Raw genomic sequence first — 56,962 nt, forward strand, 5'->3', positions numbered from 1 at the left:
AAAGCGTATGCCGCTCGGAATTCTGGCTGACGGGAGAGTTTGATCTCAACTGGCGAGCATACGGTCGCTACGGCAATAAACAGGCGAGCAGGCGGGCCTACGGAGATATCGCGAGCCCCGACGTCGACCACATCGCAAGCCGAGCTGCTGCGAGGGCCGCAAGTGCAAAGCCAGGACGGCGCCGGATGCCTCTAGAAAAGTGGCTGGAGCAGGAGCGATACGACGAAGCTGACCGCAGCGTGCAGAAGTTGCGCCGACCAGCACCGGTGGCGACGAAGCGGACGATGAGGAGGAAGTCGACCTGCGCAGGAAACACGTGCCAGATCACTTCGCTATCGCTGAAGGCGATCGTTGACAGCGCTGTCGTTGCGCGGGGGATGATCGTTGGTTAGAACTACAGACCGACCAGCGAGGCGTTGCGGTCCTTCTAGAGAGGACACGGCGCCTCACTTCAAAAGGTGGGCCAAGCGCAGTTCGGACGGCTCACTACCGCTTGTGGCGTAGACGAGGTGAATGACTCCTCAGATCTGCACGGGAAGTCATTCATCATGGTCCGGGACACATTTGCCGCCGTTGCCTAAAGGTACAGGCAGTTCTGACCGGGCTCCTTTCCTTCCGGCCTATTGCCGCAGCTAAGCGCTTGATCCCCTTAGCTATGGGGCCGATTTCCAGGGGGGGCGTGGAGGCCACCGCAATCTCTCCGACGATGGCCGCCACGTACCGGGCCCACAATCGCGCGCGCGAAGCCGCAGATTTTCAGATTAGTTTCCCCCTGTGTGCAGCCGGCAACGGCCACACCAAGACCGCTGAAGCGGCAAAAACGAAGCCCTTCATGGGGTGCACTTCACGTGAATACAGCAAACGACACCTCAAGGGACCAAGCGCGTCACCCTGCCAGGGATCCTCTTCCCCAACGCTCTCAGCAGGGTAGGCCATGCTCTGGAGGGTGAAGGCTGGGTCGTGAAGGGGACCGTCCGGGACGGAGGCCAACCCGCTGCTGACGTTACCGCTGTCCGGCGACAAGACAGGCCCGTTTCGCCAGATCGGACGGTCCGTTTACCGCGCGGCCAAAGCAGGTCCAAGAAGCAGGTGGTGCTGCGCACTCTGCTCAGTTTTGCGAGGCGACCGCCAATCCTGCGATGGAACGAAAGAAAGCTTTACTCCCCACCATGCGCCGACATCTTAGTTCACCTTTAACGGTCGCGCCATGGGCCTCTATGCCAAGTCGAACGCAACCTGAAATTACACTCGATACCCCTCTTCGCCTCGTTGATGCCGTGAAGATCGCGTTTCCTATGGGAGGAATTTCGGTCGCCGGTCTACGTCGCGAGCGCGATCGTAACCGATTGGTCACCGAGAAGATAGCGGGCAAGGAATTTACAACCCTGGCTCATATCCAACGGATGAGAGAGCTATGCCGCGAAGAACCAAGGGAGCCCGACTTCAGCTCAAGGCTGCCCGCCGGAATAAGAGCGGAAAGATCACCCACCAGGCAACCTGGATCATCAGAGACAACGGCCGGGATGTCAGCACAGGCTGCGTTGCAGATGAGATTGCGGCCGCGGAGGAAAAACTAAAGGACTACATAAGCTCTAAACACACGCCGAAGCGACGAATTCGCCACATAGATGATATCGCAGTTGCGGACGTTCTCTCGATCTATTTAGACGCGCAATTGGACAAACTTCGCGAGCGTTTCAGCGTCGATGGCGAGAGCGAAAATGCCATCCCCGATATCCGCAAGTTCAAAAAGCGGATCGAGCGGTTGAACGACTGGTGGGGAGCAAAAATGCTAGGCGAGGTAAACGGGGAGGCGTGTCGCTCGTTTGCCAAGAAGCGCGCCACGAGGGGAGGCGCGCGCCGAGACCTTGAAGACCTCCGCGCAGCCATTGGTCACCACGCGGCCGAAGGATATCATCGGGAAATCGTCAAGATATCGCTGCCACAGAAGGGCCAACCTCGGGACAAGTGGTTGACGCGGAGCGATGCGGCGAAACTGATTTGGACCTGCTGGCGCTATCGCGAAATGCAAAAGGGCTCTCGTCGGCCGACCGACGATGTGAAGGTCCCGACAAGCAAGCGTCCACTGCGCCATCTTGCACGGTTTATTTTATTGGGGATCTACAGCGGAACTCGTGCTGGAGCTATCGCAGCTGCATCTCCCATTCCGGCCATTGGTCGCTCTTACGTCGACTTAGAGCGCGGCCGCTACTACCGCCTGAAGCAGGGCAGCGCGAAAACCAACAAACGGCAGCCAACCGTGCCAATCCCCTTGCGCTTGCTTGCGCACCTGCGGCGCTGGCACCGAGCTAATCCAGAGGCGAAGCATTTCGTGGAGTACAACGGGAAGGCTGTGACCTCGGTGAAGACGGCATTCAAGAGTGCTGTCAGGCTCGCAGGCCTGGCACCGGGAATCTCCCCTCACACTTTGCGGCACACCGCAGCGACTTGGCTTATGCAGCGAGGGGCAGATCCGTGGCAAGCGGCGGGCTATCTCGGAATGTCGCTCGAGGTGCTGCTCAACACTTACGGCCATCACCATCCCGACTATTTGTCGGATGCGGTGGAAAAAATCGCCAGTCGCGATCCGACTGGGGAAAGAAGATCGCACGTTTCTAGTTCAATATCTGGTGCGGTTATTCCGATCCGGCGAAATGACGCCTGATAAGTTACTGAAATATCCGGCAGGCCCTGAATACGTATCTCTATGCAGAATCTCGCCTCTAAATTCCGGAATTGTTCAAATGTGTTAGGCGCGACACGCGCGCGCGGCTCGACAGGAAAGCTCGTTGCGTCTGCGCGAAATGCGGACATGCCATCTATGCTCCGCGCGGAAGGCCGAACCGGCCAGCCCTAGTGGAAACATCACCAGGGTGCCCGCAGCTTTGTCCCTGGTGGACAGGGACGCCGGCCAGCGTCGATATCGTTAGCGTGCAGCAATTTGACGGAGCGCAAGAAAGCCCGCTGCATATTAAAATCAAACATATCGTCGGTGAGTTATTGACCAACGATCCGTGCACGAGTGCAGGAAGCGTCGTAATCGGTGAGTATCTCAACCAACATGAGTCTTGTCTGTCGTCTCTTCACTTCACTCACTTTCGTAAAATGTGCGAGTCTCGACAGAAGGCAATCGCACGCGACGTTAGATTGTAAGGTGCTAGCACACGTGACGGTCGCGTCTGGCTATCCAATCGCCCCGGCTATTGAGACATGGGCATATCTATCCCGCTGTCGCTAAATGCGCTGTTATCGGCCGGCTTGATGCTCGCTGGGAAGAAGTGCCGGTCGCTCATAGTCAAGCAGCCTGGAGCTCAAATTGAGGTGGACCTTCTGATCGAATATGTGAGATCGCAGCTCGCCCGCTTCAAGGCGCCTCGCGAAATCATCTTTACGAACGAATTGCCGTGGACCGCATTGGGCAAACTTCAGTAATTCAAGTTGAAGGAGCTGGATGGCTGCTCGAGCAATCAAACTGCGGCAAGTTGATTGTTTGGCAGGAGACAATTTGCGGCTTTGCCGGGCATATCAGCGATCGCAGCCAACTCGAACCTCGCGACGGCAGTGCAGTTATCTTCTGCAAGCGTGAGTCAATGCCGGCCTGACAAAGAGGGATCTTCGCAGTTGCACTGCATCCACCCTAGGAACGCCACCTGTTCAGCCGGGACTACAAAGGCCGAGGGATAAGCCTAACACGCAGCGGACGTTAGAGGCGACAGGCGGGATGACGGCATTAAGGTCTCAGCTTTCCGACGATATGCTCGCTGCGCCTCGCCGGCATACCTTCAACGCATCGCCCCGTCGAGTAAAGTAAATCAGGCCAAAGACGCCAAAAGGGGCTTGAATCGTACGTAGCGTCAAATTGTACGATCTAGGACAACGACGCCGTGGCGCGCCCGGACGAACTCCGGGTAAGCCGTTAGATCCACTGCTTCGGCACCTCGGGAGGCGCCGCCGAGGAGCGGATGGCTGCCTCACTCGCCGGGCAATCGGCCCAAAGTGCGCGAGAGCAAAGGATGAGGAATGTACTGGACAGCGAAACGATGATCGACATCGCTCAATGTCTACAGACGAGAGACTTCGGCCGATAAACCCTTTGAACCCTTTCTGCAGCAGCGGGTAACTGCGAACTCCCGGGATGTCTGCACGGGAAAATGTCGACATGCATGCGAGTAGCTGGCCGACTTTCGTGGTCCGGCCCCGATGCGCTGAACGCCAACTGAAAATTGTTAGTTCGAGCACTCCTGCCGTTCGCTTTCCGCGCAATTGCCGAGTCTCTCGCTCAAAACCTCGGTACGAACAAACGAAAGATATTCATGACGGAAGCAAAATTGGCGACGCTGCTATCCTCGCTTACCCCGATCGCTCAAGTATTAGACGCTACCCCGACAGGATTACTGCCAGCTCTAGATGAAAGCTATGTGAGGCTACATACGAATGAGAATCCATTTCCGCTGCCACGCGAGGTGATGCGAAGCGCGATTGCAGCGCTAGAGCGGCAATACATTTATCCGGAGCATGACAATGTCGCCTTGAGGGAAGCGGCGGCCGCTGCCTATGGCATCTCTGTGGATCGCGTTATGGCAGGAAATGGATCATCTGAGCTTCTTAGCCTAGTCTATAGAGCCTTTCTTGCTCCGGGTGACAGCGTCGCAATGATGTCGCCGGGGTTTTCGTTTAATCGTCAGCTTGCCAAGCTACAAGGGGCGCAGTTAATTGAGGTCCGCTGCAACGAACATGACTGCCTGCCGATCAATAATCTGCTCTTCGGCCCTGCAAAACATGCCAAGTTCATTCTGCTGGCTAATCCGAACAACCCCACGGGCTCGTTCGTGCCCATTGCTGAGATCGAGCGACTCGTAGCGCAATATGACCGGTTGGTCGTCCTGGACGAGGCCTATATTGATTTCGCACCGGAGAACGGGCTGCATCTAGTCGATCGCTATTCGAATGTTCTGGTGTTGCGCACGTTCTCTAAGAGCTACGCGGTCGCGGGAATTCGCATTGGCTTCGCGTTCGGCCATCCCGAGCTGATTGGAAGACTTCGCGCCCTCCAAAATATGTTTAACATGAATGTGGTGGCTCATGCCGTCGGTATGAGTGTCCTTGCCCACCGCAGCGCTTACGACGAGAACCATAAGCATATAAAGAATGAGCGGCAGCGGATTTCGAACGCCCTTTCCGGCTTCGGCTTCTCGATACTGCCCTCACACGCAAATTTTCTGCTTGCCTGTGTCCCTGCCGGTCGGGACGGAAGATGGTGGCAAAGCGCTTTGGAACGTCAGAAGATCCTCGTTGCCACCTTTCCGGATGACGGCCTGGAAGATTGCATTCGCGTTAGCGTCGGCACAAGTGAGCAGATGGAGGCCTTTCTTGGCGCCGTCGGCAAGGTTCGCCGTGCTGCAGATCGCTACACTTGATCATCATTCTACTCGCGTCTGGCACGTGCACGAGAGGTTCTGCGGCGCCTGCTCTTGTCCCTAGCTGAGGCGCCTCGACGTCTACCGGACGAGCGCCTTGAATCATCCCATCGCCGGCGGGCAATCAATACTGGTCTGCATCACAAGCAATAGACCGCGCCTTCTACTCCAATCGTTTGCAAGCACGCGAACCTCAAACTCCTAAGCTGGAGATAATCAAGTGACTAACACCACTGCTTCAAACCCAACTTGCGGCATCTTCGATCATTTTGACGATAGTGGGCGCAACATCACCGAGCAATACGCAGACCGTTTAATGTTGGCCGAGGCCTACGATCGGCTCGGATTCTACGCCTATCATCTGGCCGAGCATCACTGTACCCCCCACGGACGAAGCCCGTCCCCGAACGTGTTTCTGTCCAGCGTCATACAGCGCACCCGCCGGCTTCGCGTCAACCAGTTGGTCATGCTGCTTAATCTGTACCACCCGTTGCGTGCCTTCGAGGAAATCTGCATGTTGGACCACTTGAGTAATGGCAGACTTGAAGTCGGTATTGGTCGTGGTTCACTCCCAATGGAGCTGACCTATTTCGGCGTGAATCCGGATGTGGCTTCTAGTCGCTACGAGGAAGCATCTCAGATCCTTGTCAATGCAATGAATGGCGGCATTCTAAACTATAGGGGCCAGCATTTTGTTTTGGACGATGTTCCCTTAACTCTTGCATCTCATCAGCGTCCGCACCCCCCGACGTGGGTCGCCACAAACCGGCCAGAGTCGGCCGGTTGGGCTGCGGCCAATGGCGCGAACCTTGCCTGTGTCGGACCGTCTTCTGTTGTTCGCAAAGTCACCGACGTATTTCGCGCTCATGGAAACCTTAGGCGCCCGGCCGACGGTGGGGACCTGTTTATTGCTTTGCTCCGCATGATTGTGATCGGACGTTCCCAGGCAGAGGCCTATTTGCTTGCCGCACCTGCTTACGAGCGGTGGCTCGCTAACTTTAAGTTCCTCTACGAAATGAACGACATACCGCTCCCGGCCAACCTTCCTCCGACCTTCGAGGCCGCAATCGCAAGCGAACTGTGCGTCGTAGGAACACGCGCTTCTGTGCGGCAGACCGTTCTTCAACATCTGGAAGAGGCCGGCGCTAATTATCTCCTTTGTCAGCCTGCATTTGGAAATCTGTCAGTCGATGCAGCCATCAATACCGCATCTGCCATCCACTCTGAGTTCATCGCGCCAGGCGGGTGATTGGCGCAGAATCACAGCTTGCGTGTGGTAGGCACAGTCAGAGGTTCCGGGCTTCTAGCGTTTGGCGAGAAACTTCAGTTCACCAGGAACGGGTAGCAGGGTGTCGGCATCAGACTTTGTCAAGCTCGATCTCGCCGTCGAGAACATTGAGCCCTCGAAGAGATAGTAAGACGAAAGCACGCCTTCGCTTGCTCGCGGAATCCTGAGTGCGCCCATCGAATTCCAACGCGCGAGCTACGCATTTGCCGCACCTGTTGAGCCATGCTCGCTTCAACGGCAACTAAGCCAATTCTGGGCACGCCAGGCCATTTTTCATTCCTTCAAACCTGATCCAGGACAATGGCATGGATCTTTTCGGCGTGCCCGACGCCAGCGTCGATCTTATCGGTCTTGACTTGAGCCCTGGGCGATCGCACAGCATCGATTTGGCCGGTACCAAAAGGGCGCGTAGCGCGCTGTCTCGGAATGCCGCTGGAGGTGCTGCTCAACAAGTTGGCCGCCACGTTCCGACTATTTGTGCGATGCCGTCGACAAAATCGCTAAGGCGACCCAGCCAGTGAACGAAAAGCGCACGTATCTGGTGCGGTTTCTGGTGCGGTGATTTCAGTCTGGCGACTTGGTGGCTGATAACTTATTGATTTATTTGGTGGGCCCGGCAGGACTCGAACCTGCAACCAGACCGTTATGAGCGGCCGGCTCTAACCATTGAGCTACAGGCCCCGCCGCGAGTCGGCTCGCGGGAATGCGCGGCCGGCAACGGTGCGGGGGTTCGTTTACAGGGATGGAGGCGGGGGTGCAATGCCGGGTTGGGCGGAAGGAGACGCCGGCGGCGTGGTTTACGAATTACCGAATTTTGGGATCGGGCCCTTATGCGCCTGTTTTGCCCGACGAGTCAACCGCTGTCCCCGTGGTTTTGGTTTTTCCTGCCGTAAGGCGCTGTAATCGGCCGGCTTTCTACTGTGCATGGGGTTGTTTTCGCGTTTTGGCGGGAGGAGGCCCGCAGGCCCCCGGTCGCGCCGGCGATTGACCGGCGGCCGGCCGCCCGCTCAGTCCACCGAGACCCCGGCGAACTCCACGACCTTGCGCCACTTCTCGGTCTCGTCCGCGACGAGCCTGCCGAACTCGGCCGGCGTCATGGGCCTCGGGATGCCGCCGGTCTCGGCGAGGCGTGCGACCAGCTTCGGGTCCTTCAGCGCTTCGCCGACCGCCTTGTTGAGGATCTCGACGATCTCGCCAGGCGTGCCCTTCGGCGCGGAGATGCCGTAGAACCCGACCGATTCGAAGCCCGGCACGGTCTCGGCGATGGCGGGCACGTCGGGCAGGGCGGGCCAGCGCTGCGGCGAGGTCACGCCGAGCGCGCGGACGCTGCCGCCCTTCGCCTGCTCGAGCGCGGAAGGCAGGTTGTCGAAGATCAGCTGCACCTTGTTGGAGATGATGTCGGGGAAGGCGATCGCCGATCCGCGATAGGGCACGTGCACCATGTCGCACTTGGTCATCGCCTTGAACAGCTCCGCCGACATGTGCACCGAGGTGCCGTTGCCCGACGAGGCGAACGAGATCTTGCCGGGATTGGCCCTGCAATAGTCGATGAACTCCTGAACTGACTTCACCGGCATCGCGTTGGAGACGACCAGCATGTTGGTGAGCTGCATGATGCTCGCGACCGGCGTGGTGTCGCGCAGGAAATCGAACGGCAGCTTCTTGTAGAGCGAGGTCGAGATCGCGTTGTTGGGCGCGACGAACAGCAGCGTGTAGCCGTCGGGGGCTGCGTTGATCGCGGCACCGGCCGCGATGTTGCCGCCGGAGCCGGCGCGGTTCTCGACGATGAATTGCTGACCGAGATGGTCCGACAGCCACTGCGCCATGATGCGTGCGACGATGTCGACCGGCCCGCCGGCGGCAAAGCCGATCAGCCAGTGCACGGGGCGGTCGGGGTAGGCGGCGGAGGCCGGAGGGGAGGCGGCGAAAAGACCTGACAGAAAGACCAGCCCGAAAACAGCGCACCGCAAAATTCGCAACATGTCGCCTCCCGTTGTTCTATCGTCGTTGTGGGCATGCTTTCACAAAAACCGCCCGCTGCCTACATCGCCTCTCGTCGATGTTGACGCAGGCGCAGCCGGAACGATCATGAAGTTCGCTTTTCCCATTCTTCTCGGCGCGGCACTGCTCGCGAGCCCCGCCGCCGCTCAAACCGGAGGCAACGCCATTCCGACCACCACGATCAGTTTGGGCACCGCAACGCCGGGCGGCGGCTTCCCGCTTTATGGCAACGCCTTCGCCGAGGTGATGAATGCAGCGGATGGCTCGCTCACCATCGCACCCCGCAACACCAAGGGCAGCAACGAAAACATTCCGCTCCTGGAGAAAGGCGAGCTCGATCTCGCTTTGGTCGCGGGCGAGCCGGCCTATGAGGCCTTTGCCGGCATCGGCCGGGCGAAGGTCGCGCAGAAGATCCTGACGGCCATCTATTCCAACCCCGGCATGTTCGTGGTGCGGGCCGACAGCCCCTACAAGACCATCCACGATCTCGTCGGACAGCCGATCGCGTTCGGCGCCAAAGGTTCGGGCCTCCCGATCCTGGCGCGCTACGTGCTCGACGGTCTCGGCCTGAAGCAGGACGAGGACTTCAAGGCCGTCTATCTCGACCGCGCCGGCGACGGGCCTGCGATGGTCGAGGATGGCCGCGTCGCCGCGCTCTGGGGCGCCGGCATCGGCTGGCCCGGGTTTGCCGCGGTCGCATCGAGCGCGTCAGGTGCGCGCTTCATCGCGCCCGATGCGGACGAGATCACGCGCATCCGTGCCAGGCACGCGTTCCTTAAACCGCTCACCGTGCCGGCCGGCTCCTATCCCAAACAATCCGAGTCGATCGCCTCGCTCGGTTCCTGGAGTTTTGTCCTCACGCGCGAGGATCTGCCCGACGACGTCGCCTATCGTCTCGCCAAGACGCTGCACGGCGTGGAAGCAACCTTCTGCAAGAAGCTGGCGCAGGCCTGCGAGACCACGGCGGCGAACACCGTCGCCGCAGCACCGAGGCCGGAGCTGATTCATCCGGGCGTGATGAAATATTTTCGCGAGATCGGAGTTGTGAAGTAGCGAACGGCCTGTGGTGAGTGGCGAATGGAGCTAGTCCTATTCGCCCGCTCCTATTGGCCATTCGCTAATCTCACTTCTTCACCAGTGGGCACGCCGGGTCCGGCGGGCCAAAGGCCTTCTCGCCGGAAATCGTCGCGAGGATCTTGTAATAGTCCCACGGATATTTGCTTTCCCCGGGCGTCTTCACCTGCACCAGCCAAAGGTCGTGCACCATCAGATTGTCGTCGCGCAAGTGGCCGTTGCGGGCGAAGAAATCCTCGACCGGCGTCTCGCGCATTTTCGCCGCGACCTTGAGCGGATCGTCGGTGCCGGTGGCCTTGATGGCATTGAGATAGTGCATCACGCTGGAATAGACGCCGGCCTGCCACATCGTCGGCATCTTGTTCGTCTTTGCGAAATAGCGCTTCGACCATTCGCGGGTCTTGTCGTCCATGTCCCAATAGAACGAGGTCGTTAGCAAGAGGCCTTGCGCCGCCTGCAGGCCGAGGCCGTGGATGTCGGTGATCAGCGCGAGCAGCGCCGCCATCTGCTGGCCGCCCTTGAAGACGCCGAATTCCGAGCCGGTCTTGATCTCGTTCATGTTGTTGGGCGGGCCGGCCGCGATGCCGATGATCTTGGCCTTGGAGGCCTGCGCCTGCAGCACGAAGGAGGAGAGGTCGGGCGTCGCCAGCGGCGGCTTCACCGAGCCCAGCACCTTGCCGCCATTGGCGGTGATGACGCTGGAGGCATCGCGCTCCAGCGAATGGCCGAAGGCGTAGTCGTCGGTGATGAAGAACCAACTGTCACCGCCGCGCTTGACCACGGCGTCCGCGGTGCCGACCGCGAGCGCCCGGGTGTCGAACACCCACTGCATCGCATAAGGCGAGCAGAACTTGCCGTGGAAATCGGCGGTACCGGTGGAGTGGGTGATGAACAGCCGCTTCTTCTCGTTGGCGATGTTCTGCACCGCGAGGCCAACGGCCGAGACCGGCACGTCGACGATCAGATCCACCTGGTCTACGTCGTACCAGCGCCGGGCGATCGCGCCGCCGACATCGGCCTTGAGCTGGTGGTCGCCGACCACGATGCTGATCGGCTTGCCGAGCACAGAGCCACCGAAATCGTCGATTGCCATCTGCGCAGCCGTCACCGAACCCTGGCCGGTTGGCGCCGAGGCCGGGCCGTTCATGTCGGTGAGAACGCCAATCTTGACGATGTCGTCGGACACCTGCGCCGACGCCGCACCCGTCAGTAGCGCTGCCGTCAAGGCGGCGGCGACCGGCAGTCCAAATCTCGCTGGATTCACGATTGTCCTCCCCTGATCCGGCGCGTTGGCCGAAAGTTGTCTGTCCCGGGTACGGCCCGGCTGAATTGGTTTCTTTTGCAACTATTTGGGGGTGGGCGTCAATCTCAGCCCGCGAAGCGGATCCGCCCGGCGCGGGAGGGGATCGCAGCCGGCAGGTCCCTCGGCGCTGCAATCAACGTGCCGGTTGATTGGGCGAAACTTCCCAATGGCCTGCCTCGGCGCGCTGACCCGCGCATCGTGAACTTGCCTTCCGGTCGTGGCTCAAACCAAGCGCCATTGCTTGTTGCCCGCGCGACGGCCACATCCGTCACGAGTGTGGCGCAATCGATGATCATGATCGCGTCGTTTTCAATGGAAACCTGTCATGGCCGTTCGCCGACTGACCGTTGCATTTGCGCTGCTCTGCGGCCTTGCCGGGGGCGTTGCGGCCTCGTTTGCCGAGGAGCGTGCGATTGTCCTGGCCTCGACGACATCGACGCAGGACACTGGCCTGCTCGATTATCTGTTGCCTATTGTCCGCGACAGGACCGGCATCGCGGTGACGGTGATCGCGCGCCGCAGCGACGAGGTGCTCGACGTAGCACGACGAGGCGAGGTCGACGTCGTGTTGATGCATGCCCGGCCACAGGAGGAGAAGTTCGTCGCCGACGGCTTTGGCGCGAAGCGATTCGACGTCATGTACAGCGATTTCGTTTTGGTCGGGCCGAAGAGCGATCCCGCCGGTGTGAAGGGCAAGGACATCGCGACTGCGCTAAAGGCCATCGAGGCCAAGGGGGCACCGTTCGTGACGCGCGGCGATCGGTCCGGCACCCATGCGGCGGAGCTTGCACTCTGGATCGTCGCCGGCATCGATATCGCGAGCGTCAAGGGCGCCTGGTATCGCGAGAGCGGGTACGGCATGACTGCCGCCCTCGACGCGGCTCGCACGGCCAACGCCTATGTGCTCGCAGATCGCGGCAGCTGGATTGCCTATAAGGACCGCGGCGATCTCGACGTCGTCGTCGAGGGCGACAAGCGGCTGCTCAACCAATACGGCGTGATGCTCGTGAATCCGGAAAAATTTCCGAACGTCAGGAAGGAGCTCGGGCAGGCCTTCATTGACTGGCTGATCTCGCCGGAGGGGCAGGCGGCGATCGCCAACTACAAGGTCGACGGGCAGCAGGTGTTCTTTCCGAACGCGGAGAAGCCAGGCGGCTGAAGGACGAGGCACGAGCGGTTGCCAAACTGCGCGATGCGTGGTCCATCATGAGGCATGACCCAGCGCCTGCCCCCCTCGCTGACGCCGCTAGACACCGCGCTCGCTATGCTTTTGCGCGGCGTTGATCCGGTTGAGCCGGTCCAATTGCCGCTGGATGAAGCGGCCGACTGTATCTCCGCGGGGATGCCGTTGCTGCCGGCCCATCCGCCGCGAGACATCGCGGCCGTCGATGGCTGGGCGCTGTGCGCCAACGATCTGGTCGGCGCGTCCTCCTATTCGCCGCTGCCTCTGGCCGAGCTTCCAGTGTGGGTCGAGACCGGTGATGCGATGCCCGCGGGATGCGATTGCGTGCTCGATACTGATGCGGTCGGGGTATCGGGCCCACTCGCCCAGGTGCTGGTGGAAGGCGTTCCGGGACAAGGCGTCGCGCGTGCCGGTAGCGATATCGCCGGGAACGCGCCCGTGGTCACAGGGGGATATCCCGTCGGTGCAGCGGCCCTGCTGCTCGCCCGTGTCGCCGGGCGCGACCAGCTAAGTGTCAGGCGGCCGCGGCTGCGCATCGTCAACGTGCCCGGCGGGACCGCGACGATGCAGATGATCGCCAGCCTCGCACGCAAGGCAGGACTCGATGTGAGCGCCCATCAAGCTGCCTCGCGCGGTACGGCATCGATCGGGGAGGCGCTCGATGCCTCCGCCTGCGATCTCCTGCTGACGATCGGAGGCAGCGGCGTCGGTCATGCGGATGGCACGGCCGCGGCGCTGGTGCAGCGCGGAGCGCAGCTCGATCATGGCCTTGCGCTCCAGCCCGGACGCACCGCGGCCTCAGGGCGGCTCGGAAAAGTTCCCGTCGTCGTCTTGCCCGGATCGCCAGCTCAGGCGCTGGCGGTCTGGCTTGCGCTGGTGCTTCCGCTGATCGATCGATTTTCGGCTCGGCAGCCGCGCCGCGCAGTGACCCTGCCGCTTGCGCGCAAGATCGCTTCCAGCGTCGGCATTGCCGAGATCGCCCTACTGGCCCAGGAACATAAGACGTGGCGGCCGCTTGCCGTGGGCGAATGGCCGCTCCAGGCCATGGCCGGCGCGGATGCATGGTTGCTCATTCCCGCCAGCCACGAGGGATTTGCCGCGGGCGAGCCGGTCGATGCTTATTTGATGCGGGAATGATATGGGTTCCGGCATGACGATGATCCCAAAGCCGCCAGACCGAAGCGCACTTGAACAGGAGCAATTCCTCAAAATCCTCTCCCGCGAGGAGGCGCTGGCGCGCTTTGACGATGCGCTGTTCCCGCGCGCAGTCCCGAGCGAAGCGCGCAAGCTTGCCGACGCGATCGCCGCAGCGCTGGCAGAAGACATCCCCGCGCCGATGGACGTGCCACCGTTCGATCGCTCCAATGTCGACGGTTTTGCCGTGCGCTCGGCGGATCTTTCAGTCGCCGGTGAGGGCGCGCCGGTGCGGCTCGCCCTCACCGGCGAGACCATTCATTGCGGCACCGTGCCGGCGCTGCAAGTGACCGCGGGAACCGCAACGCCGATCGCAACCGGCGGACCGCTTCCCCGCGGCGCCGATGCCGTGGTGATGGTCGAGCACACCCAGCCGGCCGGCGCTGATGCGATCGACGTCCGTCGCGCCATATCGCCGGGGCAGTTCGTATCCTACGCCGGATCTGACATCGCACGTGGCGAGACGCTGCTACGCGCCGGCACGATCATCGGCTCGCGCGAGATCGGCATGTTGGCGGCCTGCGGGATCGCCGAGGTGAAGGTCGCGCGCAAGGCGCGCGTTGCGGTGATCTCGACCGGCGACGAATTGGTGCAGCCCGGCGACACGCTCCCGCCGGCCGCAATCTACGACACCAACGGGGCGATTGTCGCGGCTGCGATCGACGAGAACGGCGGCGAGGCGGTCTTTCTTGGCGCCATTCCCGACGATGAAGCCAGGCTCGAAGCCGCGATGCGCGATGCGCTGGCGGCTGCCGACATGCTGGTGCTGTCAGGCGGCACGTCGAAAGGCGCGGGCGACCTGTCCCATCGCATCATCGGCCGGCTCGGCAGGCCCGGCATCATTGCGCACGGTGTCGCCCTCAAGCCCGGCAAGCCGCTGTGTCTGGCGGTGTGCGACGGCAAGCCGGTTGTGATCCTGCCGGGCTTTCCGACATCGGCGATGTTCACCTTCCATGACATGATCGTGCCGTCACTGCGCAAGATGGCTGGCTTGCCGCCGCGCTCCGATACCGTGGTGAATGCGACCGTGCCGGTGCGCGTTGCGTCGGAGCTTGGCCGGACCGAATTCGTCATGGTTTCGCTGGTCGAAGGCAATGATGGATTGATCGCCTATCCCTCCGGCAAGGGCTCCGGCGCGATCACATCGTTCGCACAGGCCGACGGCTTTTTGCGTATCGACGCGCTCGCTGACCAGATGCCGGCCGGCACGATGACCGAGGTGACTCTGTTCACGCCGCACGTGCGCGTGCCTGATCTCGTCATCGTCGGCAGCCACTGCACCGGCCTCGATCTCGTCACCACGCCTCTCGCGCATGCAGGTCTGATGGTGCGCTCGATTGCGGTCGGCAGCCTGGGCGGACTTGCAGCCGCAAAGCGCGGCGAATGCGATCTCGCGCCGATCCATCTGTTCGACCACAAGAGCGAGACCTACAACACGCCTTATCTCGTCGAAGGACTCGAGCTGGTGCCGGGCTGGCGGCGCATGCAGGGTATCGTCTTCCGCAAGGGTGACAAGCGTTTCGAAGGGCTTGGTGCGAAGGAGGCCGTCGCCGTCGCGCTCGCCGATCCCACCTGCATCATGGTCAATCGAAACCAGGGCGCCGGCACGCGCATCCTGATCGACCGGCTGCTCGGTGGCGCCCGCCCTGAGGGATACTGGAACCAACCGCGTTCGCACAATGCCGTCGCGGCGGCCGTCGCGCAGCACCGCGCCGACTGGGGGATGACCATTGCGCCGGTCGCCCATGCCGCCGGCCTCGGTTTCATTCCGCTCTCGGAAGAGCATTATGACTTCGCGCTGGTGACGGCGCGAAAGCAGCGGCCCGCGGTGCAGGCTTTTCTCGATGCCCTCGGTTCGGGCGAGGCGCGTACGGCGCTGGAGCGAGCCGGCTTCCGACCCGCTTAGACAATCGGCTTTCGGCCGCGGCGCCGATGCATTCCGGGCCTACGTTATGACGCCTCGTCGGTGCCGCTGGAGGCGGCTTGCGCGGCGCGTTCACGCTCCTCGGCTTCGGCGAGCGCACGCTGCGCGGCGGGCGGCAGCGGCTTCGGGGCCGGAGGGACCTCAACGATCGTGTCGCTGCCCGTGGCCTGCTGGCTCAGCCGCTTGGTGCGATCGATCGCGATCGAGAGATCGAATACGAAATCGACGACCGTGAAAATGGCATTCAGGAGCGGATCGATCATGGCTGGTCCGGAGGCATGTCCCGACCAGTGGTCGCTGCCGGGCTCGACCCGGTTCGATGTCCCGTTGAACTCCATCAGGCCGCATCATCCAGCGCCGCCAGCCGCTCTGCTTCGGCGATGTCCTCCACCGTGTTGGCATTGAAGAACGGATCGAGCGGCTCGGCAGGCCACCTCACCGTCGCGAGCGGATAGCGCGCGGTCCAGCGGTCGATCTTGCGGACATCCTCGACGACCAAGGCGTGGCGCAGCTCGGCGCGCAAGGCGACGCGCCACAAGCCGATCACCGGATGCGACTGATTGCCTGATGCGGCGACCGCGAGCTGGGCGTTCTCTCGCAGGCGCCCGCCGTGCAGGGCCGCGACGAGGTCGCGCGGCAGGAACGGGCAGTCACCGGCGGCGCTGAGCACCCATTCGATCTGCGGCCGGTTCGCTGCGGTCCAGTCGAGCGCGGCGAGGATGCCGGCGAGCGGGCCGGGGAAGCCGGGCACATCGTCGGCAATGACCTGCAAGCCGAACCGCGCGAAGCGTGCCGGGTCACCATTTGCGTTGAGGATCAGCCCGTCGCATTGTGGCTTGAGGCGCGCGATCACGCGCTCCAGAATGGTGCGTCCGCCGATCGTGCGCATCGGCTTGTCGCCGCCGCCCATGCGGCGTGCGAGACCGCCGGCGAGCAGCACGCCTTGCGTCAGCGGAGTTTCAGTCGTCACCACTTTCACCCTTGCGCTTGTGCCTTGCCGATTCCTCCTCGACGTAAGCGAGATTCTGGTCGTAGACGATCCGCTCCTCGCCGGCGAGTACGATGAAACGCTTTCCGCGGGTGCGTCCAACCAGCGTCAGGCCCACTTGTCGCGCGAGATCGACGCCCCATGCGGTAAAGCCGGAGCGCGATACCAGGATCGGAATGCCCATGCGCACCGTCTTGATCACCATTTCCGAGGTGAGGCGTCCCGTGGTGTAGAGGATCTTGTCGGATGCATCGACGCCGTGGCGGTACATCCAGCCCGCGATCTTGTCGACGGCGTTGTGGCGGCCGACGTCCTCGGTGTAGCAGAGCGGCTCGCCCTCCCTGCACAGCACGCAGCCGTGGATCGCGCCGGCTTCGAGATAGAGCGAGGGCATGGTGTTGATGGTCTGGGTCATCTGGTAGAGCCAGGAGGTGCGCAATGCGGCCTTCGGCAGTGCGACGCTTTCGACCGCTTCCAAGAGGTCGCCGAAGGCGGTGCCCTGCGCGCAACCCGACGTCTGCGTCCGCTTCTTCAGCTTGGCTTCGAAATTGGTGTGGTGCTCGGTGCGCACGACGACGACCTGGAGGTCGTCGTCGTATTCGACCTCGGTGACAGCGTCATTGTATTTCAGCATGTTCTGGTTCAGCAGGTAGCCGAGCGCCAGATATTCCGGATAGTCGCCGATCGTCATCATGGTGACGATCTCCTGCGAATTCAGATAGAGCGTCAGCGGTCGCTCCATCGGGACCTTGATCTCCACCCTGGCGCCGGTCTGGTCGGTTCCGGTCACGCTCTGGGTCAGGCGCCGGTCGTCGGGGTTTGGGATAATCAGGGGCACCGGGACTTTATCGATCTTCATCATGGCCGCGACGTTAGCATGACATTCGGGTCAAGCCGATATAAGCATGCCCACAATGCTTAAGTAGACGGTTCCAGCCGCGTCATGCGGCTGGCGGAGATCGAACTGTTATGAAAGTCATCGGCCTTGCAGGCTGGAGCGGTGCGGGCAAGACCACGCTGTTGACGCGACTGATCCCGCATTTCAACGCGCGGGGCCTGCGCGTCTCCGTGATCAAGCATGCGCATCACCAGTTCGACGTCGATGTGCCCGGCAAGGATTCGTGGCGCCATCGCGAGGCCGGTGCGGCCGAGGTGCTGGTGGCCTCGTCGAACCGCTGGGCGCTGATGCACGAATTGCGCGGTGCAGCCGAACCGCGATTGCCGGAGCTGCTGAGCAAGCTGTCCGAAGCCGATCTCGTCGTGGTCGAGGGTTTCAAGCGTGAGCCGCATCGCAAGATCGAGGTGCATCGCGCCGGCAACGGCAAGCCGCTGCTGTTTCCTGACGATCCCGGTATTGTCGGAATTGCAACCGACGCGGCGGTTGAAACCCGGCTGCCGACTGTCCATCTCGACGATATCGAGGCTGCGGCGGCGTTGCTGCTGCATGCGGCGATGCCGGCCGAGGAAGCGGTGGCAAGAAGCGCGGCGAGGCGCTGACGAGGCACCATGGCGCAACTGTCGGACGATTGCTTTGCTTTCGGCGGACCGATGATGTCGGTCGACGAGGCCGTGGGCCTGATCACGGCACGCGTCAGCGCGATTGCTGACATCGAGACGGTGGCGCTTGATGACGCCGACGGGCGCGTGCTGGCGCGCGATATCGCAGCGCCGCTGCCGCTGCCGCCTTTCACCAACTCCGCGGTCGATGGTTACGCCGTTGGCAATGCCGACCTTCCGCAAGAGGCGGAACAGGCATTCCCGCTCGACGGGCGCATCCAAGCCGGCGGCTCTGCACAAGCGCCGATCAAGCCTGGTCACACCGCGCGCATTTTTACCGGCGCGCCGATGCCGCCGGGGGCCGGGACGGTCTTCATGCAGGAAGACGTCCACGTCGATGCATCAGGCAAGATCGTGCTGCCGTCCGGGCTGAAGCCCGGCGCCAATGTTCGCCCGGCGGGGGAGGACATTCCCGTTGGCCATGTCGCGCTGCGCGCCGGCCAGCGGCTGCGGCCGCAGCATGTCGCGCTTGCGGCGGCATTCGGCCTTGTCAGGTTCGAGGTCGTCAGGCGTATTCGCGTGGCGGTGTTCTCCACGGGCGATGAGCTCGCCTCGCCGGGCGAGTCGCGTGCGGCGTCGCAGCTGTTCGATTCCAACCGTTTCATGCTCATGGCGATGCTGCGCCGTCTGGGCTGCGAGGTCTCGGATCTCGGCATTCTGCGCGACGAACGCACTTCGCTGGCGAACGGATTGAAGCAGGTCGCGGGAGGCCATGATCTCATCCTCACCACCGGCGGTGTCTCGACCGGCGAGGAGGACCACGTCAAGGCGGCGGTCGAGAGCGTCGGCTCACTGGTGCTGTGGCGGATGGCGATCAAGCCGGGCCGGCCGGTGGCGATGGGCATCATTGGCGGCACGCCGCTGATCGGGCTGCCCGGCAATCCCGTCGCGAGCTTTGTCACCTTTGTCCACGTGGTGCGGCCAACGGTGCTCGCGCTCGCCGGCAGTCTGCCGGAACCGCTGGTGCCGATCCCGTTGCGCGCGGCGTTCACTTACAAGAAAAAGCTGGGCCGCCGCGAATATGTGCGTGCCTCCTTGCGACGTGGACAAGATGGTACGCTCGAAGCCGTCAAGTTTCCGCGCGAAGGGGCCGGGCTGTTGTCGTCGTTGGTGGAGACCGATGGCCTGATTGAACTGGGCGAGGATATCGCGCGCGTGGAGCCGGGTGAGGACGTAGGTTTTCTGTCCTATGCAGCCCTCATCTGAAGCCCTTGCGTTGACGCCCTTGATCCCTCCCGCCATGTTGCGCCCATGACCAGAACGACGCTCGATCTCACCGGGCTGAAATGCCCGCTGCCCGCCTTGAAGACACGCAAGGCGCTGAAACCATTGCAGCCGGGCGATCAGCTTGAAGTCCACTGCACGGATCCGTTGTCGGTAATCGACATTCCGAACCTTATCCGTGAGACGGGCGATAGGGTGGAGATCACCGAGCGCAACGAGGCGCGCATCGTGTTCTTGATAGAAAAGACGAATGGTTCGATAGAAAGCGCCAATGCTGCGCTGCGTTCTTAGGCGCGTTACTGCGCCGATACCGACCTTTTATCTATCGACATCGATCACAGCTTCTGCCCCAATCGACTTTGTGCTCTCGGCCGCGGCGGTTGAGTCTTCTCCGCGATGCGCGGAGCAGCGGGCCAGGCACGCAAGCCTGCATATCGTATCGGGCATAGACCCCCGGCCGAGGGGTTAACGTTTTCAGATGCGCGTGACGATCCTGGCGCGTGTCGGGTGATTGTGCGGAGCAGCAGGGACGGCTGCGCCGCAATGGGCTGAGGAACAGAAGCGTAGCGGCAGCCTTGCTCAGAAGGGCAGCTGCAGGGGAGGAGTGCATGACGACAATTGAGAGCGCTGGAAGAATTTCGGGCGCCGGCGCCGGTTTTCTGGATCGCGAGCGCACGATCGCCAAGGCCGGCTTCAATCGCTGGCTGGTGCCGCCGGCGGCGCTGTGCATCCATCTGTGTATCGGTATGGCCTATGGCTTTTCGGTGTTCTGGCTGCCGCTCTCCCGTGCGATCGGATTGACTGCGCCGAAGGCCTGCCCGGATATGTCGCTGTGGTCGGAGCTCTTCACGACGACCTGCGACTGGAAGGTCGCAAGCCTAGGGTGGATGTTCACCCTGTTCTTTGTCCTGCTTGGCGTCTCCGCCGCGATCTGGGGCGGCTGGCTTGAGCGGGCCGGTCCGCGCAAGGCCGGCTTCGTTGCCGCGCTTTGCTGGGGGGGCGGCCTCCTGATCGGCGCGCTCGGCATCTACTTCCATCAACTCTGGATCATGTGGCTCGGGGCTGGCGTCATCGGCGGCGTCGGGCTCGGCCTCGGCTACATCTCGCCGGTCTCGACGCTGATCAAGTGGTTCCCCGATCGGCGCGGCATGGCGACCGGCATGGCCATCATGGGCTTTGGCGGTGGTGCGATGATCGGCGCGCCATTCGCCAATCTGCTGATCAACTACTTCAAGTCGTCGAGCGACGTCGGTGTGTGGCAGACCTTTGTCGTCATGGGTGTCGTCTATTTCATCTTCATGACTATCGGTGCCTTCGCCTATCGCGTGACGCCAGGTGGCTGGAAGCCTGAGGGTTGGACGCCGCCAAGCGAAAACAAATCGATGATCACCGAGCATCATGTCCACCTGAACAACGCGCACAAGACGCCGCAGTTCTGGCTGATCTGGTGGGTGCTGTGCTTGAACGTGTCGGCCGGTATCGGCGTCATCGGCATGGCCTCGCCGATGCTGCAGGAAATCTTTGCCGGCAAGCTGATCGGACATCCCGAGCTCACCTTCAGTCAGCTCTCGGCCGATCAGAAGACCGTGATCGCCGGCATTGCGGCGGGCTTTGCCGGTCTGCTCTCGCTGTTCAACATCGGCGGCCGTTTTGCCTGGGCGTCGCTGTCCGACTATATCGGCCGCAAGAACACGTATTATACGTTCTTTATTCTCGGCATCGTGCTCTACGCGCTGGCGCCAACCTTCGCAGCGATGGGTTCGAAGCTGCTCTTCGTGCTCGGCTTCGGAATCATCCTGTCGATGTATGGCGGCGGCTTCGCGACCGTGCCGGCCTATCTCGCCGACATGTTCGGGACCCAGTTCGTCGGCGCCATCCATGGACGGCTGCTGACGGCATGGTCCACTGCGGGGATCATCGGCCCAGTCGTGGTGAACTACATCCGCGAGTTTCAGCTCGCGGCGGGCGTGCCCCGTGATCAGTTGTACAACACGACCATGTACATACTCTGTGCGATGCTGATCGCGGGTATCATCTGCAACTACCTCGTCAAACCGGTCAATTCGAAATGGTACATGAGCGAGGCGGAGGTCGCGAAGTTGCAGGCGGCGAACGCTGGTGCGGGTCCGGTCCAGACCGGCTCGTTCGGGATCGGCACCGGCGGCCTGGATGGCAAGGCTGCGCTGTTCTGGCTGTTCGTCGGCATCCCGCTGATTTGGGGTGTGTACAAGACGCTCCAGAGCGCCTGGCAGATCTTCTGATCGCAAAGCCATATCGTCGCGGGATGCCGACTGTTCGGCATCCCGCGACATCTGTCTTCCAAATCGAAAATGGGACCCAGGGGGATTTCCGATGCTTCGCACTCGTATCTGCCTTGCCGCCGTGCTGCTGGCCGCAGGCCTTCACACCGCATCCGCACAGACGGCAACCACGCCGGCTAATCCGGCGCCTGCCGCGACGACCACCGCCAAGCCGCCGGGCAAGATCAAGCTCACCATGCAGAAGCTGAAAGAGATGAAGGCGAAGTGGGCCGCCAACAAGCCGAAGCTGAAGGCGTGCCGCGCCGAGGTGAAGGCCAAGGGACTGATTGGCGACGACCGCTGGTTCTTCATCCAGGACTGCATGGAGAAGACCTGACAAGGTGCCGCGCTCAACTCGCTCAAGGCGGCGTGGCAGGGCGGCTGGCCGCCCCCTAAATGATGGCAGAGACGCTCTAAATTCGCTTGGCATCTGGTATGCCAGACGCTAGAGTTGCCTGGAAAAGAAGCCTGAACTGCGCGGCGGGCAATCCGGTTCCCCGAATGTCAGGCGTGGAAGTAAGGACGCATCGCGATGGGTTATCTCGCTCAGAGATCATTGCGCTTTTGAGGAGAACGCGACGTTTCCATGAGCAGCAACGACGACGTTCACAAGGTCAGGGACTTCGAGCATCCGGGCGAGGGGCGCCGGCGCGCCAAGGCGACGCCCAAGGGCAGGCAGGTCGATCCCACAGCCGCACACGAGATCGAGCAATTGCTCGGCGACAAGCCCCGGCGGCGCGATCTCCTGATCGAATATCTGCACCTGATCCAGGATACCTATCACCAGATATCGGCTGCGCATCTTGCCGCGCTCGCCGACGAGATGAAGCTTGCCTTCGCCGAAGTGTTCGAGACCGCGACCTTCTACGCGCATTTCGATGTGGTGAAGGAAGGCGAGCCCGACGTCGCGCCGCTGACGATCCGTGTCTGCGATTCGTTGACCTGCGCCATGCTCGGCGGCGAAAAGCTGCTCGCGGATCTGCAAGACGCTGCGGGCCCGGGCATCCGCGTCGTGCGTGCGCCTTGCGTCGGCCGGTGCGACAGCGCGCCTGCCGCCGAGGTGGGCCACAACTTCGTCGATCATGCGACCGTGGCCAATGTGATGGCGGCGGCACAGGCCGGCGACACTCACGCGCATCTGCCCAAACATATCGGCTACGACGCGTATGTCGCCGGCGGCGGCTATAAGCTGCTCAATCGCGTGCGCTCCGGTGAGCTGTCGACGGACGATTTGCTGAAGTCGCTCGACGACGCCTCGTTGCGGGGCCTCGGTGGCGCCGGCTTCCCGACCGGGCGCAAATGGCGCGCAGTGCTCGGCGAGCCAGGTCCGCGATTGATGGCGATCAACGGCGACGAGGGCGAGCCCGGTACGTTCAAGGATCGTGTTTACCTGGAGAGCGACCCACATCGTTTCATCGAGGGCATGCTGATCGGCGCGCATGTGGTGCAGGCCTCCGACGTCTACATCTACATTCGCGATGAATATCCGGCCTCCCGCGAGATCCTGACGCGCGAGATCGCAAAACTTCCCGCAGGCGGCCCGACGCTGCACATGCGCCGCGGCGCCGGCGCTTACATCTGCGGCGAAGAATCCTCGCTGCTCGAAAGCATCGAGGGCAAGCGCGGCCTGCCCCGGCATAAGCCGCCTTATCCGTTCCAGGTCGGCCTATTCGGCCTGCCGACGCTGATCAACAACATCGAGACGCTGTGGTGGGTGCGCGACATCGTCGAGAAGGGCGCCGACTGGTGGAAGGGCCATGGCCGCCATGAGCGTCATGGCCTGCGCAGCTTCTCGGTTTCGGGCCGAGTCAAAAATCCCGGCATGAAGCTCGCACCCGCGGGCATCACCGTGCGCGAATTGATCGACGAATATTGCGGCGGCATGGCCGATGGCCATCAGTTCTACGCGTATCTTCCCGGTGGTGCGTCCGGCGGTATCCTGCCGGCGTCGATGGATGACATCCCGCTCGATTTCGGCACGCTGGAGAAATACGGCTGCTTCATCGGTTCGGCCGCGATCGTGATCCTGTCGCAAAAGGACAGCGTGCGCGCAGCCGCGCTCAACCTGATGAAGTTCTTCGAGGACGAGAGCTGCGGCCAGTGCACGCCGTGTCGGGTCGGAACCCAGAAGGCGGCGCAGCTGATGCAGAAGCCGGTCTGGAACCGCGCATTGCTGGAAGAATTGAGCCAGGCGATGCGCGATGCCTCGATCTGCGGCCTCGGACAGGCGGCCTCGAATCCGCTGTCCTCCGTGATCAGATATTTCCCTGACGAGTTCAAGGAAGCGGCCGAATGACGAAGATTACGTTCGAGCTCGACGGCAAGCAGGTCGAGGCTAATGCCGGCGAGACGATCTGGCAGGTCGCCAAACGCCAGGGCCGCGACATCCCGCATCTCTGCTATTCGCCTGCGCCCGACTATCGCCCCGACGGCAATTGCCGCGCCTGCATGGTCGAGATCGAGGGCGAGCGCGTGCTGGCGGCATCGTGCAAGCGGACACCATCGGTCGGCATGAAGGTAAAGACCGAATCCGCGCGCGCGACGGCCGCGCAGAAGATGGTCATGGAGCTGCTGGTCGCCGACCAGCCGGCGCGCGAGACCAGCCACGATCCGGATTCGAAGTTCTGGCATTGGGCTGAAGCCACAGGGGTCACCGAGAGCCGCTTTCCCGCGGCCGAGCGCTGGGAGACCGACGCCAGCCATCCGGCGATGCGGGTCAATCTCGATGCCTGCATCCAGTGCGGCCTCTGCGTGCGCGCCTGCCGCGAGGTCCAGGTCAACGACGTCATCGGCATGGCCTACCGTAATCACGGCGCCAAGATCGTGTTCGATTTCGACGATCCCATGGGCGAGTCCACTTGCGTCGCCTGCGGCGAGTGCGTGCAGGCCTGCCCGACCGGCGCGCTGATGCCGGCCGTGATGCTGGACGATGCGCAGACCCGCGTCACCTATGCCGACAGGAAGGTGGATTCACTCTGCCCGTTCTGCGGCGTCGGCTGCCAGGTGACCTATGAGGTCAAGGACGAGAAGGTGATCTATGCCGAGGGCCGCGACGGCCCCGCCAATCACAACCGTCTCTGCGTCAAGGGTCGTTTCGGCTTCGACTACATCCATCATCCGCATCGCCTGACCAAGCCGCTGGTGCGGCTGCCGAATGCGAAGAAGGATGCCAACGACCAGGTCGATCCCGCCAATCCCTTCACGCATTTCCGCGAAGCGAGCTGGGAGGAAGCGCTCGACCTGGCGGCCAAGGGCCTCGCGAAAATCCGCGACGAGAAGGGCTCCAGGGCGCTGGCCGGCTTCGGCTCTGCCAAGGGCTCGAACGAAGAGGCCTATCTGTTCCAGAAATTGGTGCGCACCGGCTTTGGTTCGAACAATGTCGATCACTGCACCCGGCTGTGCCACGCCTCGTCGGTGGCAGCGCTGTTCGAAGGCTTGAGCTCCGGCGCAGTGTCCGCGCCCTTCTCGGCTGCGATGGATGCCGAGGTCATCATCGTGATCGGCGCTAACCCGACCGTGAACCATCCGGTCGCTGCGACCTTCATCAAGAACGCGGTCAAGCAGAACGGCGCCAAGCTGTTCGTGATGGATCCTCGCCGGCAGTCGTTGTCGCGTCATGCCACCAAGCATCTGCAGTTCAAGCCCGGCTCCGACGTCGCCATGCTGAACGCGATGATTCATACCATCATCACCGAAGGCTTGACCGACGACCAGTACATCGCCGGCTACACCGAGGGGTTCGAGGACCTCAAGGAGAAGATCAAGGAGTTCACCCCTGAGAAGATGGAGGCGATCTGCGGCATCCCGGCGCAAACGCTGCGCGAGGTGGCGCGGACCTATGCCCGCGCGAAATCCTCGATCATCTTCTGGGGCATGGGCATCAGCCAGCACGTCCACGGCACCGATAATGCGCGCTGCCTGATCGCGCTGGCGCTGATCACCGGACAGGTCGGCCGGCCCGGCACGGGCCTACATCCGCTGCGCGGCCAGAACAACGTGCAGGGCGCTTCCGATGCCGGCCTGATCCCGATGTTCCTGCCGGACTACCAGCCGGTCGGCCGCGACGACATGCGCGGCGCCTTCGAGAAGCTGTGGGGCCAGGAGCTCGATCCCGTGCGCGGCCTGACCGTCGTCGAGATCATGAACGCGATCCATGCCGGCGAGATCAAGGGCATGTATGTCGAGGGCGAGAACCCTGCGATGTCCGATCCCGATTTGCAGCATGCGCGCGGCGCGCTCGCCATGCTCGATCATCTCGTGGTTCAGGATCTCTTCGTCACCGAGACCGCGTTTCATGCCGACGTGATCCTGCCGGCCTCGGCATTCGCTGAAAAGGACGGCTCCTTCACCAACACCGATCGACGCGTGCAGCTCGCACGCCAGGTGATCAAGCCGCCCGGTGATGCGCGCCAGGATCTCTGGATCATCCAGGAGATCGGCAAGCGCATGGGCCTGCCGTGGAATTATTCCGGCCCGGGCGATGTCTACACCGAGATGGCCGAGCTGATGCCGTCGCTGAAGAACATCAGCTGGGAGCGGCTGGTGCGCGAAGGCGCGGTCACCTACCCGGCCGATGATCCGAACAAGCCCGGCAACGAGATCATCTTCACCACCGGCTTCCCGACGGAAAGCGGCCGCGGCAAGATCGTGCCGGCCAAGGTCATTCCGCCGGACGAGCTGCCTGATGCCGAATATCCGATGGTTCTCTCGACCGGCCGCGTGCTGGAGCACTGGCACACCGGCTCGATGACCCGCCGCGCGCAGGTGCTCGACCAGATCGAGCCGGAAGCGGTTGCGTTCATGTCGCCGAAGGACATGCGCAAGAAGCAGCTCGTGCCCGGCGATTTCATTCGCCTGGAGACCCGTCGCGGCGCGATCGAGGTCAAGGTCCGCTCCGACCGCGACGTGCCGGAAAACATGGTGTTCATGCCGTTCTGCTACGCGGAAGCGGCGGCGAACCTTTTGACCAACCCGGCACTCGACCCGTTCGGCAAGATTCCGGAGTTCAAGTTCTGCGCGGCACGTGCCGAGCGCGCGGAGATGAGGGATGCGGCGGAGTAGGGCGCGGTCGTCGTTTGACGGCGCAGCACGGCGCCAACCACGGTGTCGTCCTGGCGAACGCCAGGACGACGGCTAGGGTGTCGCTTCGCACCTCGCAATGACGGTGTTAGAAGTGGCGCATGTCCAAAGTCACCCCGGCCACCCGCGCGCTCACAGCCGCAGGCGTGGTCTTCACGGTCCATATCTACGACTACGACCCTGATGCCGAGAGCATCGGCCTCCAGGCCGCTGCCGCGTTGGCCGAAGATCCCGCGCGTGTCCTCAAGACGCTGATGGCGCTGGTGGATGGCAAGCCGGTCTGCGTGATCGTTCCGTCCGATCAGGAAGTCTCGATGAAGAAGCTCGCCGCCTCCGTCAGCGGCAAGTCGGCGCAGATGATGAAGCCGCCGGAGGCTGAGCGCGTCACCGGCTACAAAGTCGGCGGCATCAGTCCGTTCGGGCAGCGCAAGCAGGTCCGCACCGTGATCGAGCAGAGTGCGCTTGCGCACGGGCTGGTCTATCTCAATGGCGGTCAGCGCGGCCTGCAGGTGCGCATGAAGCCAACTGATGTGCGGGACATCGTGAAGGCGGTCGTCGCGGACGTGCTGGCGTGAGCGTTTTGCCTACTGCTTCTGCAACAATTTGAGCCGGCAACGCAGCGCCTCGCGGATATGCGCGCGCGCGAGCTGCTCGGCCTTGTCACCGTCGCGCGCGGCGATGGCTTCGATGATGGCCTGGTGCTCGCCGTGACTGGTCGAGGGACGACCTGTCACGGTGAAGGTGGTCGGGCCAAGCAGGGCGATCCAGTCCTGCAATTCGCGGGACGCGTTGTCGAGATAGCGGTTGCGCGCGGCGCGGCAGATTGCTTCATGAAAGGCGCGGTTGAGCTTCGCCATCTCGGCGGCGCCGGTCTCGGACGCCTCGACAAGGGCTTGCTCGATATCCCTGAGCGCGTCGATCTCCGGAGCTGATGCGTGCTCGGCGGCAAGGCGCGCCGAGGCGCCTTCCATGATCTCGCGCATGGCGTAGAGCTCGAGCACTTCCGATATGTCGAGGTTGCGCACGATCAGCCCGCGGCCAGCGGCGGGCGCCACGAAACCGCGGGCGGCGAGCCGGCCCAGCGCTTCGCGCACCGGCGTGCGGCTGACCTTCAGCCGCTGCGCGACCTCCTCCTCGCGCAGGCGGTCGCCGGCCCGGTAGCTGCCGGCCTGGAGCGCCTCGCAGAGCGAGCGGAACACGGCTTCGCCGAGTGCCACGCCGCCGCCGCGCGTGATCGATCCGCTTGCCTTTGCCGGGCGTCTGGCCATGAACCCTCGAAATGCAGCCTGCCCATGCAGAGATGCCGCTTGCAGCGCTTATGTATATCTTTGTATACAATAGTACGCAATGGCTGTCGGGGTTGACCAAGGCCGCCAGCGAGCAGAATGTCTCCAACTTCGTCGCATCGGACCGAGGGAATGGGCAGCAAATACGATGTGCTGGTGATCGGCGGCGGCAACGCGGCGCTGTGCGCGGCGATCTCGGCGCGCCGTGGCGGTGCATCCGTGTTGGTTCTCGAAGGTGCGCCAAAGTTCTACCGTGGCGGCAACACCCGCCACACCCGCAACATGCGCTGCGCCCATGATGCCGCGACCGAAATCCTGACCGGCCCCTACACCGAGGAGGAGTTCTGGGAGGATTTGCTGCGCGTGACCGGCGGGCAAACCGACGAGGCGCTCGCCCGCCACATGATCCGGGAGTCCAAGGACATCCTGAACTGGATCGTGGAACAGGGTGTGCGCTGGCAGCCCTCGCTCGGTGGGACGCTGAGCCTCGGTCGCACCAACTCGTTCTTTCTCGGCGGCGGACGCGCGATGCTGAATGCGCTCTATCTCACCGCCGAGCGGCTCGGTGTGGACGTGGCATACGACGCTGAAGTCACCGATCTCGTGATCGAGGACGGCTTGTTTCTCGCCGCACGCCTGAAGCGACCGATCAAGGGCGCGACCGAGATTCGTGCCACGTCATTGGTCGCAGCAGCCGGCGGGTTCGAGGCCAACATCGAATGGCTGAAGCAATATTGGGGCGAGGCCGCCGACAACTTTCTGATCCGCGGCACGCCCTACAACCGCGGCTCGGTCCTGAAAATGCTGCTCGACAACGGCGTGCAGGAGGTCGGCGATCCCACCCAGTGCCATGCGGTCGCAATCGATGCGCGCGCGCCGAAATTCGACGGCGGCATCATCACGCGGCATGACTCGGTGGTGTTCGGCATCGTCGTCAACAAGCACGCCCAGCGCTTCTACGACGAGGGCGAGGACATCTGGCCGAAACGCTATGCCATCTGGGGACGGTTGGTCGCGGCGCAGCCCGACCAGATCGCCTACATCATCTTCGACTCGACAGTGGTCACGAGCTTCATGCCGACGCTGTTTCCGCCGATCGCCGGGCGGACCGTGGCAGAACTTGCCGGCAAGCTCGAGCTTGATCCCGGCGCGCTGGAAAAGACCGTTACCGAGTTCAATGCGGCGGTGCGGCCCGGGACGTTCGATCACACCATCCTGGACGATTGCGTGACCCAAGGCCTCACGCCGCCGAAGACGCACTGGGCGCGCAAGATCGAGACCCCGCCCTATCTCGCCTATCCGGTGCGGCCGGGCATCACCTTCACCTATCTCGGCACGCGCGTGAACAAGGAGGCGCGGATGCTGATGGCTGACGGAAAACCGTCCGGCAACATGTTCGCCGCCGGCGAGATCATGGCCGGCAACGTGCTCGGCAAGGGGTATGCCGCCGGCATGGGCATGACCATCGGCAGCGTGTTCGGGCGGATCGCAGGACGGGAAGCGGCGAAACATGCACGGAACTAGAACTCTTGATGAAGCCGATCGTCTGATGACGGTCTGCAATTCATGCCGCTACTGCGAGGGGCTTTGCGCGGTATTCCCCGCGATGGAGATGCGGCGCGCCTTCTCCGACGGCGATCTCAACTATCTCGCCAACCTCTGCCATGCCTGCGGCGCGTGCTATGTCGATTGCCAGTTCTCGCCGCCGCACGAGTTCAACGTCAACGTTCCCAAGACGCTGGCGATCGCGCGCGCGGAATCCTATGCGGCTTATGCCTGGCCGCAGGCGCTCTCCGGCGCGTTCGCCCGCAATGGTCTCGTCATCAGCATTGTCGCTGCGCTCAGCATGGCAGCTTTCATCCTCGGTTTCGCCGCGCTCAACGACCGCGGCGTGCTGTTCGGCGTGCACACCGGCCCCGGCGCATTCTACAAGCTGATGCCGCACAATGCGATGGCCGCGCTGTTCAGCGTTGCGTTCCTCTATGCCGTCCTTGCGCTGGTGATGAGCGTGCGCGCGTTCTGGCGCGACATCGGCCCGCCGATCGGCGGCCGAGCCGACGGTGGCTCAATCTTCCAGGCGATCCGCGATGCAGGCGAACTGCGCTATCTTCATGGCGGCGGCGTCGGCTGCTACAACGAGGACGACAAGCCGACCGACCGACGCAAATTTTTCCATCACCTGACGTTCTATGGCTTCCTTCTCTGCTTCGCCGCAACCTCGCTGGCCACGCTGTATCACTATCTGCTGGGACGAGAGGCGCCGTATCCGTGGTGGGACCTGCCTGTGGTGCTAGGCACAGTCGGCGGCATCGGCCTCATCGTCGGCCCGATCGGCCTGTTCACGGCCAAGATGCGGCGCGATCCGGCGCTGCTCGACGAGCAGCGCTACGGTATGGATGTCGGCTTTATCGCCATGCTTTTCCTGACCGGCTTCACCGGCATGCTGCTTCTCGTCTTGCGCGAGACGGCCGCCATGGGGCTGCTGCTGGCGCTGCATCTCGGCGCGGTGTTCGCGCTGTTCATCACCATGCCGTATGGTAAGTTCGTGCACGGCATCTATCGCTTCGCGGCGCTGGTGCGTTATGCGCGGGAGCGGCGGACGGCGGCTTAGCCGTCAGGCTGTGCCGAAGCGGCCGTTGTTCAGAAAGGCGATCGTCTGCTCGATCGCTACGCCGTGGCGCGGCAGTTCCGTATGGGACGCTTTCAGGACAATATGGTCGGCCATACCGGCCAATGTTGCGCTCTGAACTGAGACCCGTCCGTCATTCGGCTTCGGCAGAACGAAGAGACCAGCGACAGGATCGATGAAGCGGTTGCCTGCGATGACCCCGACGGGATAGTCCACCGCGGGCAGCGCGTCCGGCCGGCGCGCTGTCGTGAGTTCGAGCCCCGCCGGCCCGTAAAATCCGCGGTACAGCCGAGATCCGCTCAGGAGATCGGCAACCTCGCTGCCGCCATTCGGCGTGCCCAGCATCACGACGGCGCCGAGCCGGTCGGGCCGGTGTTTCGCGATGTAGGCGCGCGTCACGAGACCGCCCATCGAATGTGCGACGAAATGGAGCGGAGCCTCACGTTCGGCGAAGCGGGCGATCGCCGGGTGGATATCGTCTGCGAGCGCCGCGATTGGCTTCTTGCGGCTCGCATAGTCGATGTTGAGCGTTGCGAATCCGGCCACCTGGAGCGCTCGCTCAAGCCTCTTGAGGGATGAGGAGCCGCGCGCGATGCCGTGAAGCAGAACCACTCCCGGACACCGCGCGCTGCCCATTTCAGGCGCTTCGCGCATCTCGCTTACGCGACCTCGCGCTCCGGCGAGGACGCTTGCTCGCGCGCCATCGTCGTCGCGGTGACGTAGTCGGTCTTGCCGGTGCCGAGCAGCGGCACCTTGTCGACCACCATGATCGTAGCTGGGACGGTCAGCTCGGAGGCGCCGATCGACTTGGCCTGGGCCTGCATCGCGCTGCGCTCGGCATTCTTCTCCGTCGTCAGCAGCACGATGCGCTCGCCCTTGCGCTGGTCCGGGATCGACACGGCAATCGAGCTAGCCTGCGGCCACAGCGTGGTCGCGATGCTCTCGACCGCCGACAGCGAGACCATTTCGCCTGCGATCTTGGCAAAACGCTTGGCGCGGCCCTTGATGGTGATGAAGCCCGCGGCATCGATCGCCACGATGTCGCCGGTGTCATGCCAGCCCTCGGGGAGCATTTCGAGCACGCCGGGATTTTCGGCCCTGAGGTAACCGAGCATCACGTTCGGGCCGCGCACCGAGAGGCGTCCGCCCTCCTCGATGCCGGGGACCGGATCGAGGCGGCTTTCCATCAGCGGCGACAGGCGGCCGACGGTGCCGGGGCGGTTGGCCATCGGCGTGTTCATCGCCAGCACCGGCGCCGTCTCGGTGACGCCATAGCCTTCGAGGATACGGATGCCGTAGCGCTCCATGAACACCTGGCGCGTCCGGTCCTTGACCGCCTCGGCACCAGCGATCACCAGGCGCAGGGTGCGGAAGTCGTAGGCATGCGCCGAGCGGGCATAGCCGGCGAGGAACGTGTCGGTGCCGAACAGGATTGTGGCGCCGGTCTGGTAGATCAGTTCCGGCACGATGCGGTAGTGCAGCGGCGAAGGATACATGTAGATCGGAATGCCCGCGAGAACAGGCATCATCATTCCGCCTGTCAGGCCGAATGAGTGGAACACCGGCAGCACGTTGAACACCTTGTCGTTGGCATTGGCATCGACCCGCGCCAGCGCCTGCGCCGCGTTGGCGAGGATGTTGCGGTGGGACAGCACCACGCCCTTGGGCGTGCCTTCCGAGCCCGAGGTGAACAGCACAACGGCGGGATCGTTGGCTTGGCGGGCAACGCGCGGCGCGGACCCTGCAAGCAGGCCCTTGATCTTGTCAGCGGTGCCGATCGAGGCACGAACATCCTCGAGATAGACGACGCGCGCCTCTGCGGAGATCGCGGCCATCAGCTTGTCGAGCTTGCCCTTCTCGATGAAGGCCTTCGACGTCAGAACGGTCGTGACCTGCGCGGCCTTCATGGCGGCCAGAACGTTGACCGGCCCGGCCGAGAAGTTGAGCATGGCCGGCACGCGGCCGATGCTTTGCAGCGCCATGAAGGCGACGGCGACGCCTGCGGAGTTCGGCAGCAGCACGCCGACATTCTCGCCGGCCGAGGTACCTGTCTCGAGCTTGCGGCTCAGCACCTGTGCGCCGAGGATCAGCTTGCGATAGGTCAGCTTGGTGCCGAGCGCGTCCTCGATGATCACCTTGCCGGTGTCGCGGTCGCGATAGGCGTGTCCGAGCGCCTCGAACAGCGTGTGATCGAGCATGGCGTTCTTGACCATTGCATCGATCATGACGTCCTGGAGGGCCGCGCCCGCAGCGTTGCGGCGAGCCTTGCCCTTGAGGGCGTCATCGATCGGCAGCTTGACAGGCGGCAGGATCGTCACGGTCACCCGCGGGAACCACGAGCGCTTGATCTGGCTGGAGTTGAGGTAGCTGAGATGGGAGCGTTGCGCGCCCTCGATGCGAACGGGCACGACCACGGCGTCGGCTTTGTCAGCGATCATCGCGGTGCCGTCATAGACCTTCATCAGCGAACCGGAGACGGTGATGCGTCCTTCCGGGAAGATCACCACCGGCTCGCCCGCGGCAACGAGCTTGATCAGGTCGCGCGCGGCCAGCGGCTTGGTCGGGTCCATGGTGTAATGCTTGATTACCCGCAGGAACGGCTTGGCCCACCAGGCCTTGGAGATGCCGGTGTCGACCGCAAAGCTCGCATCGATCGGCAGCACGGCGTGCAGCAGCGGGCCGTCGATCAGGCTGACATGGTTCGGCGCGATCAGCATGCGTGTGCCTGATGGCGGCAGGTTCTCGAGGCCGCGCACTTCGGTGCGGAACAGCGCGCGGAACAGCAGGCTGCCGAAATCGCGTACGCCCTCCTTGCCCCATTTCGTCAGCACGAACCACACCGCGCCGAAGCTGGCGAGGCCGAGGCCGAGGAATATCCAGCCGATGTGGAGGCCGGCCGCCTGCAACAGCGCGACGAACAGCGAGCCGACCACCATGAAGGCAGCCTGCAACACGTTGCCGGCGGCGATGATGCGGGCGCGCTCGTTCGGAGCCGACCAGGCCTGCACTGCGGCGAAGGACGGAACGACAAACAGGCCGCCGCCGAACGCGAAGGCGACGAAGTCGACCAGCATGCGCAGGCCGGCGAAAGAGGTTGCGAAGTCGATTGCGGCGACGTCGTTCCCTTTCACCGCGACTCCGATGGCCCACGCAAGGTCGATGCCGGCAAATCCCATCATGATGGCGCCGATCGGCACCAGCGCGAGGTTGGGCCGAACGTGGCTCAGGCTGGCCGCAAACAGCGAGCCGATGGCAATGCCGATCGCGAAGATCGCGAGGCACAGCGTCACCACGCCTTCGCTGCCACCGACCACATCCTTGACCAGCGCCGGCAGCAGCGACAGCACGATGGCGCCGACCAGCCAAAACCAGGAGACGACCACGGTGCCGTCCCACAGACGGTGATCCGCATACAGCGTCTTCAACAGGCCGAGCGTCGATGTCCAGGGATTGGCATCGACTGGCAGATCCGCTGCGGACGGCGTGGTCGCGGGAATGCGAGACGCAAAGGCCCAGGACAGCAGGGCGAGCACGACCACGGCCGATGCGACCCAGCCCATATGAGCGGAGCCGGCCACGAACTGGCCGCCTGCGACGGTGCCGAGCAGGATCGCCATGAAGGTCGCGCCTTCGACCAGCGCGTTGCCGGTCGCGAGCTCGCCGAGCTCGAGCTGGTCCGGCAGCATGGCGTATTTCACGGGGCCAAACAGGGCAGCGATGATGCCGAACAATGCGAGTGCCGTGAACAGCAGCGGCACCGAGTGCAGGAAGAAGCCGGCGGCAGCAAAGGCCGCCGCGAAGATCTCGGCGAATTTCAATCGCCTTGCGACGACGGATTTGACGTATTTGTCGGCGAGCTGGCCGCCGAGGCCTGAGAGGATGAAATAGGGGAAGATGAAGACGGCACCCGCGACCGTCACCAGAGCGTCGCCGTGGCCTGTCGCGGCGCTGTACAGCAGGATGATGACAAGCGCGTTCTTGAGCACGTTGTCATTGAGCGCCGAGAAGAACTGCGCCCAGAACAGCGGCGCAAAGCGGCGTGACGACAGCAGATCCCTGATCATGACGAGTCCTGTTTTGGAGGTCAGGCTGAGGTTGTTAATTTGTCGATGAAACGCCAAGACCGGAAGAGCGCTGTAGGGACGGTTGCAGGCCTATGATGGTCGCCCGGCTTGCTCTGTCCCCACGATTTCTCCGATCCTCTTGGTCTCCAGCTTGTCTCGTTAGGTTCGCAAATATCCGGTCGCGGCTGCAGTTTCGGGCGGAAATGCCGCGCTTATGGGGATATCGCCCCGACCGATAAGGAAAAGCTGAACCGAACTGTGGACAGTGGGTCGATCGGCCCGAATGTCCGGACATAGTAACTCCTTTGTTGCGACGCCGCTTCGCATTCGAGTGGACCCGCATGCGCATCTCGATGTCCTCAGGTGAGGTGAGCGAGATGGCGGAAGGGGTTGATGCGGCCGAGCAGGCTGAAACGGCGGTCCTCGTGGCGGGCACAGTCGGCCTGCCACATCCGGAAGGTCGCGCGGCGCTCAGTCAGCACGCCGGCAATGTCGCAGGCGGTTGCGATGCGATCGATCGGGGCCATCACAAGCCGCAAGACCGCTCGGAGGAAGCCGCTCGCGAGCGCCGCAGCGTCGTCGACGAAGGTGAAGGCGATATCGAGTGCCAGGGTTTGCATTTTGTCGATCTCCGGACTAATTTGAACAATGTTCACATGGGTAGCTTGAAAATGAACAATGTTCAAGAAGAATCGCTGTCGAACCAGAAAAAAAGTCGGCGACGGCTCCAGATCCTGGAAATCGCCCGCGGCATTATCGCAGCTAAAGGGTTGAGATCATTGAAGGTTCGGGACGTTGCCGAGGCTGCCGGCTGCTCGGTCGGCAGCGTCTACAATGAATTCGGCGATTTCGACGGGGTGATCCTGACGGTCAACCGAGGGACAGTCCAGGCGCTGACTGCGCGGCTGCGCGCGGTTCCGGCCGAGGATCCGGTTGGGCAGCTCTATGGTCTGGCTGAGACCTATCTCGAATTCTTCTCCGCGAACGCAAATTTGCTGCGCTCGTTGTTCGAGCATCGGATGGAGGACGATCGTCCTTATCCCGACGACATTCTTCAGATGGTCATGGACGCCTTTTCCCTGATGCATCCGCCTTTGGTGCGGGTGTTACCGCGTGCGGACGACGTGAAGATCGCGCTGCTGTCGCGCACGTTGTTTTCCGCGGTGCACGGCATCATCTCGCTCGGCCTCGAAGAACGCATGGTTGCCGTGCCGCCGCAGATGCTGCGCCAGCAGGTTACGCAGTTTCTCGACACGCATCTTCTGGGTCTCGGGATCCGGCCGGCACGCTAACGGCGAAGGGTGCCGTCAAGCGCGCGCCGCTTCCCGTCTCGCCGCCACGAGGATGATTTCCGGTTTCCCATTGTCGACCTGGACCCGGTTGCGCCCCTTCTCCTTGGCGCGATAGCAGGCGGCATCCGCCCGACGCATCGCCTCTTCGAGCGTCGTGTTGCCATCGACGATGCAGGCAACGCCGATGCTGGCGGTCACCGCAAAGCAGCGATCGTCCCAGGCGAAGTTGAACAGCTCGAGCGACCGCCGCAGCCGTTCGGCGATGTCCATTGCGTCGTATGGAGCGCATTGCGGCAGGATCAATCCGAATTCGTCACCCCCGAGCCGGGCAACCAGATCGCGCGTTCGCCGGTTCTGCTGCAGCAATTGCGCGACCTGGCAGAGCAGCCGGTCGCCCGCGAGATGGCCGCAGCTGTCGTTGACGCCCTTGAATTGATCGAGGTCGAGCAGGAGCAGGCAGAGCGAACCTTCGTTGTGACCATCGAGCTCGCTTTGCAGGCGGGCCTCGAAAGCTCGCCGGTTGGCGATGCCGGTCAGCCAGTCATGCGAGGCCTGGAAGGCGAGCCGCTCTTTTTCGGCATGCAGCGCATCCTCGAATGCCTGGCGCTGCAGCACCAGTCGCCTCGTGAGCCAGATCAGCAGCAGGATCAAGGTCGCGGCGGTGGCGATGTTAAGCCATATCAGCGTCAGCTTGATGGCGCGGGAGCCTTCGCCCAGCACCGTCGAGAACCGTTCGGCATGCCCCGTGAATTGCCTGTTCAGCTCGGAGAGCCGCGACGACAGGAATTGCACGCGATCGCCGTCCCGAATGGGACCGTCCCTTAGCTCGCTCTTGATGACCTCACCGAAGACGCCGAGCTCCAGCAGCATTGGATCGGTGGCGGCCCATTCCCGGATCGCTTCGCGAAGGAAGCTGACCTGGTTGAAATGGCGGAACAGCCAGATCAGCCCGGGAACGTCATCGGGGTGGTTGCCGCCCTGCAGGAAACCGATGCGCGCGAGCTCAACATCGACGGGATCGCGCTCGAGCGCCCATCTCGCATATTCGTCGCCGATGGGGACCGCGAGCGAGGTCCGGTATTGCGCGAACTGGCCGGCGTTGCCCGAATGCAGATAGAGATTGAGGAAATAGACGGCGTTCTTTTGCGAGCGCGACCACATCGCCTCGCCCGCGACATAGGCTCGGACCGATGACATGACTTCCAGGCTGAAGCCCGCGATCATCGCTTGCAGCACGACGACCATGACGAACGGCGACACAAGCTTGATGACGTGAAGGAAGCTGCCTTCCTTCGCCGACGTTGTTGTTCTGCGAAACACTCTGCGTTCCCCAAATCCACTCAACGATCCCGACGGAGCGTCGGCTGATAACGCGGATTACGCGGGAATGCTGCTTAACTCGACCTAGAATGGTGAAGTGACCGTGACTCAGGGTGAAAGGGCCATGAAGCCGATGCGCGCAGATCGTCGCAAATGCTACCGAGCCGGAACTTGCGCGGCACTGTCACGCATTCGGCCTTCGCGATTAACCCGATCGAGAGAGTTTCAGCCTGGCGTCAGACCAGCACCGGCTGACGCACGCGGCCGGCATCGCCGAACACGCGCAGATAGCGCTCGATCTCGGAGGGCACGCCGGTTGCTTTCTCCGGATTGTCGGAGAGCTTGACGGCGGGACGTCCGTCGACCGACGACACCTTGCAGACCAGGGAGATCGGATCGAGATTGAACGTGCCATCCGGTGCGCAGCCGACGAAGTCGTTGGTGAGGTTGGTGCCCCAGCCGAACGAGAGCCGCACGCGGCCGGCGAAGTGGTGATAGGTCTCCTCGATCGAGCCGACATCCATCGCGTCGGAGAAGACGAGCAGCTTGTCCTTGGGATTGCGACCCTTCTTCTGCCACCATGCGACGATCTCTTCGCCGGCCTGGATCGCCGGCGCGCTGTCGGGCCGGAAGCCGGTCCAGTCGGCCACCCATTCCGGTGCGTCGCGCAGAAAGGCCTTCGTGCCGAACGCGTCAGGCAGCGCAATCAGCAGATTGCCCCCATAGGTCTGGCGCCACTGGTCGAGAATGCGATAGGGCGCCCAGCGCAACTCCTCGTCGTCCTTGGCCAGCGCGGCCGCGACCATCGGCAGCTCATGCGCATTGGTGCCAATTGCCTCGAGATCGTTGTCCATCGCAAGCAGCACATTGGACGTGCCGATGAAGGACGGCCCCAACCCTTCCTTCACCGCTTCGACGCACCAGCGCTGCCAGAGATAGCCGTGACGGCGGCGCGTGCCGAAGTCCGAAAGCTTCAAGTTCTCCAGCGCGCGCAGCCGCTCGACCTTGGTCCACAGCTTGGCCTTGGCGCGGGCATAGAGCACGTCGAGCTCGAACCGGCCGCGGCCCTTCATCGCCGCGCGCGAGCGCAATTCGTTGAGGATGGCGAGCGCCGGAATCTCCCACATCGTGGTGTGGGTCCACGGCCCGTGGAAATGCAGCTCGTACTGGCCCTCGACCCTGCGCAACTCGTATTCGGGAAGGCGGAATTCGGCCAGCCAGCGGATGAAGTCCGCCGAGAACATGTGAGTCTTGCCGTAGAAGGTGTTACCGGCAAGCCAGATCAGCTCTTTCTTGGTGAAGCGGATGGTGCGGGCATGGTCGAGCTGGGCCCGCAACTCGCCCTCGTCGATGATCTCGGCAAGCCGCACATGGCGCGAGCGATTGATGACCGAGAACGTTACTTGCTGATTCGGGTACGATTCTCGAATCATCTGTAACATCAACAGCTTATAGAAGTCGGTATCGAGCAGGCTGCGGATGATGGGGTCCAGCCGCCAGCTGTGATTGTAGGTCCGGCTCGCAATGTCGGTCATCGTCATGGCCGAATTCTAGCGTGGTCGCGCGCGCCCAACCAGTGGGTTTGGCGAAGGGCAGGCCCCCGCACCGGAAGGGCGCAACGAACGTCGCCGCGCGCCGTATTCAGCTGCCGGCGCTCGCTGCAACGGACTCGAGCTGATTCCTGATCCAGCGATGCGCCGGGTCTTTCTGATATCGCTGGTGCCACACCATGAACATGGGCAACTCCGCCAGCGTGCGCGTGCGTGAGGCCAGTGGAATCCGCGCATGGGCGAAGCCCCGCATGACGCCGGGGGCGAGCAGGCTCGGCATGCTCGCCAGCATCTGCGAGCCGCGCAGGAAGGACGGCACGCCGGAGAAGCTCGGGACGGAGATGGCGATGTCGCGGTGAAATCCGTTCGCGGCGAGCCGGCGATCGAAATCGAGCCGTTCGTTGTCAGTGTAGACCACGGTGATGTGGCGCGCCGCGAGATAAGCGCCGCGATCGTTTGGCGCGGCACGGGTCTTGGGATCAAAATAACAAACGTAATGATCGCTCAGCAGTCGTTTCTGCACGATGTCGATGCCGGACGGCGGCAGCGGCGTGATCAGGAGATCGCAGCGATTTTCGCGCAGCATTCCGGGGGAGGGCGACTGCGAGGGGATCACGCGCAGGTTCAGGCTTTTCACCTGAGCGGCGACACGGTCGAAGAAGTGCGGCAGCAGCAAGTCGCGTTGGAAATCGTTGGCGGCGATCGTCAGCGAAAGCTGCGCGCTTGCCGGCTCGAACGTGACGCCGCCGGCAAAGCCGCGCATCTCATCGATCAGCGCGCGCGCCTTCGCGGCCAAGGCCTGGGCATGGGCAGTCGCGACGATGCCGCGGCCTGATTTGGCGAACAGAGGATCGCCGGCGATCCGCCGGAGCTTGTTCAACCCGTGACTGACGGCCGACTGCGTCAGGCCGAGACGCGTCGCCGCCGCTGTCACCGAGCCTTCCTCCAGCACGGCCAGGAACAGTTCGAGCGCATGGCCATCGAGGGCCAAATGATCGATTTTCTTCATGTAATGCATTATAATTGATCTATTTATTCGGAGAATAGGCGGGCCCATGATCCAGTCAACAGGTCGCGCCGGACTGGTCGCGGCCGCAGGGAGAGACAACGCCGATGAACGCCCAGGCGCCAGCCTTAAGGGATCCCCGCCTCAACAGCCCCGAGCCATTCACGCCGCGTGATGGCGGCTTCTTCCAGCGCGACCGCACGATCCATCCACCCGCCTTCGCGCCGGGCTACAAATCCTCGGTGCTGCGCTCGCCGCGCCAGGCGCTGCTCTCGATCGAGAACTCGGTCTCCGAGATCACCGGGCCGGTGTTCGGCCACAACGATCTCGGTCCGCTCGACAACGATCTGATCCGCAATTACGCCAAGGACGGCGATCCCGTCGGCGAGCGCATCATCGTCCACGGCCGCGTGCTGGACGAGACCGGCCGTGGTGTCCCGAATACGCTGGTCGAGTTCTGGCAGGCCAATGCCGGGGGCCGCTACCGGCACAAGAAGGACACATATCTCGCGCCTGTCGATCCCAATTTCGGCGGCTGCGGCCGCGCGCTGACCGACGATACCGGCTACTATTACTTCCGCACCGTGAAGCCTGGGCCCTACCCCTGGCGCAATTTCGTCAACAGCTGGCGTCCTGCCCATATCCACTTCTCGGTGTTTGGCTCAGGCTTCGCGCAGCGGCTGATCACGCAGATGTATTTCGAGGGCGATCCCCTGATTCCGATTTGTCCGATCCTGACGACGATCCCGGACAAGGACGCGTTGGATCGCCTGGTGGCGCCGCTCGACCTCAACGCCTCGATCCCGCTCGACTCGCTCGCCTACCGCTTCGACATCGTGCTGCGTGGTCAGCGCTCCACCTATTTCGAGAATCGCCCGGAGGGGAACTGAGCCATGCCGCAGCCGCTCAACTATCTCAAGGAAACCGCGTCACAGACCGCTGGCCCCTATGTCCATATCGGCCTGATCCCGGCCATGGCAGGCTTCGACATCTTCGAGAAGAATTTTTCCAACCTGCTGGTGACACCGGATACGCAAGGCGAGCGCATCACGCTGGAGGGCAGGGTGATCGACGGCAGCGGCTCGCCGCTGCGCGACGTCTTGCTCGAAATCTGGCAGGCCAATGCGGCGGGCCGCTACAATCATCCGGCCGATCGCTCCGCCGGCGCAGTCGGCGATGACTTTCGTGGCTGGGGCCGCGCCGGCTCTGATTTCGAGAGCGGGCTGGTGACGTTCGAGACCATCAAGCCGGGTGCGATCGTCGACAGGGCAGGGCGCAAATGCGCGCCGCACGTCAACATCTGGATCGTCGCCCGCGGCATTAATATCGGCCTCAACACGCGGCTCTATTTCTCCGATGAGGAAGCTGCGAATGCCGCCGACCCGGTGCTCAATCTGGTCGAGCCACCGGTGCGTCGCAAGACGCTGATCGCCACTCGTAGCGAGCGTGCCGGCAAGGTCGTGTATTCCTTCACGATCAATTTGCAGGGGCCGGAGGAGACGGTCTTCTTCGACGTCTGAAGTCTGGCGATCGCCGCAGGGTCATTCCACCCGGTCGCCTCGACCCATCCCACCGCGCGGGGTGAACTGTTCGGCAATCGTTGTCTCGCGCGCCCGGGGTCGGTCAGAGGGGGCGCGCCCCACCTTTGGCTTCAGTCCCGCCAAATCGATGAATACGTCTGCCTGCCGCCGCAGCTCGTCGGCGACCATTGGTGGTTGGCTGGCAAGCGTGGAGACAACGGTCACGCGGACCCCGCGGCGTTGCACCGCTTCTACCAACGGACGAAAATCCCCGTCGCCCGAGAACAGCACGATGTGATTCACGTGGCGGGCGAGTTCCATCGCGTTGACGGTGAGTTCGACATCCATGCTGCCCTTCATCTTGCGGCGGCCGGTGGTGGCGTCCACGAACTCCTTGGCGGGTTTGGTGACGACAGTGTAACCGTTATAGTCAAGCCAATCGATCAAGGGCCGGATCGATGAATATTCCTGATCCTCCAGGACGGTCGTGTAGTAGAAGGCTCGCAGCAGGTTACCTCCGCCCCGAAATTCGCTGAGCAGACGTCTGTAATCGAGATCGAAGCCGAGTGCCTTTGCGGTCGCGTGGAGATTGGCGCCATCGATGAAGAGTGCGATCTTCTCAAACGAAGACATAGTGCACGGATCTCCGGTTCTGCCAGGGGCCGCAGGTTCACCCCCTGAAGGGTGTGTGCCTGCCGAAAAACACTGAGGTCGCGATGGCTTTACTGAAAAGGCGGCGCAGACGGCCGGACAGGGTGTGGCCGTCATGCGCCAAGTGGAGGGAGGCTAAGGCGACCGACGCCAGGGCGCCGAATGGATCCACGTTAAGGCGTCCGCATTCCGTGCTCAATTGTACGGAAGTAAACGGCGCCTAATCCCAAGGATTCGATCCTCTATACCAAGGTAGATGGACGCGGCGGCAATAGTCGCCCTTGCGAGAATCGCGGTGTTGCGCTCGACGTATCTGTGCGCCGCAGCTTTTTGCGCGTGCTCGCCACTGCACCGCAGGATTATCGCCGCCGCTTCGGTTCCTCTCCGGTTCCTCGGTGCGACCAAAGTCGAGCCAGTGGGCCCACGCCGAATGGGAACCGAATCGCCTTCCCGATCTTTGCTTCGATGAATCTCTCGCGGAGGGTTTGCCATGGGCAAGCTGCAAGAGCGCGAAACCGTCCCTGACGTCTACAATCTGTTTCTCGCCGCCGTCCTCTCCATATCGCCGCGGTTGTTCAAGCTGACCAACAGCCTGGGCAAGGTCGACCTCTGGGTTACGAGCGCAATCATCGTCGTGCTGTCGCTGGCAGCGATGATCGCCTATCGGGACTGGGAGGAATGGATCAACGTTCTGATGGGCGTCTGGCTCATCGCGTCGCCCTGGCTGCTCGGATTTCCGCATACGCGGGCGATGCATCTGAGCATCGGCTTCGGCATCTTCATCGTGCTCCTGGCGCTGCTCGATCTCTTCCTGCATTACGAGAAGCGCCATCCGGACGAAGCATCGGCCGGGTCCGCGGAACGAGCGCACCAATAGAGCGCGGATCAGCATTCAGCGCCGTGAAGCTGCGCCCGAAAAGCGCGTGGTGACAGCCCGGTCGCGGCGGCATAGACCCGGCTGAAATAGGCGGGATCCTCGAAGCCGAGCGCGTAGGCGATCGTCGAGACCGGCAGGTTGGTATAGACGAGATTGCGCCGCGCCTCGCGAACCAGCCGATTCAGGATCAGATGCGAGGCTGTGTCGCCGGTCGCCGCGCGCGTAATGCGGTTGAGATGGGTTGGCGTGATCGCCAGCGCGTCGGCGTAGTCCGCCACCGTCCAGCGCTCGAGATGATGTTGTTCGAGCAGGGCTTCGAAGCGACGGAACAGGTTCGATTCGGAGTTGCCGCTGCTGCCGCTGTCACGCGTGAGGGCACGTGCCACGAGGCCGATCATGGCCGCCGACAATGCGCGCAGCACATGCGCGCGGCCGAAATCGCGCGCGGCGTGTTCCGCAAAGATCTGCTTCATGACGGCGCGGATCTGCGGCGTGCCGCGCACCACGCCGGATCGCGACAACACGCTGCGCAGGCCTTCGGCGGCCAGCAGCGCTTCGTCGAGCATTTCCGCAGCGATGGTCAAGACCCAGCCCTCGGTGCCGGGCACGAAGCTGAAGCCGTGGACATGGCCGACCGGCACGTTGACGATCTGCATCGGCTTCAACGGCACCGCGCGCCCGTCGAGCGTTGCTTCCCCGCCGCCGCGCTCGATCAGCAGCACCTGATGCAGCCGGGCATGCCGGTGCACGGCAAGTGTCCAGTCGTGCAGCACCGAGCGCGACGCAATGGTCTCGCAATGGACGACGTCAGGCAGGTCGCCGGCTTCGCCGAACAGATTATAGACCCGGATGGCCGGGGCGGGGACTGCGGTTCTCATGTGCGAATAGTACAAGACAAAGGCCGATCCCTCCATCGGTCCGGGCCCGGTGATCTGCAAAAAATGCCGGATGGAGGACGGAAAAATGAAAGTTCAGGTCTGCATCATCGGCGGTGGGCCGTCCGGGCTGCTGCTGTCCCAGCTCCTGCACCTGAAGGGCATCGACACCGTCGTGCTGGAGAAATACAGCCGCGACCACGTCCTGGCCCGCATCCGCGCCGGCGTGCTCGAGCACGGGTTTGCCAGGTTGATGCGCGAGGCGCAATGCGGCGAGCGGATGGACCGCGAGGGTGAGATCCATAACGGATTCGAGATCGCTCATGACGGGGTCCTCTCCCATGTCGATCTGCACAAGCATTCCGGTGGCAATTCGGTACTGGTCTACGGCCAGACCGAGCTGACGCGTGATCTCTACGAGGCGCGGGATCGCCTCGGCGGCAAAGTCGTGCACGATGCCGAGGACGTGACACCGCATGAACTGACGTCGGACAGGCCGTACGTCACGTACCGGTCGAACAGCCAGACGATCCGCATCGATTGCGACTACATCGTCGGCGCCGACGGCTTTCACGGTGTCAGCCGCAAATCGATCCCGAAGGATGTGCTGCGCGAATACGAGAAGGTATATCCGTTCGGCTGGTTGGGAGTGCTGTCGCGTACCAAGCCGGTCTCGCCGGAGCTGATCTATGTGAAGCACGAACGCGGCTTTGCGCTGTGCTCGCTGCGCTCGCAGGTGCTGAGCCGGTATTACGTCCAGGTGCCGCTGACCGACAAGGTCGAGGGCTGGTCGGACGATGCGTTCTGGGCCGAGCTGAAGCGTCGTCTGCCTGATGACGTCGCCGCGCGGCTGGTCACCGGCCCCTCGGTCGAGAAGAGCATCGCGCCCCTGCGCAGCTTCGTCGCCGAGCCGATGAGCTATGGCCGCCTGTTCCTTGCCGGCGATGCCGCCCACATCGTGCCGCCGACCGGCGCACGCGGGCTGAACAGCGCCGGCTCCGACATCTATTATCTCTACCACGCCATGCTCGCGCATTATCAGGACGGCGACGATTCCGGGCTGAAGGGCTATTCCGCCAAGGCGCTGGCGCGGATCTGGAAGGCGCAGCGATTTTCGTGGTGGATGACGATGATGTTGCACCGTTTTCCCGATCGTTCCGAATACGAAGATCGGCTCCAGCAGACCGAGCTGGAATATCTGTTGTCGTCAGACACGGCGCAGCGGTTGCTTGCGGAGAATTATGTGGGACTGCCGTTCTAGGAGGCGCCCTACTTCCCTTCCAGCGCATTCACCGGCGTCCAGTCCGGCGGCGGTGGTTTCTCAGCCAATAGCCGGGCACGCCCGGCGAAATATCGGCTTGGCGGATCGTCGCAGGCGACGCTTTCGAACAGTTCGGCCGCTTTGGCAAAGTCGCGCGCGCGCCAGCATTCCAGTGCTCGGGCGTAAGTCGCCGCGCGGATGCCTTGGTTCGGTGTTGCCCGGTTCTTCTCTGCCAACGGCTCGTACACCCTGATCGGTTCGTCGCGCCCCTGCACCCTGACGATGTCGAGCTCGCGCCAAGTATAGGCGCTGCGGCTCTGGTTCATGGTCATCTCCGACGCCATGATCACCGTGCCAAAATATTTGTTGGCGCCTTCGAGCCGCGAGGCGAGGTTTACGGTATCGCTCATGACGGTGTAGTTGAAGCGCCGGCGCGAGCCGATATTGCCGACCACGGCTTCGCCGCTGTTCAGTCCGATGCGTTGGGCGAGGCCGCGGCCCCGGAACGCGGGATGGCTTTCGTTGAGCTCTTCCAGCCGATCGCGGCATCGAAGCGCGGCCGCGACCGCGTTCCGTGCGTGATCGGGATCGTCGGCGGGCGCGCCGAACATGGCGACGACGGAATCGCCGATATATTTGTCGACATAGCCGCCATGGCTTTCGATGATATCGGTCATGGCCGACAGATAATCGTTCATCAGTGCGACGAGCTCGCCGGGCGTCATCTTCTCGGCAATCGAGGAGAAGCCGCTGAGGTCGGAGAAGAACATGGTGATGTCACGCGTCTCTCCGCCGAGCACCGGCATCTTGCCGGACGCGACCATGCCGTCGATCACCTCCGGTGCGAGGTAGAACGCGAAGCTCTTGCGCAGGAAACGCTCTTCGCGGTCGGCGATCATGAACCGGTAACCGATCATCATGGCGAGCGCGGCGAGACTCGCCAGAACGGGTTCCGTCAGAGGCAGTGCAAGCGCATGGACGAACGTGCCGACGGCGACGGCGGTATAGAGGACGCAGAGCACGAACCAGGTCATCAGGGCGCCGCTCGGCGCCAGCATGCAGGCCGCGCAGGCAATGATTGCCGCGAAGATGATCGTCAGCACGGTGCGCAGTGGGAATCCTAACTCGCTGACGGCATCATGCTCGAGCAGATTTCGCACGACCGTGGCGTGGACGAACACGCCGGCGACCGCACTGTGGGCTCCCTGCGCGGAGCTCGCCGGCGCGGGCAGCGCGCATCGCGCCGTCGGCGCCCCGTCATATCCACCGGCCAGGTGCATCGAGGTCAGCTTGCGGTCCTCGAAATTGAGGATGCTGCCGAGTAGCACGATCTTGCCGTCGAAGGCATGGCGGAAGAAGTCGGCGTCTCCCTTTTCGACGCAGGCGCGCAGATCGGCGAAGGAATAGGCAGGGATGTCGCGGCCCATGCCGCGGAAGTTGGGGGCGAGCGTGTTGGGCACCGTGCTTGGAATCGCGTAGCCGGACAGTTCCGTTACGCCGGTCGGTCCGGTCTCAGGCTTGGCGCCGAGCGACCTTGCGGCAAGTTCGACGGCCATTGCGGGCACCGGCCGACCCTCGATGGAAAAGCTCAGTGGCATCCGCCGGATCACGTGGTCGGGGTCGGTATCGACGTTGAGCGCGCGGATGTTGCCGTTCACGGCCAGTTGCTGCGCGTGATCGGGCCTGTCCGGATGATCATTGCTGAGAATCTCGCCGAGCACGAGCTTGCCGCTGTCGGAGAGCCGCCTGAGCGCGATCAGATAGTCGCGGTCAAATCCCTTCACCCGGCTGCCGAACGATGCATCGCCGAAGGGAATTTCTGATTGCTCGATCGAGCTTGGAAAGATCACGTCGAACCCGATGACCTTGGCGCCACCCGCGGTGATGCTGTTGAGTACCCGGGCGATTTCACGGGTCCAGGTCTGGGTCGGTGATCCCTTGAAAGGCGGCGTCTCGTAGGTCGCTCCGTCAATGGCGACGACGACGACCGGCGATGTCGCGGGATCACGGTGATCGCCGATCAGGGTCCAGCGCAAGGCCGTGAGGATGTCGAGCGAAAGTCCTTGCAGTCTCTGGAACGGGGGGGACGCAAAAGCCGCGCCCGTGACGAGCGCGATCAGGATCGCCGCAACGATGTCCCGTCGTCCGATCCGCCGCATCGTTGTGCCGCGGGCCGTCTATTCGAGCCGCAGCAGACGTCCGACGATCGGCGTCGGCGATGCGGTGGCGCTGCCGTCGACCTGGAACGTGTAGCGTTTGGCGCCGAGCTTCGCGAGATAGCTGCCGCCAGCGGTCAGCGACTTGCCGGCTTTCGAAAGGTCGTAGAATTTTCTGGCGACCAGGATGTCACTCTTGAGCGGCAGGGTGATCGTGGGTTACTTGCCATCGGTGCGTTCGATCACCAGGGTGCTGCCAGCCTTGGCCTGAATCAGCGGCGCGACACCGTAGATCGTCGGCAACTTTGCCGGCGGGGCGTTGGCATCGGCTCGCAAGCTGCGGAACGTGGTCGCTGCGCTCTGGTTCGCCTCGCGCTCGGAGAGCTGGGCGGCGTTGGCGTCGCACGGCACCTTCGCGCGCTCGACCTTGCCGAGCTGCACGGTGCTCTGCTCAGTGCCGACCAGGACGACGCCTTCGGTGATGGTCTCGCGCAGACAGGATTTCAGGTAGCTGAGCGTGATGCCCGCCTTGGGGCCGAGCTTGATGATCTTGCCGGGCGCCACATAGTCCATGAATTCGACGCCGTCGACCTTGCCCTGCACATCCTCGACGATGGCGGCCGGGCTCTCCGCGATGGCGGGGGCCGTGAGGCAAAACACGCCGACGACGGCGCCGATCAGGCTTCTCATGTCTCTCTCTTCCAGTTCGAACGATATGCCACCGATCCAGATGCCCATAATCCACGCCCCAGCGCGAGCCTAGCGGGGATGGTCCAGACAAATGTGATGAAAGTCACCCTTGCTATTGGTGCCCCCCTGGCACGAACAGGTTCAAATCTCTGATGGCAGAAAATAGCGCCCTGGCAAAGGGTTACTCTCTAAGCATGTCAATCCGCCGCGGCGGATTCGGGGGCGCGATCCAGCTTCGGACCTTTCCCGTCACTCCCGATATGAAGGGTATCGAGCCGGCCTGGGATTTCTGCAATGACGCCGCAGTGTGCCCCGCGATCGCAACCACCTCATCCCAGCGTGACGAGGCGGTGCTCGACGATCTCTTCGTGCGCTGTACGATGGAGCGTGAGCGTCACGTCCAAGGCGAATTCTTGCAAGCCCTCGGGCTTCCGTCGAGCGCGACCGCACACAGGGTCGAAGCGCTCGAACCTGCAGACGACGGCATCGAATTGTTTCGAGTTTGCCGCCGGCCTCGCGCATGCCGCGCCGGTAATTTGACGAAATGGCTTTGCCGGGTGTTAACCGTGGCGGAATACGCGTCATATCAGTCATTGTCGCGCCCCAGAGTTGGTCGCAAATACGTTTGAATTTCGCGACGGATGTTTTGCATGCTCAGGGACGGCAAATACGCTGCCTGGTTCAGGACGCAGCGCGGCCAAGGCACAGGCCTTGTCGAATTGGTAGAAGGGCGGATCTCGGGGCGCGATAGTTTCTTCACGTATGGCGGCACCTATCAGGTCGATCAGCAGCGCTTCACGGCCGTGCTGACCGTGAAACGGCACGCAGAAGGTAATACGAGCGTATTTGGTCCTGATGAAGTCGAGGCCAGTCTTTCCGGCGAATGCAACGGCGCAGTGGCGACGTGCTGGGGGACGGCAAGGCAGGCACCTGACGTCAGGTTCGAGTGCACGCTGATCTACAGCCAGGATGACTCGGTAGCCGCTGACGCCAAATGCGCGGTCGTGAAGCTCAACGCCGACAAATTGCCGAAGGGGCCCGATGGTCGGTCGCGGCTTCGGCCGCCCTTCTCGTCCGGACCACTGGGATCGGTGTGATCAACAGCCAGATCGGCTACATGCCTTGGCGGCGCAAGTCGACCGGCGTCGAACGCCAGAAACGCGTCGTTCACCACCGACGTACAAGCCAGGCCTGCACTCCAACAAAAATGATGTCCGGCTTATCTCAGCGGATGCGCCGTCTGATGCCAGGCCCAGGCGGTGCGGATCACGGTCGGTAGGTCGGAATGGCGCGGCACGAAGTCCAGCACCTTTCGCGCAGCCGTGGGGTCGGCGACCAGATAGGTCGGATCGCCGGCGCGGCGCGGCTTCACGGTGTGCGGCACCTCGCGCCCGGTCTCCTGCTTGATCGCGGTGAGGATTTCGCGCACCGAAAAGCCCGAGCCCGTGCCCAGATTGAAGCTGCCGCCGACATGTCCTGATTCCAGCAGTTTCAGGGCAGCGACATGAGCCGCGGCGAGGTCGGTGACGTGGATATAGTCTCGGATCGCGGTGCCGTCGGGCGTGTCGTAGTCGTCGCCGAACACCGCGAACTCGGCGTGGCCCTGCAACGCCATCATGGCGCGCGGGATGAGGTGCGTCTCGTTGTCACGCAATTCGCCGATGCCGCCGGCCGGATCGGCGCCGCTGGCATTGAAATAGCGCAGGCAGAACGCACCGAAGCCGTAAGCCGCGCGATAATCGGCGAGCATGCGCTCGATCATCCATTTCGAAGCGCCGTAGGGGTTGATCGGTGCACAGGGGAAATCTTCGGACAGCGCCTTGGAATCGGCATTGCCATAAACGGCGCCGGTCGAGGAGAAGACGATGCGATGGCAGCCCGCGTTGCGCATCGCCCGGAGCAGCGACAACGTGCCCTGGACGTTGTTGATGTAGTATTTCTGCGGATCGGTCATGGACTCGCCGACGAGACTCGCCGCCGCGAAGTGCATCACCGCCGTGACCGAGTGGTCGGCGAAGGTGCGCGCCAGCGTCGCGCCATCGAGCAGATCGCCCGTCACCAGCTCTCCGGCGACGAAGCTGCGATGCCCTGTTGTCAGATTGTCATAAACGACGGGCCGATAGCCGGCAGCGGCAAGCGCGCGGCAGGCGTGCGAGCCAATATAGCCGGCGCCTCCCGTGACGAGGATAGTCGGTCGGTCTGTCATATTTCCTTACCCCAACGCAAAAGCAGCGATCATCCAGGCCAAACTTGCACAAGCAGCGCTATCGAGAGCCACTCTGGTTCCTTGCGCGCAAGCGCGCCGAGCGGCCGCGTGCGAGGGGTATTCCAGCAGGAATATGGCCTGGATAAGAGGCTGTCGCTGCAACACCAACGGATCGAAGCTCGAGCAGCCTCAACCGAATCCCCTCCGATATCAAGAAATCTGGGCGCGCCCCCGGCAAGCACACACTGAAGCATAGAGTGATCGTCTCCCCACGCAAGCGGGTTGATTGGCAGCCCACGACCCTAGGGGAAGTTCGGTGACTGCCTCCCGGGGCACCTATAAAGCTGGGGGAACTGGCGCGCCCGAAGTTTTGATTTGCCGCCTGTCGCATGAGCAGGTGACATTCCTCGCCAAACGGCTGTTCGCGGAAAGCGAACGCATGCTTTGCAAGGGGTTCACTTGGGAGGATTGTGGCTGCTCTGGCCGGCTTGTTAGCGTAACTGCCCGCGAGATTGGCCGTTCGCCGTGATGTTGGCGAAGGCTGGTTATTGCTTTGCGGCGGGTGAACTGGTTCGATGGAACCGACATTCGAACCCTGCTCGCGGGAAAGCGGGATGACGGCTATAATCTCGTTGGAGGATATTCCGAACCGGAGCAGCTTACAAATAGGCACCTTCACGGGTTATATTGCGGCGCCGAGGCAAGTATTGGACTGCGTTGATTTACCTGTTCGCATCGTGTGATGCCGATCAAAACAAACCGTCTCGACTTTACCGAGTGGTTGTTGGGAAATTCAGATGAGAGGCAAAGACAACTACAGCGACAAAGAAGTCCAAGAGCGTTTCGAGGCAGTGCTACGCGGCGCACTCAAGACGTCGCCGAAGCCGCTGATGGAAAAACCAAAATCACCAGCGGCGAAGCCGCCTCGCGCGCCAGCGGAGAAACCGGCACGCAATCCGCGATAGGTCTCGCTTGCTTCGCGGCTGAGGTTCGCGCGGATGATTGGAAGAATGTCGCCCGTGCGCGTGCCGTCGATATGGAAGCTACAGGCAGCGCCGCGCGTTCAACGAGCGTCAGCACTGCGTTCTTGTGGTGAGCGGCAGCGCGGGCTTTGTTGACGCCCAGCGCGCATAGCCTTGGGGATACGGTGAGCAAGGAACCATGCGGTTTTGTCGGTGACGCCAAGAGAATGGTGGAGCTGATGAGCGCTCCTGCCCTTCTTGCTCGATGCCATCCGGCAGAAGGCCTCAAGCTAGACGTTGAACTTGACGTGGCTCGACCCCCGTTACGTTCGTGATGGTGAAGTCCTTGTAAACGCGTTTTCGTGCGACTTGCCTGCGGAGATACGCGCTCGCCGCCCCAGCGGAGACCCTCATTACTTCCTGACGTCGCCGTGGTTCTGAAAGTGCGGCGCGTTGAACTGAGACATGTGGCTGGCGGTCCTGAAGTCCAGTCTGTACAGCTGGCTCAGAATTGGGCCTTGCCGTGAATTACCCGGCCTTTGGGAAGGGCCTGCCCAGCTCGCCCCTCGGAACGCGGGCGAAACGGCGTCTCAGATTTAGCTTCAATTGACCACCCTCAGCGAAAAGGTCGCGGGGGCGCGCTGCAGCAACTATCCCTTTAAGGCCGAAATCTAGGCTGGGTCCGATAACAAGGAATGGACAGGGGCATGCCTCAGATCTGGATGACTTACGACGAACTTGCGAGGCTTAGCGGCTGCACGGCTGCTGAAGCCAGAATACGGGCCATTCATCTGTCGCTTGACCGTCGCAAAAGTCGCGATGGGGCAACACGCATCAAACTCGATCTGGCGCTGACAGCCAAATTCTTCGCCTCGATCCGCGACGCCGATTCTGATCTCGATTGCGCCATCGAAGCGCTACAGAATACATACCAGCAAATGGCTGAACTCTTGGCGCCCATCCAATTTGATCCCGGGCATAGGGTGGCTTAATTGCCGCACAGCTGCTTGGGCCAGCCAAGCGGTTGGCTGCACCTAGTGTTTACTGCGAAAGATATCCTGCCTACCTTATTGTTGCCGACCAATCCCCATTTCGCGCTGGAGTTGGGGCGTGAGCCCCATTGCCCCTTCGGTTCGGCCTTGGCCCGTTCCGACGTTTTTCGTTGCGGGGGCGGGATTGGAAGGTGACGCGGGCGAAGTGCTAGTCGAGGTCGTCGAACTCGGCGTGGTGCCGGTATATCCGCCGCGAATGCCGTTGGGGTAGGTCCCCTGGGCATGAGTGGACAGACACGTGCTAAGGAGCGTGGTCCCAACCAACAGCGGCACAAAATGTTTCACTAGGTTTCCGATCCGATGACTCCACATCACTGTGAACCCAAAATTGCGATTTGCCAACCGCCTGCAACGCCTATTGGGCATCGGCATCTAAGGCCTAGGACGGAGGCCTCGGCAGGAAAGCCAGGATCGTCTGAGCCAGCAGCACCCCGACGGTACCCCCCGCTGCTTTTTGCAGCACGTCAAGCAATGATGGATCGCGATCGGGCGTTAGCCCTTGTAGGAGCTCTAAACCGACTGCGACCCCTATCACAAGTCCGCAGGCCAAGCCAAGGCGGCCGGGCAAAAGGAACGAGAGAAGGAAGCCTAAAAGCCCATATGCGCTGAAGCGCTCAATGAAGACAACCCAGTAGGGTTCGGCATGACCTACGAGCACAGGCCTTCCCGCCAGCCTTGTGAGGGTGGCGTAGACAATAAGCAAAAAGCAAATGCCTGCGGCGGAGGCCATGAAACGCATGCCGGGATGATACAACAACGGGAATGTAGGCATCCGAAAAAGCATACATATCGTTAAGCGGCGCCAGCCCGTCAAAGTGACGCGTCGCTCTGAAGGACTTCGCGTCTGCAAGATGTGCCTGCGAGCGCATGAATGCGTCAGCCCCCATGGCGGCCGCGGGACGCAAATTTCTGAATTGGAGCGACGTTACGCTGGTCTGCCCGCATCAGGAATTCCGAAGGCTTCGACGGTCGCGAAGGGCGAACGTATGGATCCCACTTAAGATATTTCGAGCGCCGCCTCCGCGAGATAGCAGAACGGGTGGCGTAACCTGCCGCGAACGAGGTCATCGAAATCAGAACCAAGAGCAGGAGACCCAGCATAAGAGGGAAACCTCGTGAACGACCGCACCATCAACCCATGCAGTATTGACACAGTTCCGCCTGGATAAGGCCGTTTCAGGGAATCCCTGTGACGTCGATCACTTTACCCTGAACAGAGTAGAGTTAGTTCCGCCGTGAGTTGCTAACTCCGGATTGAGAAAGCGGTTCACCCAAATCGACGCGGGTCGTGCCATTTCGGACTGGCGAGAGGAGGTATTCCCGCCGTGGCCGAGCTCGTTCAGATGGCGTCCTGTTAGTCCTTTCTGGCGTGCTTCGATTTGAGCGACAGGCCAAGACGCAAGGCCATGCGCTTGATTGCGCCGGGCGAGCGCCCGAGCTGCTTCGCTGCGTCTTCCAACGACGTCGAAGATTTCGCCAGCTCCATGAGCCGGCGGTCTTCTTTGAACGACCAAGGCTTCCGCGCCATAACCGAAATGATCCTTTTCCATCACGCAAGGACAAAGCCGCCAAGCGGACCCTGTCGCTCGCCGGCTTTGCTTGGGTGGGGCCTTTGGAGGAAGGCCGGTGCGGAGATGGATAGGCGATTGGTGAGGCTTCGCAACAAACAACGCGGGTTAAGCTAACCCCTCAACCTTACCGCGAGGAAATCGGTGCGCTGCGCTCCGTGTAATCACGGAGTTTCGTCAGCCGAGGCCGATCTGTGTGGCGGTCGCTGCGATCGAGGTCATTAGTCTGGATAAAATCCGCCGGACCCGCTGGTTCATTGCCGCATCGAACAACGCGCGCGGGCCGGCTCCATCTCACCAATGGAATGTCTGTAACGCGATGATGCATGACTCAGCGTGTCAGGCCGGTTCCGACCCCGGCAGGCATAGTCATCATGCCCATACTGTAGACGGCATGATCGTAATGACCTGCACGAAACATCCATTTCATCGCAATCGTCGCGCTGGCGTGGCGGTCCAGAGATCGCCGGTGTCAGGCCCCGCCGGCAACGAGATGTCGACCGCAGAAGAACAGGCGAACAACATCGCTCTTTCCTCCTAAAGCCTAATTCGTCGCGCCAGCCCGGCGGATAGAAATCGAGTCGTCGCCCGCGAAATTTTTGGCGTCGCAACGATCTTGATCGAGAATTGTTCCAGCGTGACGCATGCAGCAGCATCGCTGCGGTGAGCCGCTTCTGATGATCGCCTTTTCACGATGACGCGCGTCACGAGATCGTCGAATTCATTCGGCTATGATCGCGCAAACGAACAACGCGAATTCGCAGATGCTTCAAAAAGCCTGGGCCGCAGTGCCTTTCACCAAAATTCGAGAACGGGCGTTTGAAGGCGCTTTCTTCAGCGTGGCGTTGATCGCGATGGCAGGCTGGGTCTACTTCATAGCGCTGTTGCTGGTGAGATTGGTCCTATGGATTCTCGGTTGAGCGCACGCGAACGATCAAATCCTCAACCAGATTGTTGCCCCAAGATTTCTCGCGCCTGACAATGAAATCAGCAACATTCATCATCATGTCGATTTGTCTGCCGGGTTGGCGGTGGTTAGGTTGCGCGGGATTTTCGCAGGCCGTTGATTGCCGAAGTGAGGTGTGAGTTGGGTTTCGAGTCCATGACTTGGCTCGTCGGGTTGCTCATACCAGTTGCCCGGTGTACCGTTGTTCGTTTGGATTTGTGGCCCTAGCGCGTTAAGCGGTCCGTGGATCTCAGCAGAGAGGCAGCGTGCCATGACTGACCTCAAAAATAACGCTCCGCGTCGATATTTCGTTAATGCAGGTGGGCAGCGTGTTTTGATAGGACTGACGCCTGAGGAGACCGTCGAATTCGAGCGGTTGGATGGCCAGTCGGTCGCCAATCTCGAAGAGGTTGCATGCGCCAAAGGTGTCCTGTGGCGTGTTACTGGTGAGCTGCGTTGGCAAGAGCTGTACGCCAAGCACGAAGGCGCCTGGAAAACATGGATAGACCAAAACCGCGGTGAGAGGCCCGCAGGCTTTAGCCTTTATTAACCATCCCGGATCCAATTTCTGTCTGGCGCTTCAATCGGAAAATGCACGTATGTTCCAGCTGTTCCTGCGGGCCCGTACCAACACTTTCCTGAGAGACCGTTTCAGGGGCGATTCGAGGTTCCGTGCCCGTTCACCCGAGCGCGACGCCAAAACGGATCAGTCCCGGATCGAAGCCATCATGATCGCAATTGAAGATGCCCTGCGCGCGGCCGAGCGGGAGCAATCGGGCCTGAACCGGCGGGTCGACGATGTTCTGGCACGTGCGGCCGTAACGCTCGGCAATGGCTCTGACGAATATCTGGAGCGCGAGGCCCTAGATAATCATCATCAGGACCTCCTTGATCGGGAAATCCAAAATGGCCAGCGCCGCCTGAAGGAGCTGGGTTCTTCCATTGCTCACTACAAATCCATGAAAGCGGCTGTGTTGTGCCGGTTTCCCGATTACAGGCCTGAGCCGGGGCAAAGTCACTGAGCTGGGTTATAGGAAGCAGCCTAGCATTCGTCGCTCCACTGCATCAGGCAGTGTCGCAGTAAAATGTAACTGCCGAATGTAACGGTCGTGCATACCACAAACGCGCACGACAGCACTTGGACCGCATACATCAAAATCACCTCGTTCGAAGAACGAGATTACGCGATTACATTTAAGTGGCCCCTAACGGCGGTTGGTAAGTCAGCGACCGGATTAGCGCGCTAGGACCGGTTCCGGATCCAAAGGGTTCACATAATGCACATACGTTCGCACCGACCCGTAATAGTAACTGGGCTCGTCCCTCGTACGGGGATCGAACGTATAGGGATAGGCCTGTTGAAGCGACTTGTGCCGAACCTGGACTACGGTCGGACATCCGCAGCGTGGACCGCAATAGGGATTTGGACCCCGGTCTATATAAGGGACACGCGTTGCATGCTTTACCACCGGGATCGCGTAGTCAGCAGCATATGACGGGGTCACCAAGGCGGATAAGCACCAGATGAGCGCAACTAATCCGAAAATTGATCGCATAGTAGGGTCCCCCAACTGGATTGGATCTTAGACGTTCCGCGAGCAACGGGCAACATCCCCAAAACCCAGCTGGCGCGTGACCCGCCTTGGAGACAGCCGCATGGTCCTGCCGGACTCAACTAGCGCTTAACCTCCTGAGACGTGCGGGATCGATGGTTCGGATTGCCCCCTCCAAGAAAGTCTTACCCCGGCCTGAGGCTTGACGGTAGGCGGACACTAGGGCCGGCGTCTGATCAGGCTGTCGCGTCAACATGAGACGGACATCACCCTGAGCCAGGTCCCTTAGATCAGGGCTTGCAAGGGCTTCAAATTGGGTAACGGCGGCAAGTCTTAGAGGCATCAATCGCGCGTCGTTCGGCGCAGTGAGGTAGCTCATTTTTAATGACTCGGTTGCTGCAGGTCCGTCAGGATCCTGCCCGGCCTCCAGCACAGCCAAAGCTAGCCACAATTCGGCATCATAGGGTGCCAAGCCAAGAGCGTGCTTGAGATGCGAACGGGCAAGTTCGCTGTTTGCTCGACTCCCGTGATCGACTCCAGCCTGCTGGATCGCCTTTAACGCCAGAACCAGCGCCTGGCTGCCTTCAAGATCGGAGCGCAACGGTGAAATCGTTCCGATCCAATCGACTGGTGCGTTCGAGCTGAGATTGGCCTTCGTTGGATCCATTGGAAAATCCGGCCGATTCAAGCCCGTCATTTCCGCGGCTCCTGATGCGATCCCGAGGCAGCCGAGCGCTGCCGCAAAAGCTAACATTAGTAGGCGAACTCTGGTTGTTGAATTCATCAGATCTCCAAAGAGAAACGGCATGCCATGTGTCAACTACAATGCGAGCATACTGTCGTCCTGAAGCGTCAAGAGCGTTAGATTGCCCGTCGCGTATGCACCGGTATCTATGTTTACCCGGTTGCATCTTATGTCTGGCTGCTGGACCGGGGTGTGGCCATGGACGATGTATTTTCCGAAGT

At 62.3% G+C, this 56,962-nt stretch carries 49 protein-coding genes, 1 tRNA gene and 2 pseudogenes (1 of these 52 running past the window's edge); 31 read left to right on the plus strand and 21 right to left on the minus strand.

Translation table 11 applies throughout. From position 1 onward, the window contains the following. The first annotated feature begins 1,414 nt into the window (after positions 1–1,414). From ACVW16_RS25950 to ACVW16_RS25970, 5 genes are all read left to right on the plus strand, one after another. The gene (locus ACVW16_RS25950) at positions 1,415–2,665 is read left to right on the plus strand and encodes a tyrosine-type recombinase/integrase (RefSeq protein WP_456701856.1); all 1,251 of its coding nucleotides are present in this window, start codon (positions 1,415–1,417) and stop codon (positions 2,663–2,665) included. 596 nt (positions 2,666–3,261) lie between these two features. Next, positions 3,262–3,432: an AMP-binding enzyme gene (locus ACVW16_RS25955; protein ID WP_456705186.1), complete on the plus strand. Its 171-nt coding sequence runs from the start codon at positions 3,262–3,264 to the stop codon at positions 3,430–3,432. Continuing rightward, a complete protein-coding gene (locus tag ACVW16_RS25960) occupies positions 3,405–3,602 on the plus strand; it encodes a hypothetical protein (protein WP_456705365.1) in 198 nt (65 codons plus the stop codon). The genes ACVW16_RS25955 and ACVW16_RS25960 overlap by 28 nt, the downstream gene beginning before the upstream one ends. A 711-nt stretch (positions 3,603–4,313) precedes the next feature. Further along, on the plus strand, positions 4,314–5,417 hold the full coding sequence (gene hisC / locus ACVW16_RS25965) for a histidinol-phosphate transaminase (RefSeq protein WP_456701857.1): 1,104 nt from the start codon (positions 4,314–4,316) through the stop codon (positions 5,415–5,417). A gap of 220 nt (positions 5,418–5,637) precedes the next feature. Next, complete coding sequence (locus ACVW16_RS25970) at positions 5,638–6,666, plus strand: LLM class flavin-dependent oxidoreductase (RefSeq protein ID WP_456701858.1); 1,029 nt, start codon at positions 5,638–5,640, stop codon at positions 6,664–6,666. A 644-nt stretch (positions 6,667–7,310) separates the two neighbouring features. On the opposite strand, the gene ACVW16_RS25975 is transcribed toward ACVW16_RS25970, so the two are convergent. Both ACVW16_RS25975 and ACVW16_RS25980 read right to left on the minus strand, forming a co-directional pair. Then, positions 7,311–7,386, minus strand: a tRNA-Ile gene (locus ACVW16_RS25975). A 326-nt stretch (positions 7,387–7,712) separates the two neighbouring features. Further along, the gene (locus ACVW16_RS25980) at positions 7,713–8,687 is read right to left on the minus strand and encodes a Bug family tripartite tricarboxylate transporter substrate binding protein (protein ID WP_456737679.1); all 975 of its coding nucleotides are present in this window, start codon (positions 8,685–8,687) and stop codon (positions 7,713–7,715) included. A gap of 106 nt (positions 8,688–8,793) precedes the next feature. Here ACVW16_RS25980 and ACVW16_RS25985 point away from each other — a divergent pair, with 106 nt between their 5' ends. Further along, the gene (locus ACVW16_RS25985) at positions 8,794–9,759 is read left to right on the plus strand and encodes a TAXI family TRAP transporter solute-binding subunit (protein WP_456737680.1); all 966 of its coding nucleotides are present in this window, start codon (positions 8,794–8,796) and stop codon (positions 9,757–9,759) included. A gap of 70 nt (positions 9,760–9,829) precedes the next feature. On the opposite strand, the gene ACVW16_RS25990 is transcribed toward ACVW16_RS25985, so the two are convergent. Beyond that, a complete protein-coding gene (locus ACVW16_RS25990) occupies positions 9,830–11,044 on the minus strand; it encodes an ABC transporter substrate-binding protein (RefSeq protein WP_456701861.1) in 1,215 nt (404 codons plus the stop codon). Positions 11,045–11,408: 364 nt separating this feature from the next. On the opposite strand from ACVW16_RS25990, the gene ACVW16_RS25995 reads away from it, so the two are divergent. From ACVW16_RS25995 to ACVW16_RS26005, 3 genes are read left to right on the plus strand one after another with little or no spacing between them, the layout of a single operon-like run. Further along, complete coding sequence (locus ACVW16_RS25995) at positions 11,409–12,242, plus strand: substrate-binding domain-containing protein (protein WP_456737682.1); 834 nt, start codon at positions 11,409–11,411, stop codon at positions 12,240–12,242. A gap of 54 nt (positions 12,243–12,296) precedes the next feature. After that, entirely contained in the window at positions 12,297–13,403 is a 1,107-nt protein-coding gene (locus ACVW16_RS26000; RefSeq protein ID WP_456737683.1) for a molybdopterin-binding protein, read from the plus strand. Positions 13,404–13,416: 13 nt separating this feature from the next. Next, a complete protein-coding gene (locus ACVW16_RS26005) occupies positions 13,417–15,366 on the plus strand; it encodes a molybdopterin biosynthesis protein (RefSeq protein WP_456737684.1) in 1,950 nt (649 codons plus the stop codon). Positions 15,367–15,440: 74 nt separating this feature from the next. Here ACVW16_RS26005 and ACVW16_RS26010 read toward each other — a convergent pair. From ACVW16_RS26010 to fdhD, 3 genes and pseudogenes are all read right to left on the minus strand, one after another. Further along, positions 15,441–15,533 (minus strand): annotated as a pseudogene (locus ACVW16_RS26010) (DUF1674 domain-containing protein); the annotation flags it as partial. Positions 15,534–15,721: 188 nt separating this feature from the next. Next, entirely contained in the window at positions 15,722–16,363 is a 642-nt protein-coding gene (mobA, locus tag ACVW16_RS26015) for a molybdenum cofactor guanylyltransferase MobA (protein ID WP_456737685.1), read from the minus strand. Next, the gene (fdhD, locus tag ACVW16_RS26020; protein ID WP_456701866.1) at positions 16,344–17,234 is read right to left on the minus strand and encodes a formate dehydrogenase accessory sulfurtransferase FdhD; all 891 of its coding nucleotides are present in this window, start codon (positions 17,232–17,234) and stop codon (positions 16,344–16,346) included. The genes mobA and fdhD overlap by 20 nt, the downstream gene beginning before the upstream one ends. A gap of 107 nt (positions 17,235–17,341) precedes the next feature. On the opposite strand from fdhD, the gene mobB reads away from it, so the two are divergent. From mobB to ybaK, 8 genes are all read left to right on the plus strand, one after another. Next, positions 17,342–17,869 (plus strand): molybdopterin-guanine dinucleotide biosynthesis protein B, encoded by a 528-nt coding sequence (gene mobB / locus ACVW16_RS26025; RefSeq protein WP_456701867.1) that lies wholly within the window; start codon positions 17,342–17,344, stop codon positions 17,867–17,869. Between the two features lie 9 nt (positions 17,870–17,878). Next, complete coding sequence (locus tag ACVW16_RS26030; RefSeq protein ID WP_456802447.1) at positions 17,879–19,135, plus strand: molybdopterin molybdotransferase MoeA; 1,257 nt, start codon at positions 17,879–17,881, stop codon at positions 19,133–19,135. 45 nt (positions 19,136–19,180) lie between these two features. Further along, a complete protein-coding gene (locus ACVW16_RS26035) occupies positions 19,181–19,444 on the plus strand; it encodes a sulfurtransferase TusA family protein (protein WP_456701869.1) in 264 nt (87 codons plus the stop codon). A 317-nt stretch (positions 19,445–19,761) separates the two neighbouring features. Then, entirely contained in the window at positions 19,762–21,414 is a 1,653-nt protein-coding gene (locus ACVW16_RS26040; protein WP_456737687.1) for an OFA family MFS transporter, read from the plus strand. 91 nt (positions 21,415–21,505) lie between these two features. Next, the gene (locus ACVW16_RS26045) at positions 21,506–21,790 is read left to right on the plus strand and encodes a hypothetical protein (RefSeq protein ID WP_456737688.1); all 285 of its coding nucleotides are present in this window, start codon (positions 21,506–21,508) and stop codon (positions 21,788–21,790) included. Positions 21,791–22,039: 249 nt separating this feature from the next. Next, positions 22,040–23,749 carry an NADH-ubiquinone oxidoreductase-F iron-sulfur binding region domain-containing protein gene (locus tag ACVW16_RS26050; protein ID WP_456737689.1) on the plus strand — a complete coding sequence of 570 codons (1,710 nt, stop codon included), beginning with the start codon at positions 22,040–22,042 and terminating at the stop codon, positions 23,747–23,749. After that, on the plus strand, positions 23,746–26,514 hold the full coding sequence (gene fdhF / locus ACVW16_RS26055; RefSeq protein WP_456737690.1) for a formate dehydrogenase subunit alpha: 2,769 nt from the start codon (positions 23,746–23,748) through the stop codon (positions 26,512–26,514). The genes ACVW16_RS26050 and fdhF overlap by 4 nt, the downstream gene beginning before the upstream one ends. A gap of 119 nt (positions 26,515–26,633) precedes the next feature. Then, positions 26,634–27,107: a Cys-tRNA(Pro) deacylase gene (gene ybaK / locus ACVW16_RS26060; RefSeq protein ID WP_456737691.1), complete on the plus strand. Its 474-nt coding sequence runs from the start codon at positions 26,634–26,636 to the stop codon at positions 27,105–27,107. Between the two features lie 9 nt (positions 27,108–27,116). On the opposite strand, the gene ACVW16_RS26065 is transcribed toward ybaK, so the two are convergent. Next, positions 27,117–27,800 (minus strand): GntR family transcriptional regulator, encoded by a 684-nt coding sequence (locus ACVW16_RS26065; RefSeq protein ID WP_456737692.1) that lies wholly within the window; start codon positions 27,798–27,800, stop codon positions 27,117–27,119. Between the two features lie 150 nt (positions 27,801–27,950). Here ACVW16_RS26065 and tcuA point away from each other — a divergent pair, with 150 nt between their 5' ends. Further along, positions 27,951–29,342 carry an FAD-dependent tricarballylate dehydrogenase TcuA gene (gene tcuA, locus ACVW16_RS26070; RefSeq protein WP_456701876.1) on the plus strand — a complete coding sequence of 464 codons (1,392 nt, stop codon included), beginning with the start codon at positions 27,951–27,953 and terminating at the stop codon, positions 29,340–29,342. Further along, entirely contained in the window at positions 29,329–30,429 is a 1,101-nt protein-coding gene (gene tcuB, locus ACVW16_RS26075) for a tricarballylate utilization 4Fe-4S protein TcuB (RefSeq protein ID WP_456737693.1), read from the plus strand. The genes tcuA and tcuB overlap by 14 nt, the downstream gene beginning before the upstream one ends. A gap of 3 nt (positions 30,430–30,432) precedes the next feature. Here the strand turns inward: tcuB and ACVW16_RS26080 are convergent, their stop codons facing one another. Together ACVW16_RS26080 and ACVW16_RS26085 are read right to left on the minus strand one after the other, a co-directional pair. Next, positions 30,433–31,101: an esterase/lipase family protein gene (locus ACVW16_RS26080; protein WP_456737694.1), complete on the minus strand. Its 669-nt coding sequence runs from the start codon at positions 31,099–31,101 to the stop codon at positions 30,433–30,435. Positions 31,102–31,106: 5 nt separating this feature from the next. Then, positions 31,107–34,511, minus strand: a complete 3,405-nt coding sequence (locus ACVW16_RS26085; RefSeq protein ID WP_456737695.1) for an acyl-[ACP]--phospholipid O-acyltransferase — start codon at positions 34,509–34,511, stop codon at positions 31,107–31,109. Between the two features lie 671 nt (positions 34,512–35,182). Between ACVW16_RS26085 and ACVW16_RS26090 the strand changes: the two genes are divergently transcribed. Next, entirely contained in the window at positions 35,183–35,803 is a 621-nt protein-coding gene (locus ACVW16_RS26090) for a TetR/AcrR family transcriptional regulator (RefSeq protein ID WP_456705187.1), read from the plus strand. Between the two features lie 15 nt (positions 35,804–35,818). On the opposite strand, the gene ACVW16_RS26095 is transcribed toward ACVW16_RS26090, so the two are convergent. From ACVW16_RS26095 to ACVW16_RS26105, 3 genes are all read right to left on the minus strand, one after another. Beyond that, positions 35,819–37,123: a GGDEF domain-containing protein gene (locus ACVW16_RS26095; RefSeq protein WP_456738360.1), complete on the minus strand. Its 1,305-nt coding sequence runs from the start codon at positions 37,121–37,123 to the stop codon at positions 35,819–35,821. A gap of 236 nt (positions 37,124–37,359) precedes the next feature. After that, positions 37,360–38,664 (minus strand): nicotinate phosphoribosyltransferase, encoded by a 1,305-nt coding sequence (gene pncB, locus ACVW16_RS26100; protein ID WP_456701881.1) that lies wholly within the window; start codon positions 38,662–38,664, stop codon positions 37,360–37,362. Positions 38,665–38,764: 100 nt separating this feature from the next. Beyond that, entirely contained in the window at positions 38,765–39,691 is a 927-nt protein-coding gene (locus ACVW16_RS26105) for a LysR family transcriptional regulator (RefSeq protein WP_456737697.1), read from the minus strand. 95 nt (positions 39,692–39,786) lie between these two features. Here ACVW16_RS26105 and pcaH point away from each other — a divergent pair, with 95 nt between their 5' ends. Beyond that, positions 39,787–40,569: a protocatechuate 3,4-dioxygenase subunit beta gene (gene pcaH / locus ACVW16_RS26110; protein WP_456737698.1), complete on the plus strand. Its 783-nt coding sequence runs from the start codon at positions 39,787–39,789 to the stop codon at positions 40,567–40,569. Positions 40,570–40,572: 3 nt separating this feature from the next. Beyond that, positions 40,573–41,199 carry a protocatechuate 3,4-dioxygenase subunit alpha gene (gene pcaG, locus ACVW16_RS26115; protein ID WP_456770615.1) on the plus strand — a complete coding sequence of 209 codons (627 nt, stop codon included), beginning with the start codon at positions 40,573–40,575 and terminating at the stop codon, positions 41,197–41,199. A gap of 21 nt (positions 41,200–41,220) precedes the next feature. On the opposite strand, the gene ACVW16_RS26120 is transcribed toward pcaG, so the two are convergent. Next, positions 41,221–41,832: a LabA-like NYN domain-containing protein gene (locus ACVW16_RS26120; protein WP_456701885.1), complete on the minus strand. Its 612-nt coding sequence runs from the start codon at positions 41,830–41,832 to the stop codon at positions 41,221–41,223. A gap of 508 nt (positions 41,833–42,340) precedes the next feature. Between ACVW16_RS26120 and ACVW16_RS26125 the strand changes: the two genes are divergently transcribed. Further along, entirely contained in the window at positions 42,341–42,727 is a 387-nt protein-coding gene (locus ACVW16_RS26125; RefSeq protein ID WP_456802448.1) for an SPW repeat protein, read from the plus strand. Between the two features lie 8 nt (positions 42,728–42,735). Here ACVW16_RS26125 and ACVW16_RS26130 read toward each other — a convergent pair whose 3' ends face one another. Then, on the minus strand, positions 42,736–43,641 hold the full coding sequence (locus ACVW16_RS26130) for a helix-turn-helix domain-containing protein (RefSeq protein WP_456770616.1): 906 nt from the start codon (positions 43,639–43,641) through the stop codon (positions 42,736–42,738). A 49-nt stretch (positions 43,642–43,690) separates the two neighbouring features. Between ACVW16_RS26130 and pobA the strand changes: the two genes are divergently transcribed. Next, on the plus strand, positions 43,691–44,863 hold the full coding sequence (gene pobA, locus ACVW16_RS26135; protein WP_456770617.1) for a 4-hydroxybenzoate 3-monooxygenase: 1,173 nt from the start codon (positions 43,691–43,693) through the stop codon (positions 44,861–44,863). A gap of 8 nt (positions 44,864–44,871) precedes the next feature. Here the strand turns inward: pobA and ACVW16_RS26140 are convergent, their stop codons facing one another. Continuing rightward, positions 44,872–47,022 carry a CHASE2 domain-containing protein gene (locus ACVW16_RS26140; protein ID WP_456802449.1) on the minus strand — a complete coding sequence of 717 codons (2,151 nt, stop codon included), beginning with the start codon at positions 47,020–47,022 and terminating at the stop codon, positions 44,872–44,874. Positions 47,023–47,238: 216 nt separating this feature from the next. Next, the gene (locus tag ACVW16_RS26145) at positions 47,239–47,709 is read right to left on the minus strand and encodes a hypothetical protein (protein ID WP_456802450.1); all 471 of its coding nucleotides are present in this window, start codon (positions 47,707–47,709) and stop codon (positions 47,239–47,241) included. Positions 47,710–47,861: 152 nt separating this feature from the next. On the opposite strand from ACVW16_RS26145, the gene ACVW16_RS26150 reads away from it, so the two are divergent. Next, entirely contained in the window at positions 47,862–48,338 is a 477-nt protein-coding gene (locus ACVW16_RS26150) for a hypothetical protein (protein ID WP_456802451.1), read from the plus strand. A gap of 21 nt (positions 48,339–48,359) precedes the next feature. Further along, positions 48,360–48,806, plus strand: a complete 447-nt coding sequence (locus ACVW16_RS26155; RefSeq protein ID WP_456701891.1) for a hypothetical protein — start codon at positions 48,360–48,362, stop codon at positions 48,804–48,806. A gap of 122 nt (positions 48,807–48,928) precedes the next feature. On the opposite strand, the gene galE is transcribed toward ACVW16_RS26155, so the two are convergent. Continuing rightward, the gene (gene galE, locus ACVW16_RS26160; protein ID WP_456701892.1) at positions 48,929–49,915 is read right to left on the minus strand and encodes a UDP-glucose 4-epimerase GalE; all 987 of its coding nucleotides are present in this window, start codon (positions 49,913–49,915) and stop codon (positions 48,929–48,931) included. A gap of 742 nt (positions 49,916–50,657) precedes the next feature. Between galE and ACVW16_RS26165 the strand changes: the two genes are divergently transcribed. After that, positions 50,658–51,011 (plus strand): hypothetical protein, encoded by a 354-nt coding sequence (locus ACVW16_RS26165; protein WP_456802638.1) that lies wholly within the window; start codon positions 50,658–50,660, stop codon positions 51,009–51,011. 30 nt (positions 51,012–51,041) lie between these two features. Here the strand turns inward: ACVW16_RS26165 and ACVW16_RS26170 are convergent. Beyond that, a pseudogene (locus ACVW16_RS26170) lies at positions 51,042–51,149 on the minus strand (IS1595 family transposase); the annotation flags it as partial. 435 nt (positions 51,150–51,584) lie between these two features. On the opposite strand from ACVW16_RS26170, the gene ACVW16_RS26175 reads away from it, so the two are divergent. After that, on the plus strand, positions 51,585–51,869 hold the full coding sequence (locus tag ACVW16_RS26175) for a hypothetical protein (protein WP_456802452.1): 285 nt from the start codon (positions 51,585–51,587) through the stop codon (positions 51,867–51,869). A gap of 439 nt (positions 51,870–52,308) precedes the next feature. Here ACVW16_RS26175 and ACVW16_RS26180 read toward each other — a convergent pair whose 3' ends face one another. Next, positions 52,309–52,668: a VanZ family protein gene (locus tag ACVW16_RS26180; RefSeq protein WP_456802626.1), complete on the minus strand. Its 360-nt coding sequence runs from the start codon at positions 52,666–52,668 to the stop codon at positions 52,309–52,311. A gap of 1,560 nt (positions 52,669–54,228) precedes the next feature. Between ACVW16_RS26180 and ACVW16_RS26185 the strand changes: the two genes are divergently transcribed. From ACVW16_RS26185 to ACVW16_RS26195, 3 genes are all read left to right on the plus strand, one after another. After that, positions 54,229–54,417, plus strand: coding sequence for a hypothetical protein (locus ACVW16_RS26185; protein WP_456802453.1), 189 nt, complete (start codon positions 54,229–54,231; stop codon positions 54,415–54,417). Positions 54,418–54,714: 297 nt separating this feature from the next. Next, on the plus strand, positions 54,715–54,993 hold the full coding sequence (locus ACVW16_RS26190) for a hypothetical protein (RefSeq protein ID WP_456802454.1): 279 nt from the start codon (positions 54,715–54,717) through the stop codon (positions 54,991–54,993). A 49-nt stretch (positions 54,994–55,042) separates the two neighbouring features. After that, complete coding sequence (locus tag ACVW16_RS26195) at positions 55,043–55,465, plus strand: hypothetical protein (RefSeq protein WP_456802455.1); 423 nt, start codon at positions 55,043–55,045, stop codon at positions 55,463–55,465. A 649-nt stretch (positions 55,466–56,114) separates the two neighbouring features. Here the strand turns inward: ACVW16_RS26195 and ACVW16_RS26200 are convergent. Together ACVW16_RS26200 and ACVW16_RS26205 are read right to left on the minus strand one after the other, a co-directional pair. Further along, positions 56,115–56,693 (minus strand): hypothetical protein, encoded by a 579-nt coding sequence (locus ACVW16_RS26200; RefSeq protein WP_456802456.1) that lies wholly within the window; start codon positions 56,691–56,693, stop codon positions 56,115–56,117. A gap of 123 nt (positions 56,694–56,816) precedes the next feature. Continuing rightward, positions 56,817–56,962, minus strand: partial view of a metallophosphoesterase family protein gene (locus ACVW16_RS26205; protein ID WP_456802627.1) — the final stretch only. 592 nt of this gene lie beyond the right edge of the window; the window shows 146 of its 738 coding nt (coding positions 593–738); the start codon falls outside the window, past its right edge; it ends in the stop codon at positions 56,817–56,819.

It is taken from the genome of Bradyrhizobium sp. USDA 4474 (genome assembly GCF_054057515.1).

What these genes read in the sequence shown, in the direction of transcription:
- ACVW16_RS25985 (WP_456737680.1), top strand. Translation starts at nt 8,794, where the DNA reads ATGAAGTTCGCTTTTCCCATTCTTCTCGGCGCGGCACTGCTCGCGAGC.
- ACVW16_RS26000 (WP_456737683.1), top strand. Translation starts at nt 12,297, where the DNA reads ATGACCCAGCGCCTGCCCCCCTCGCTGACGCCGCTAGACACCGCGCTC.
- ACVW16_RS26180 (WP_456802626.1), bottom strand. Translation starts at nt 52,668, where the DNA reads ATGCGTTTCATGGCCTCCGCCGCAGGCATTTGCTTTTTGCTTATTGTC.
- pobA (WP_456770617.1), top strand. Translation starts at nt 43,691, where the DNA reads ATGAAAGTTCAGGTCTGCATCATCGGCGGTGGGCCGTCCGGGCTGCTG.
- ACVW16_RS26065 (WP_456737692.1), bottom strand. Translation starts at nt 27,800, where the DNA reads ATGGCCAGACGCCCGGCAAAGGCAAGCGGATCGATCACGCGCGGCGGC.
- fdhD (WP_456701866.1), bottom strand. Translation starts at nt 17,234, where the DNA reads ATGATGAAGATCGATAAAGTCCCGGTGCCCCTGATTATCCCAAACCCC.
- ACVW16_RS26045 (WP_456737688.1), top strand. Translation starts at nt 21,506, where the DNA reads ATGCTTCGCACTCGTATCTGCCTTGCCGCCGTGCTGCTGGCCGCAGGC.
- ACVW16_RS26190 (WP_456802454.1), top strand. Translation starts at nt 54,715, where the DNA reads ATGACTGACCTCAAAAATAACGCTCCGCGTCGATATTTCGTTAATGCA.
- pcaG (WP_456770615.1), top strand. Translation starts at nt 40,573, where the DNA reads ATGCCGCAGCCGCTCAACTATCTCAAGGAAACCGCGTCACAGACCGCT.
- ACVW16_RS26165 (WP_456802638.1), top strand. Translation starts at nt 50,658, where the DNA reads ATGCCGATCAAAACAAACCGTCTCGACTTTACCGAGTGGTTGTTGGGA.
- ACVW16_RS26145 (WP_456802450.1), bottom strand. Translation starts at nt 47,709, where the DNA reads ATGAGAAGCCTGATCGGCGCCGTCGTCGGCGTGTTTTGCCTCACGGCC.
- pcaH (WP_456737698.1), top strand. Translation starts at nt 39,787, where the DNA reads ATGAACGCCCAGGCGCCAGCCTTAAGGGATCCCCGCCTCAACAGCCCC.
- tcuA (WP_456701876.1), top strand. Translation starts at nt 27,951, where the DNA reads ATGGGCAGCAAATACGATGTGCTGGTGATCGGCGGCGGCAACGCGGCG.
- ACVW16_RS26185 (WP_456802453.1), top strand. Translation starts at nt 54,229, where the DNA reads ATGATCGCGCAAACGAACAACGCGAATTCGCAGATGCTTCAAAAAGCC.
- ACVW16_RS26080 (WP_456737694.1), bottom strand. Translation starts at nt 31,101, where the DNA reads ATGCGCGAAGCGCCTGAAATGGGCAGCGCGCGGTGTCCGGGAGTGGTT.
- ybaK (WP_456737691.1), top strand. Translation starts at nt 26,634, where the DNA reads ATGTCCAAAGTCACCCCGGCCACCCGCGCGCTCACAGCCGCAGGCGTG.
- ACVW16_RS26155 (WP_456701891.1), top strand. Translation starts at nt 48,360, where the DNA reads ATGCTCAGGGACGGCAAATACGCTGCCTGGTTCAGGACGCAGCGCGGC.
- ACVW16_RS26035 (WP_456701869.1), top strand. Translation starts at nt 19,181, where the DNA reads ATGACCAGAACGACGCTCGATCTCACCGGGCTGAAATGCCCGCTGCCC.
- ACVW16_RS26125 (WP_456802448.1), top strand. Translation starts at nt 42,341, where the DNA reads ATGGGCAAGCTGCAAGAGCGCGAAACCGTCCCTGACGTCTACAATCTG.
- ACVW16_RS26040 (WP_456737687.1), top strand. Translation starts at nt 19,762, where the DNA reads ATGACGACAATTGAGAGCGCTGGAAGAATTTCGGGCGCCGGCGCCGGT.
- ACVW16_RS26175 (WP_456802452.1), top strand. Translation starts at nt 51,585, where the DNA reads ATGCCTCAGATCTGGATGACTTACGACGAACTTGCGAGGCTTAGCGGC.
- ACVW16_RS26200 (WP_456802456.1), bottom strand. Translation starts at nt 56,693, where the DNA reads ATGACGGGCTTGAATCGGCCGGATTTTCCAATGGATCCAACGAAGGCC.
- ACVW16_RS26005 (WP_456737684.1), top strand. Translation starts at nt 13,417, where the DNA reads ATGACGATGATCCCAAAGCCGCCAGACCGAAGCGCACTTGAACAGGAG.
- ACVW16_RS26150 (WP_456802451.1), top strand. Translation starts at nt 47,862, where the DNA reads ATGGCAGAAAATAGCGCCCTGGCAAAGGGTTACTCTCTAAGCATGTCA.
- ACVW16_RS26090 (WP_456705187.1), top strand. Translation starts at nt 35,183, where the DNA reads ATGAACAATGTTCAAGAAGAATCGCTGTCGAACCAGAAAAAAAGTCGG.
- hisC (WP_456701857.1), top strand. Translation starts at nt 4,314, where the DNA reads ATGACGGAAGCAAAATTGGCGACGCTGCTATCCTCGCTTACCCCGATC.
- ACVW16_RS26050 (WP_456737689.1), top strand. Translation starts at nt 22,040, where the DNA reads ATGAGCAGCAACGACGACGTTCACAAGGTCAGGGACTTCGAGCATCCG.
- mobB (WP_456701867.1), top strand. Translation starts at nt 17,342, where the DNA reads ATGAAAGTCATCGGCCTTGCAGGCTGGAGCGGTGCGGGCAAGACCACG.
- ACVW16_RS25995 (WP_456737682.1), top strand. Translation starts at nt 11,409, where the DNA reads ATGGCCGTTCGCCGACTGACCGTTGCATTTGCGCTGCTCTGCGGCCTT.
- ACVW16_RS25955 (WP_456705186.1), top strand. Translation starts at nt 3,262, where the DNA reads ATGCTCGCTGGGAAGAAGTGCCGGTCGCTCATAGTCAAGCAGCCTGGA.
- ACVW16_RS26030 (WP_456802447.1), top strand. Translation starts at nt 17,879, where the DNA reads ATGGCGCAACTGTCGGACGATTGCTTTGCTTTCGGCGGACCGATGATG.
- ACVW16_RS25950 (WP_456701856.1), top strand. Translation starts at nt 1,415, where the DNA reads ATGCCGCGAAGAACCAAGGGAGCCCGACTTCAGCTCAAGGCTGCCCGC.
- ACVW16_RS26085 (WP_456737695.1), bottom strand. Translation starts at nt 34,511, where the DNA reads ATGATCAGGGATCTGCTGTCGTCACGCCGCTTTGCGCCGCTGTTCTGG.
- ACVW16_RS26195 (WP_456802455.1), top strand. Translation starts at nt 55,043, where the DNA reads ATGTTCCAGCTGTTCCTGCGGGCCCGTACCAACACTTTCCTGAGAGAC.
- ACVW16_RS26130 (WP_456770616.1), bottom strand. Translation starts at nt 43,641, where the DNA reads ATGGAGGGATCGGCCTTTGTCTTGTACTATTCGCACATGAGAACCGCA.
- fdhF (WP_456737690.1), top strand. Translation starts at nt 23,746, where the DNA reads ATGACGAAGATTACGTTCGAGCTCGACGGCAAGCAGGTCGAGGCTAAT.
- ACVW16_RS26120 (WP_456701885.1), bottom strand. Translation starts at nt 41,832, where the DNA reads ATGTCTTCGTTTGAGAAGATCGCACTCTTCATCGATGGCGCCAATCTC.
- galE (WP_456701892.1), bottom strand. Translation starts at nt 49,915, where the DNA reads ATGACAGACCGACCGACTATCCTCGTCACGGGAGGCGCCGGCTATATT.
- ACVW16_RS26105 (WP_456737697.1), bottom strand. Translation starts at nt 39,691, where the DNA reads ATGCATTACATGAAGAAAATCGATCATTTGGCCCTCGATGGCCATGCG.
- ACVW16_RS26140 (WP_456802449.1), bottom strand. Translation starts at nt 47,022, where the DNA reads ATGCGGCGGATCGGACGACGGGACATCGTTGCGGCGATCCTGATCGCG.
- ACVW16_RS25980 (WP_456737679.1), bottom strand. Translation starts at nt 8,687, where the DNA reads ATGTTGCGAATTTTGCGGTGCGCTGTTTTCGGGCTGGTCTTTCTGTCA.
- pncB (WP_456701881.1), bottom strand. Translation starts at nt 38,664, where the DNA reads ATGACGATGACCGACATTGCGAGCCGGACCTACAATCACAGCTGGCGG.
- tcuB (WP_456737693.1), top strand. Translation starts at nt 29,329, where the DNA reads ATGCACGGAACTAGAACTCTTGATGAAGCCGATCGTCTGATGACGGTC.